Below are 41,820 nucleotides of genomic sequence, written 5' to 3' on the forward strand. Positions count from 1 at the left end.
GGAGTCATCATCATCTTCATTGATTAGATACGAGGTGGTTATTTTTACGATGTTGTTTCCTCCAAAAGTCTTCACTTCCACAGAACCATCAAATTCACCATCAAGCCCAACCTTCAAATCGGACTCTACCACAGGTTGGGAGAATTCTACGATGTAGGAACGTCCGCCTGTAAAATCCACACCAAATTTCAATCCGTTGATGGCGGCAATAGCCAAACCGATTATAATTATGGATGATGAAATGATATAGGCGATTTTTCTTTTGCTCAGGAAGTCTATATTCAGATTGCCCAATAGATTTCTTGCCCAAGGCGTAGAGAACGAAATATTGCTCTTGTCACCTTTTTTTGTTGACCAATGTACAATCACCCTGGTAATAAATACGGAGGAGAAGAATGAAGAGGCAATACCGATCATCAATACTATTGCAAATCCTTTTACAGGACCTTGGCCTAAGGCATATAATATAGCACCGGTAAGGAATGTTGTGACGTTGGAGTCAAGGATAGCTGAGAATGCTTTCTTGTAACCTTCATTGATGGCAGCAATCAATCCTGCACCGTTTCGGATTTCTTCTTTGATCCTTTCAAATATCAAGACGTTGGCATCGATCGACATACCAATGGTCAATACAATACCTGCAATACCGGGTAAAGTCAACGCTGCACCCAATTGGGCCAAAATCCCCAAGATAAAGAAGATGTTGAAGACCAAAGCAGCAATGGCTACAAATCCACCTTTAGCATAATAAGCTACCATAAACAAGACCACCAAAACCAAACCGGCCACCATTGAAATGATACCTTGGTTTTGTGCTTCTTTACCCAATGTTGGGCCGATGATGGCTTCTTCTACGATTTTGGTAGGGGCAGGCAATGAACCTGATTTCAGGATATTGGCCAAATCTTTGGCTTCTTCCATACTAAAGTTACCGGTGATCTCTGATTGGCCTGACGGAATTTCTCCCTGTACCATTGGAGCGGTATAAACAAAATCATCAAGAACAACCGCAATCCTTCTTCCAATGTTTTCGGAAGTCAGTTTTCGCCATTTTCTGGCACCGTCTGCGTTCATCTGCATGCTGACAGCAGGTCTAGAAGTCTGATCCAAAGTCTGACGTGCATCTGTCACCACATCCCCTTCCAAAGGTGCCTGATCACTTGTTCGGCTGATTTTGATGGCATGAAGCTCCAATAATTCCAGGTCATCTGATTTCTGAGGCTTCACAGACCATAAAAATTTAATGTTTCTTGGAAGTAAAGATTTTACATCTTCACGTGCAAAAATCCTGTTGATTGCAACCGTATCTCTAATTTCATAAACCAATCCCGCATTGGACTTGGTCAGCGAGAAAATTGGTGAAACCTGAGATGAAAAATCATCCGGATCTGTGGTTTCCGCTAACTGTCTTTCAAGTTCACTTGCCAAATCCTCTCCTTCCAGTTCCGTTGCTACCGAATCAGGAGTAGTTTCAGTTTTCGTAGCTTGGGATTCTGCTACCAATAGACTGTTTACAGATTCCAATTCTGCAAGGTACTCGTTTACCTCAGCTACTTCCCAAAACTGCAACTTTGCAACTCCTTGTAGCAGGTTTCTTACCCTTTCCGGATTATCCACTCCTGGCAATTCGATCTGAATTCTACCGGATCCTTGGATTCTTTGGATATTTGGCTGAGATGTTCCGAATCTATCCACCCTTGTTCTTAGGATATTGAAAGATCTTTCAATGGCATTTTCTACTTCCGTATCAATGATTTTGAGAATGTCAGTGTCTGAAGTCTCAAGGGAAATTCTGCCTCGGTTGGCGGCGGTAGCAAATACACCGCTCAATTTTTGACCAGCAGCTTTATCTTGCCACGAATTGTAAAAGAGGTCAACAAATTTCTCATTGGTGGTTTTGGAAGCTTCTGTTGCCTCTTCAAGGGCAGCATTGAAGGCTACATCTTTACTGTTACCGGAAAGTCCTTTGACGATTTCCACAGGAGAAACCTCCAAAGTAACATGCATACCACCTTGCAAATCAAGACCTAGTCCCAATTCTGTTTCTTTGATTTCCTTATAGGTGAATTTGGCACCTAGGAAATTGTAAACCGGCTCTCTGTAAATGGAATCCAGGTAAGCCTGTTTTTTGGCAAACTCAACGTTGCCAGTCTCATCTGTGGCAAATTCCACAGCTTTTTGGTTAATATTATTGGATACAAATGTGAATGACAGGTAATACAGACACAATGCTGTGACCACCACTGTCAGAAACACGATAACACCTTGGTTACGCATATGATTAATTGTTTTGTTTGATTACGATTGATTATTGAAAGCTCTTTGGGGCTTTGGGAAATGAGGGATTAAAAAAAATCAGGGTGCGTTGGGCGATATGATCCTTTCCAACAGAATTTCCCAATAGGGAAGATTGACCGGAAAGGCTACTCCTAGCTCAGATACAGTTGGTTTTTCAAAAACAAGGTTTTCATAGATCAAATAGAATACCTGTTGGGAAAGTACAGTTACAAAAGGAACTACCGCATCTATCGCAATATTCAAAAAAGTCTGATTGTCGGGAGATTGGTCAGCTTTGTTGGACTGTTCCTTACTTACAGGAGATTTTTCCTGTTCGTGATGCGGCAGATATTCAGTTCCTGCTACAATCATGCAAAACAACATCGTCAACATCAAGGTGACGCGTTGTTTCCAGAGGTTCATATCTTTCGCTTTTTTTCTCACGGGCAGCAAATATAGAAATAATTGGAAAGACAAACATATTTTGTTCGAATAAAAACCGAATTCGGTGTTTTTATTTGATAATCAGGTTTATACAGATTGTGTTTTTGAGAAATTTAAAATAGGATGGGTCTATTTTTAACCTTTTGATGTAAATTTTAATATAAAATTCACGTGAAAATTTCCTTTCATCCAAAAAAATCCAAAAATAATTTTTGCATTTTTTTTAAATAAATGTAGTTGATTATAAACAAAATGTAATTCGAGTCATTATATTAGAAGATATTATTTTGTTAACCACTAAAATAAATTATTATGAAAAAACACATTTACCCGATTGCAATCATACTGTCATTGGGATTCTTCTCCTGTCAAAATGAAGATATTCAAAATGGTTTGGAAATCGAAGAATTCTTGGACGGCCACCCTGTAGTATATTCTGAGCAGAGATTTGATCCAGTTCCTGTTCAGCCTGTGAATGAATCAGCAAGATTGAATTCTGACAATCTCCATGACATGGTATTAGTGAGTGCTACATATATCACTGCCGAAGAAAGCAACGAGGTGGGAAGAACTCTGATATTTTCAGATCGTGGAAATAAACAACTGATTTTTGATTGGGCACCCAATTTAAGAATATCCGGGGAAACAGATATTTCATACTATATTGACAGATTTAGACCAGCTGCACCTTCCGGATTAACTGTGGATGATACTGAACCTGTAATTGAAAGTGCGATATCAACTTGGGAAAATGCAAGATGTTCTACCATTGGACTAAATAGAATTGGAAATATCCCAGTTGCTGTGGGTGTTGTAGCAGCACAATTTGGATTTGGAGGGGCAGCAGGATATATCGCTGATATCAACCATGCAGGTTGGATGCCAGCTGGATTTTTTGATCAGATAGTACCTAATGGATCGAATTTTATCTTGGGTGTAACATTCACTTTTGCATTTAGAGATGCAGATGGGAATCTTGTGGACACCAACAATGATGGCAAATTTGATGTAGCATTAAGAGAAATTTATTACAACAATAGATTTCTTTGGACTACTACGGGTGCACCGGGAACGGCAGATGTCGAAACAATAGTACTTCATGAGATGGGACACGGATTAAGTCAGGAACATTTTGGAGCGGCATTTTTAGCAAGAAATGGTCGACTTAGGTTCAGTCCTAGGGCGGTTATGAATGCTTCTTATTCTGGACCACAAAGACAATTAGCAGGCACCGACAATGCCGGTCACTGTTCCATATGGGGCAATTGGCCCAATAATTGATAAAATTCTCTTTCAAAAAAGCTGTCCCGGATTGGTGACAGCTTTTTTTTTATCCAAAGCTTAGATTTTAAAAAAAACAGATAGTATCCTCTTTAGATTTTTTTATTTGATTTTCGATCTCAAATAATTTCTAATCAAATCCAAAGCCCTGTCAAAATTACTGTTGTTCGGTACAATGATGTCCGCATCGTGTTTGAAAGGCTCAATGTATTTTTCATAAGTTGGCATCACGTGCATTTCATATCGGTAAAGCACATCATCCAAATCATAGCCTCTTTCTACTTTATCACGTACTATTCTTCGCTTTAATTTGATGTATTCTTTGGCATCTATAAAAACCTTCAAGTCCAGCAAGTCCGCCAGTTCGGGATAATACAACACAAAAATCCCCTCTACCACCACTACCGGGGAAGGAGCAAACTCCAGTGTTTTGGGTTTTTTATTGGGATTGTTGAAAGTATACTCTTGGCGATAGACGGTTTCTCCGCTTTGGATTTTTTTGATGTCTTCAGCATACTGAGAAAAGTCAATGGAATTTGGGGTGTCAAAATTGTGGACACCCTTTTCGTCCATAGGCTGCTGGTGTCGGGGTCTATAGTAATTGTCCTGAGAAATCAAACAAACCTGCCCAGGTTCAAAAGAATGTAATAATTTGTCCAAAAAAAGTGTCTTCCCGGAGGCGCTACCTCCTGTAATTCCTACAATAAATGGTTTGCTCATGGAGGCTAAAATTAATAAATTATTTGAGAAAGTCTGCCAAAGCCTTCACAGCTTTGCCTCTATGACTGATCTCATTTTTTTCCTCCATGCTCAGTTGGGCAAAAGTCTTGTCATAATCATCGGGCCTAAAAATCGGGTCATATCCGAAACCTCCCGATCCTATTAGTTCATGGATGATCTCACCCTCAGCAATTCCCTCAAAAGCATATTCTTTCCCTTCTAAAACCAACGCAATGACTGTTTTGAACTTGGCTTTTCTATTGGATTGACCCTTCATATTTTCCAATAACAATTCAATATTGCTGGAATCACTCCTCGGTTCACCGGCATATCTTCCGGAATACACTCCCGGTTCGCCATCCAAGGCCTCTACTTCCAATCCGGTATCATCTGCAAAGCAATCAACTCCATAATGTTCGCGAACATACCGGGCTTTTTGAAAAGCATTGTGATGGAGGGTATCCCCAGTCTCGGGCAGTTCTTCATGACACCCTATTTCTTCCAGAGAAACAATAGTAAAATCAGGTCCAAGAGCAGATTTTACTTCTTCAATTTTCTTTTTATTGTTTGTAGCAAAGCAGATTTTCATATTCCCAAAAATAGAATTTTAAAATTATATATACATTGTAGAATTGACGGTAATGATGTAAGTGATCTGGTTTCCTTTGCTTATTGTGGCTGAAGTTGAAAGTCCGAAGTAGGAGGTTGACGCGTCATTGCGAGCCTGCCTGCCGATTTTGGTAGGAAGCACTTGGGAAACTTTGATATTTTGAACAGTCCTTACTGCGACGTGGCAATCTCATTGGATGAAGGGGTGAAACAAATTAAAAATAATAAAAAAAGTGTCAAGTAATTACAGGACATGACATAGCCCGAAATGACAGTTTAACCATCTATTGATTTAATTTACACCTATACTTATACTGATAAGAAATTGGCTTCTAAAAATACATTGCGGTTAAATTCTTTTCGGATTATCCAGCTTCTTATACCCAATTCAAGAATTGATTATATAATTTTCCCAACTTCGGACTTCGGACTTCCATGCATTTCATAAAAAAAGTGTATTATTAAAAATAAAGCGCTGAATCAATTTAAACTTCTTCAAAAAACCCCAAATATGAAAAAAATCACTGTTTACTGCGGATCCAATAAAGGTAAAAATCCGGCCTATGAACAAGGTGTTCTGGCATTGGCCAAGGAAATGATCAAAAGAGATTTGGCTTTGGTCTATGGGGCAGGGAATGTGGGTTTGATGGGGGTAATCGCTGATGCTATGCTGGTTGCCGGGAAAAAGGTTTACGGGATTATTCCCCAAAAATTGGTTGACATTGAGGTGGCACATAATGGATGTACCGAACTTACCGTAGTAGAAACCATGCGTGATAGAAAATGGCTGATGGCCGAGCGGGGTGATGGTTTTATTGCCATGCCGGGAGGTATTGGCACCTTTGAGGAGCTATTTGAAATCATGACACTCAACCAATTGGCCTACATCCAAAAACCTCTAGCCCTGTACAATGTCAATGGGTATTATGATGGATTGATTGCATTTTTGAGCCATGCTGTACAAGAGGGATTTTTACACAAAGCGCAATTGGATCTGTTGATTGTGAGCAGCAACCCTGTTGAGTTATTGGATAAAATGGCAGGATTTGAGCCAAAGTCCATTGAGAAGTGGGAGGTGAAGTAGTCTCAGTAGGCAGTTTTCGGTAGGCAGTTCAGGGTACGACAACCTTTGAGGTCTTTTTTTAGACCTTGAAGGTTTTTTTGATAGTAAAGGTATAAACAATGAAAGTCCTGTATACTGGAAAGACCTTCGAGGTTTTGGAAACCTCAAAGGTTTTTTTGATAGTAAAGGTATAAACAATGAAAGTCCTGTATACTGGAAAGACCTTCGAGGTTTTGGAAACCTCAAAGGTCAGGTGCCGCTAACCTTTGAGGTCTTTTTTTAGACCTCGAAGGTTTTTCACCTTGAGCAACTTAGGAGGTTTGTTTATTATTAGTAAGTTTTCAGTGGGCAGTTACATCAGGTTACTCGTCATCCCGAGTCTTTAACATTTTTAAAATGTTCAGAAAGGGAATGACATCGAAGCTGGCAGCAGACCTCTCCTGACGTCGAGGTGACAAGGCAAAGTTCTGTAATAGATTTGAATGCTATTTGTAGTTCTGTACCATCAATTTTCAAATCTGTCATTGGTAGTAATGAAAATTGACATTTACAGAAAAGAAAACGGCATTCAGTAATTAAACACTTTCATCTAAAAGCTGCATCAACTTTTCCAAATAGGTGACATCATCCTGATCAAAATCATCAAGCTTGTCACTGTCCACATCAAGGACTATCCAAACCTTGTCTTCTTTGAATCCCGGAACGACAATTTCTGATTTTGAAGCCGAACTGCAGGCAATGTGGCCGGGAAATGCATCCACATCCGGGACCAATTGTGTTTTGCCATCTTTCCATGCGGTACCGCATACCCCTTTGCCAAAAGCAATACGGGCACAGGCCACAGGCCCCTGAAAAGGGCCAAGTACCAATTGTTCACCTTTGACCAGGTAAAACCCTACCCAAAAAAACCCAAAAGCTTCTTTCAAAACTGCGGCCACATTGGCCAAGTTGGCATATAAATCTGTCTCAGAAGAAATCAAGGCTTCAATTTGAGGAAGGATTGCTTGGTATTTTTCTGCTTTGGTCGCAGTGGTAGGTATGTATATAGTTTCAGACATTCTACTTAGTATCAATTAAATTAAAAAATCTTTCTTTTGCTTCGATAAGCGTGATGGTCTTTCCATCCAAAGAATCTTTCATTCCAATTTCAACTTTTTGGATGAAAAGCAGTCTTTCCACCAAATCCTCAATATCAAACTCATTTGGCATCTTTTCCAAGATTTCCTTAACCTGTTCTTTTTTCATTATCTCAGAATTATATATCCAAATTTAAACTATTTCTTGAAATTATTAGCTTGTCTTTCATAATGTCAAGATCTTCAATTTGAATTCTATTTAGTTGGGGTGCCGGAATACCACTTCCAAATTGAACCTGTCCGGTAAAAACCCTAGCCTCATCCCAAAGGTTCTCCTGAATAAATTTATTCAGCAATTGGGCGCCACCTTCCACAATCAGACTTTGGATTTTTCTTTCATACAGATCTTCCAGGATTTCACCAATATTGAATCCTTCAGGAAGTTTGACATGTTCCAGATTATCTGCCTTTTGTGTCTTAACCTGATTGTAACATAAAGTTGATTGGCTTTGGTCGAAGAGATGTAGACCGGGATCAAGGGTCAGTTTTCGGTCAACTACTATCCTGATGGGATTTTTCGCTACCCACTCACGTACATTCAATTGAGGGTTGTCATATTTGGCAGTCAAAGTACCTACCATAATGGCATCTTCTTCTGATCTCCATCGATGGACCAATTGACGACTATAGGGATTGCTGATCCATTTGGAATCATAATTTTCTCTGGCAATAAAGCCATCTTTGGTCTGAGCCCATTTCAGGATAACATAAGGACGCTTCTTCTCCATAAAAGTAAAAAACCTCTTATTCTGCTCCCTTACCTTTTTATCCAATACACCTGTAACTACCTCTATTCCCGCATCTTTTAAAATCTGAATGCCTTTGCCCCCTACAAGTGGGTTGGTGTCTACTGTTCCTATGACTACCTTTCTTACCTTTTTCTCCACCAAAAGATTGGCGCAGGGGGCTGTTTTTCCCCAATGGGCACAAGGTTCCAATGTGACATATACCGTGGAAAAAGGAAGCAATTCAGGATTTTTGAGGGATGATATGGCATTAGGTTCTGCGTGGGCTTGGCCATATTCTTCATGATAGCCCTCACCTATGATTTCATCCTTATGGACAATCACACAACCAACCATTGGATTAGGGCTGACAGAACCTAAACCCAATAAAGCGAGTTCCAATGCCCGAAGCATATATTTTTCGTCCTGACTCATGTTATGGAATTGGCCGGAGATTTATTTCTCCCAGTTGGGTTCTCTGACGAGGTTCAACAAGGACATTGTTTACTGTATCGGGTAAAAAGCTATCGCTAAAGGGATAGATAAAAACCGTTACCTCACCATTTAATCCCCTGATCAGAAAATTCCCTTGAGGGTTTTGGGTAGTACTGGCGAGGGTATCAAGACCCTGAATGGCAAGTATCAACGATTTTTGGGTCTGAGGACGAATGATGCCTGCAATGTCCCCCGTGTTGATGCTGGAGAATGCCCTGAAATCAGGGGCCAATAAAAACTCACCTTGAGTTCCTCCTGTGAACAATATAGATTCCAAAGTATTGAAATCAATAAAAATATCATGGGAAATACCGCCATCTAAAGGAATACTAACAGGCATAACAGGGTTTTCAGCAGCGTTATCTACAAACCTTGGCACAAACCTATCACCTCCAAGGATGACGTAGTTATCATCACCCAAGCTGAGTTTGAGCTCAGTAATGGCACCCACCAAAAATTCCCCTCTACCAATCAGATATTGTCCGGTATTGACCAAAGTGGATAAGTTGGCCTGTTGATTGGCCTGAAGGTTCGATAAAAAAACCGCCTCAGCATTATCCTGCCCCCTTGTTCCGGTTACTTGTACCTCCACTCCCAATATTTCGATTCCCACTTCCTCAAAAAAACCAGGAGTACCTACCAAGAAAACATTGACAAGGGCAGTGGACCTTTCTTCGGTACCTGAACAGCCAAAATTTAGGTACAGGAGCAATAAAATAAGCAGTTGTTTGATTTTCACATTTCAAAAATAGAAAAGATAGAGGAAAGATAAGTTAATATATCGCTTGAATAAAAAAAAAGCCCAGGAAGCCATGTCCTGAGCATATACGGGGAACTAAAGTGTCACCATTTGTCACCCAAAAAATATTAATCTTCAGATATAGTTGGTTCAATTTTCATTCAATAATTAATCAATCATTGTGCCAATTCGGCTTCTCTATATTTTTTTCACCCAAGATTAGCCTGTAAACAATTAGCTTTAGTAATTTTGGCCATGATGCAATGGGAAAAATTATTGGCCTCGGGAAGATTTGATCCGACCAAAAAGAAAAGTACGGTACATGATTCTTTTAGAAGTGAATTTGAAATTGACTACGATAGAATCATCTTTTCTGCACCTTTTCGAAATCTCCAGGACAAAACACAGGTATTCCCTTTACCTGAACATGATTTTGTCCATACCAGACTGACTCATAGCCTCGAAGTCTCCAGTGTTGGCCGGTCTTTAGGCAAATCAGTCGGTGAATACTTGGTGGATAAATATCCCGACCTATTTGAAATTGGTATCCATTCCTCAGACATAGGGGCAATTGTAGCTGCCGCAGCGCTGACCCATGATATTGGCAATCCGCCTTTCGGTCATGCGGGAGAGGAAGCCATCTCCGATTTTTTTAAACACCATCCCTATGGAATAGTCTGGCAGGGACAGGTCAAACCTGTAGAATGGACTGATTTATGCAATTTCGAAGGTAATGCACAAGGATTTCGCATGTTGGTGGCACATAATAATGGATTGAAGCTTTCCTATGCCACGTTGGCTTCCTTTACCAAATACCCCAGACCCGCACAGGTATTTGAAAGGGATAAGAAAAGGCGAAGCCAAAAGAAATTTGGGTTTTTTGCTGATCAGATACAAGACTACGCCCACCTGTCGAAGGTTTTGGGATTGGGTAAATCCAGTCCGGAATGTTGGTCGAGACATCCTTTGGCGTTTTTGGTGGAGGCTGCAGATGATATTTGTTACAGTATTATTGATTTGGAAGATGGCTGCACCTTGGGTTTGGTTTCTTTTGAGCAGAGCAGAGACCTGATGGTTGAGATCCTCAGAGAAAGATTCAAGCCTGAAAAGCTAGAAAAATATACTACCCAAACACAGAAACTTGCCATCCTGAGGGCAATGACCATCGGGAAGTTAGTGGAGGAATGCGTCATTGCATTTTGTCAAAAAGAGGAGGAGATGCTGACAGGAGATTTTGATCAAGCACTTACGGAAATTATTCCTTCTGCCGCAGCGCTGTCCAAAATATCTGATCTTTCTGTTCAAAAAATCTATCGCTCAAAACCCGTTCTGGAAAAAGAAGCAGCAGGATTTCAGGTTTTGGAGGGTTTACTTGAGGTTTTTTCTATGGCACTGAATCATAAGTTTTATCAAACAGAACTTTATTCAGGAAGAGACAAAAGTATCCTGAGATTATTGCCCGAGGATTTTCCTTTGGAAGGGTGGGGAGAACACGTCAACCCATATCCCATGCTGCGGGCTTTGATTGATTTTATTTCAGGAATGACAGATAAATATGCTTTGGCACTTTATAGAAAAGTAAAAGGAATTAGCTTGCCTGGGGCTTAAACTCAAAATTGGATTCTTTCCCCATCCTTAAGTCCTCGGTAAAGCGTTCCGTTTTCTACAATCAGCACCTCACCATCCACACCGTTTTTGACACTGGAATCCACTCCGATAACTTTACCTCCAAAATGGCTGCTGACAGTCTCAAAGGAGGTATGCCCAACTATGATATGTTTTGATTTGAAATAGGCTAAAATTTCATCTACAGCTGGATCGCTGATTTCTCCCTGATTGAAATAGCCACGATACCATACGGGGCCATTGGATTCCATCAAAAACCAAAAATCATCTTCTTTTTTCTCTTTAGGAGGATAAGGTCCCAAGATATTTTCAAAAAACATTTTATTGACACTTTTTGCGGTCATCTTTCTTTGTATTAGTTCGGGTGATATTCCGGCATGAACAAATAATAAATCATTGATGGTAGTGATGGCGGGTCTTTGACGAATCCAATGGCCCAATACGGAATTGAAGCCATAGAGCTCTCCTACAGTAATCCCCATGATTTCAGCCGCTTTTACATACTTTTCATGTAGATACCTCAGGTCATCCCGGGTAACCATCAGTTCATGGTTACCGACCAAAAAATGAAGCTTTCCGCCGGCTTTCAGGGCTTGATTTTCAAGCTTGTAGGCAAGCCACAATATTTCGGTTACTTTATCCCCCCGGTCCATAATGTCCCCATTGATGACAAGATGGCCTTTGCCAAAATTCCAGTTCAGTTTTTCGTTGATTACTCCATGGTTTTTCAATAATTCGACCATGAGGTCATATTGGCCATGGATATCGGAAATCACAACAATATTTGAAACGCCCTTATATTTTTGAGCGGTGCGTGGTCTGCTGATCAAGTTGCTTCTGAACAGGTCTGTATCCACGCCCAATCCCAATTCTTTATCAGGAAAATCCACATTGATGTCTTCTTCCGTTTTCAATTGTCCATTTTCTACCCATTTGGCATTGAAGGCACCGTCTTGCCAAAAAATATAAGGTCCTTCGGAAACCGGACCTTTGATTTCCTGAGCTATTACGCTGGGTAAATATGCCAACGATAAAAAGAGTAAAAGAAAAATTTTGAAGTATTTCTGCATAGGACTTGATTAAAGATAGGAAGATTTTATAATTATCTCCAAAGAAACCACTGAGTTAATTGCATCAGGGAAATTTAAATCTTATTCCATTGATTGAACCACGAAAGAGTTCACCGTTTTCAATGATCAATATCTCCCCACCCCTGCCGTTTTTGATGCTGGAATCCACAGCCAATACCCTACCACCAAAAAGAGGAGTGATCATGTCTACCGAAGTATGGCCTACAATTATTCTTTGGGAACCAAAATAATCCAAGATATAGTCTAAATCAGTCAGATTGATGTTATTTTCATCAAAGTAACCCCTGTACCAAATCGGTCCTTTGGGACTGGTCAGGAATGAAATGTCCTTGCTTCTATCGCTGCGGTTTTTGGAGGGATTCAGAATATTTTCATAAAACAGCTGATTCACGTCATGGGCAGTTAATTCCCGGTCTACAAACTCCAGAGAGATGCCTGCATGTGTTATCAGAAGGCTGTCAATGCTTATGATGACAGGTCTTTTCCGTAGCCAGTTGCCCAATACAGATTCATTGTCGTGCATTTTTTTTACTGACATTTTCATCATCCTTGAGGTTCGGACATATTTTTGATTCAGGTACCGTAAATCATTTTCCAGCAACATCAGTTCATGATTGCCCAATAGGAAATGGAGTCTACCCCCTGCCGCTATGGCCTGATCTTCAAGAATATAGGCTAGCCACAAGGCTTCTGTAACTTTATCTCCTCTTCCCAAAATATCACCATTGATGACCAAATGTCCTTTTCCAAAACTCCAGTTCAGTTTATCATCAATAACACCATGGCTTCTCAGCAGTTCGACCATGAGGTCAAATTGACCATGAATATCTGAGATAACAACCAATTCTGTGACCCCTTTGTAATTTTGATAAAAATCAGGAGTCTGCTGCATTTTCTTTTTTACTAATACCGGATCCAAGTGAAGACCAAATTCACTTTCTATAAATTCAGGGCTTAAAGACTTATCGCTTTTGGAAGTCCCGTTGTCAATCCAATTTACCTGTAATCGGTCCTCCTTTAGAAATATATATGGACCAGTGGAGAAACTTGGTTTCTGCGCAAAATTGTTTTTTGGTAAAAAGACAAATAATAGGATTGCTATTAAATTATTAAAAATGAAGGATTTGGTCATCTTGTGAAGATAGATTCTTTTCAGATAAATTTCAAAACAAAAAATCATACGTATTAAGCTTGGCTTACGCTCACCATTATTTTTTTTGAAACTTCAATGTTGCAGATGTAAATCAAGTAGGGTTTTTTTACATTTACGTCCTATGAAGAAAAAAATAGCTATTGTTACCGGAGGCTATACCGGAGAGTCGGTGGTTTCGCTCAAAAGTGCTGCTGTAGTCGAAAAAACCATCGATACGGATAGGTATGATGTTTTTAAGATTTTGATATATCCGCACAATTGGTATTATGAAACAGCAGCAGGAGAAAAAATTCTCATAGATCTGAATGACTTTTCTATTTTATTAAATGGTCAGAAAATCACATTTGATGGAGTTTTTAATATTCTGCATGGATCGCCGGGAGAAGATGGGAAATTGGCCGGATATTTTGATCTCTTGGGAATACCCTACACCACCTGCGATGCACTGACTTCTTCGATTACCATGAACAAGGGTTATACCAAGGCAATTGTTCAGAATATTCCCGAACTGTTTGTGGCAAGGTCTGTTCAGCTATTCAAAAACTCTGAAGCAAATACAGCTAAGATCTTAAAAGAGCTTCGCCTACCTTTGTTTATCAAACCTAATAATGGTGGTAGTAGCATTGGTATGAGCAAGGTAAAAGTCCCTAAAGAATTACAGGAAGCATTAGACAAGGCATTTGCGGAAGACAGTCAGGTTTTGGTAGAAGAATTTGTAAGTGGTAGGGAATTTTCCATAGGAGTGTATCACGCCAAAGGTAAAACGACCGTCTTGCCCGCAACCGAAATTGTCAGCAGCAAAGAATTTTTTGATTTTGAGGCTAAATATTCTCCCGGGGTGACTGAAGAAATTACACCAGGAAGGATGAGTGAAGAGGAAGTAAATAGAGTTAACCGGATCATTGAAAAAGTTTACACCAAACTTAATTGCAAAGGAGCTGTTCGGATTGATTATTTTCTGGAACACGAAACAGATAAATTTTATTTCATTGAAATCAATACCGTTCCCGGCCAAACCGAAACCAGCCTGATTTCCCAACAGGTCAGGGCCATTGGCATGGAAGTCAGGGATTTTTATAATGAACTGATTGAGGAGATGTTTGTGGAGGAGACTTGAGCCGTGAGATGTTAGATATTAGAAACAAAGGCTGCCCCGAGTATTGGGGAATCAAGACGGGAGAAACGAGACCTTTCTGCCGACAGGTAGGAATTAGAGACGAGAGTTTAGAGACAAGAATAACTGCCTGCCCCAGATTGGGGTGCAAGTGAGAGTTAAGAATCAAAAAATAAGGCCTATAGACTTACGAAAGCTCATTTACATGAAGGCACCCTACTTCTAACTCATGTACTTAACCTTCACCCACAAAGCCAATTCTAAAACCTACCTTCCGATAGGCAGGTCTAAAATCTAAAATCTACCCTTCATCCTTCTTCCATTATCCTTCCCTTCACCCCCCTCACCATTTCTTTTTTCCCGGGAGGGCCGGGGAGGGTTTCGACTTCCAGGCCGAGGTCTTGTAAATCCCGTTTCAATTGCCCTTTGGCACAGTAAGTTGTAAAAACCGCACCAGGGTTCATGGTGTCAGTAACTTTGGCCAGTATTTCTTTGGTCCATAGTTCGGGTTGCTTATTGGGCGCAAAGGCATCAAAAAAGACCACATCAGTAGGGTAGAGGACGGCTTCTTCCAAAGTCACAAGGTCTTTTTTCATATTAAAATACTCTGAAATTATAGTCCCTTCATTCCAAGGTGCGGTATGCAACCTATTGAAATAAGAAGCATAATGGTATATACTCGTATCTACTTCTGTATAGTTGAGCTTGGAATAAATCTCTTTTTCCAAAGGAAATGGTTCAATGGTATGGTACAGAACCGGAACCTTATACTGTTCGGCCCAAACCAAAGTTAACCAAGCATTAAGCCCTGTTCCAAATCCTACCTCAAATATCCGGATAGGGTACCTTTCAGGATTACGCATGTGCCAAGTCTCCAGACCATACAGCATAAATACATGGATGGATTCCCGGTAAGCCCCATGAAAAGAATGATAGCTTTCATTCAATTCGGGCAGGAACAAGGAATGTGAACCGTCTTCAGTGGTGATGATCTTTACTTCCCGGGACATCTTATATGGTATAAATTAATGCCACACAATAAGCAGAGACTCCCTCTTCCCTGCCCACAAAACCCAAGTTTTCTGTAGTAGTAGCCTTAATGGAAATATTTCTTTCCTCAACCTCCATGACCTCGGAAAGGCATTTTTTCATGGCCACGATATGCGGATTGACTTTAGGTATTTGGAGACAGACTGTGGTGTCAATATTGCCAACTTCATAGCCCTCATTCCTGAGTAGAAGCATTACCTCTTTCAAAAGTATTTTACTATCAATCCCTTTATACTTCGGGTCTTTATCCGAAAAATGGTAACCGATATCCCGGAGATTGGCTGCACCCAACAAGGCGTCACAGATCACATGGATCAGTACATCTGCATCTGAATGGCCTACAGCCCCTTTTTCATGTTCAAGTTTAATGCCCCCAAGCCAAAAATCATATCCTAGCTGTAGCTGATGAACATCGTAACCGAAACCTATTCTGAAGTTTGACATTTTGAATTTAGATTTTAGTCGTGAGACATGAGACGTGAGACTTGAAAACCTTTGGGGTTTTTAAAACCCCGAAGGTTTCGCTTAAGGAGGATCAAAACCTGCCCTGAGTCAAAGGGAGTTCACAAACAAGAACCAAAGCCTGTCCCGATGAAAATCGGGGAATCAAGGGCAAGGAAATAAGAGCCACAGCTTAGCCCAATGCATATCGGGAAAACAAGAAACTACACTTTATTACCAATTCTCCAATTTTTCTAATAACCCATACTTGGTTCATTGTACTTGGTACCTTGTACAATTATCCTTAAGTCCCCTTATAATACAAAACCGACGAATTCTCTTCCCTCAAGATATTTCTGGCCCAATCCAGTATTTGATCTGCCGGGATTTGGGTTTTCTTTTCGTATTCAGTTTGGTACAAATCCGCATCGCCCAAATGGGCATAATAGGCCAAACTCATTGCCCTGTTTAGAATCTGTACCGACTCATAGGTTTTCATGGCTTCTGCCTGATTTTTGACCTTGGTCAGGGTTTCATTGGAAATGCTGGACTCCAAAAAAGCCTGAACCACTTCATCCAATGCCTTCTCAGCATTTTCAGCAGTCTGACCTTTTTCCATTTTTCCTGAAAACACCATCAGTCCCGGATCAACAGTCCCATAAATATAGGCTCCTATAGAGGCAAAGATATTACCGTTTTTTACCAATTGCTGTTCCAGAATGGAAGAGCGGCCGAAGCCAATGATATCCGTGATCAGATCAGATTCCAAGTAACCATCCTGCATTTTGGCAGGCATATGATATACCTTGTATAGCGCATCCGTAGGGACATCCGCCTGTACTGTAGCTGTTTTTTTGCTTGCTTGCGGCAATTCCTGATTGATGGTTTTCTTGGGAATTTGCCCGGATGGAATGTCTCCAAACCATTTTTCGGCCAAGTGCTTGACCTGTTCCAAAGTGACATCCCCTGCTACCACCATGACGGCATTGTCAGGACGGTAATGGGTGAAATAGAATTCCTCCACATCTTCACGCTTGTAGTTGATGATGTCTTCAAGGTTAGCACCTATGGTCGGCCATTGATAGGGATGCGTGTCATAGGCAAGCTTCCGGATATGGTGATGAACATCGCCATAAGGTTGGTTGAGGTACCGTTGTTTGAATTCCTCAATGACCACTTTCCTTTGGGTCTCAATGGTTTTTTCACTGAGATTGAGTTGGAGCATCCTGTCGGATTCCAGCCAAAAAGCCGTTTCAATATTGGCAGCGGGAAGGGTAATGTAGAAGTTGGTAATGTCTGTATTGGTGAATGCATTGCAGGATCCACCGACTTTTTCCAATGCCGTGTCAAAAACAGGAACATTTTTGGAACTGCCGAACATCAGGTGTTCAAAGTAATGGGCCAAACCGGTTTTGCCTTTGATCTCGTTTCGGGAACCTACTTTATACAGGATATTCAATACGGCTATCTTGGTGCCGTGGTCCTCATGGACCAGTACCTGCAGGCCATTATCCAGTACAAATTTTTGGTAGTTGATCATCGAAAATTTTGGGCAAAGCTAATAAATTAAAGCAAATTTGGCTTGAATTGTTTCAGGAAATGATTTCTCCCTTATAGCCTGATTTTTCCAGGGCTTCAACTACTTTACTTTGATTCATTTCACCAGTCACGGTCAGAATCCTTTCAGGATGGGTAAGATCCACTGTCCAGGATTCAGCAGATAATTTTTCCATTTCAGGAGTGATGGCTGCTACACATGCGCCACATTTTACGTTTGTTTTGAATTTTAAGGATTTCATTTTCTTTGAATTTAGACGTTAGATTTGAGACATAAGACGTGAGACAAGAGCCGAGAACCTAGAGACGAGAAGTGAGACAATTGATTAAAGATAAGGTTGGTGCAATTTTTAATGATGCTAACTGAAGTAGTAGCGATGTCTAGGCAAATTGGCTTTTCCTTGTCACCTCGACGTAGGAGAGGTCTATTTGCCAAAGTTAGGGAAATAGATTTCTCTCCCTTACTTTTTCGGGATACCAAAGACAGATTTGGAAATTCCCTCTCGGCAACCCCATTCCTACCTACCCCCTCCTCAACCTCAGACTATTCCCCACCACAGACACGGAACTAAGCGCCATGGCGGCACCTGCGAGCATGGGATTGAGCAGGAAGCCGAAGGCGGGATATAAGACGCCCGCGGCAATCGGAATGCCAATGACATTATATATAAATGCCCAAAACAGATTTTGTTTGATAATACTGACTGTTTTTCGGGTCAATTGTATGGTTTTGGGGATTTGGTTCAGATCGGAATTGACCAAGGTCACCTCTGCTACCTCCATGGCAATATCCGTCCCATGGCCCATAGCTATACTCAGGTCTGCAAGACTCAAGGCTTCGCTGTCATTGATACCATCTCCGGCCATGGCGACTTTTTTGCCTTTGGCCTGTAGGTCTTTGATATAACTGGCCTTGTCCTGGGGAAGCATTCCCGAACCGAACTCCTCAATTCCAACCTCTTTTGCAATCCAAGCAGCTGTCATTTGCTGATCTCCCGTCAACATGTGAACATCGATTCCCATGCTCTTTATTTTCCGGATGGCTTCTTTTGAACCTGATTTGATAGGATCAGCTATTTTAAAGACTCCTAAAAGCGCTGTATCCTTTGCCGCTAAAACCACCACAGCACCTTGTTGAAGATATTCTTTAGATCTCTCTATGATTTCAGCATTGATTTCTACGCCTTCTTCTTCCAGCCATTTCTGATTGCCTATCCTGTATGCACTTTCTTCAGATTTTCCCCAAACGCCTTTGCCTGTGGTACTTTTAAATTCGAGTAGGTTTCCCGGTCTGTGCTTCTCTGAGAGAAACTGACTGATGGCTTTGGCCAAAGGATGTTCGCTTTTGGATTCAAGGGCTAATAAATATCCCAAATCAGCAGGCTGAATGTTGTCTGAAAAGTAAGATTCAGTGACTTTGGGATTACCTTCAGTGATGGTGCCTGTTTTGTCAAGAATCAGGGTATCAATTTTTTTTCCTTTTTCCAGGCTTTCAGCATTCTTGATCAGTATACCCATTTCGGCACCCTTGCCCATGGCGGTCATGATTGCAGTTGGTGTGGCCAATCCCAATGCACAGGGACAGGCGATGACCCAAACGGTCACCAAAGCCAACATACCCCTAAGCCAGGAATCTTCTACGCCACTAAAGCCCCAAATAAAGAATGTCAGCAAGCCGATCAAAAGGACTATCGGTACAAATATCCCTGCTACCTGATCCACTAATTTTTGCACGGGGGCTTTGGAACCCTGTGCCGCTTTTACCCGAAGGATAATTTGTGACAATAAGGTATCGTTGCCCACCTGCAATGCAGTAAACTCGAAACTTCCTTCCTGATTGACAGTGCCGGCAAAAACCTTTGTCCCCTTTTCTTTCAAAACAGGTAATGGTTCTCCGGTCAACATGCTTTCGTTGACATAAGAAGAACCTTGCAGTACTTTGCCGTCTAAAGGGATCTTCTGTCCCGGTTTGATCAGGATCGTTTCACCGGCTTTTACTTCTGAGGTTTTTTTTATGATTTCAGAGCCGTTTTCCAAGACCACCAATTCCTGGGGCTGTAATCCCATCAACTTTTTCAGTGCAGCACCTGTCCCGGCTTTGGCACCTGATTCCATGGTTTTGCCTAAAAGAATAAAGAAAAGGATTACCGCAGCAGCCTCAAAATAAACATGGGGTGCTATTCCTCTTTCGAGCAGGAATTCGGGAAAAAAGGTATTAAAGGTGCTGTATAAATATGCAATGCCGGTACTGAGCGCCACCAAGGTATCCATATTGGCCTGTCTGTTTTTGGCCAAAAGCCATGCCTGCTTAAAAAACTGATTCCCAAACACCAGCAAAATTGGGGTCGTCAATGCCCACATGATGTAATTCCCATAGGGCATATGCATCCAAAACATGCCGATCAGGAATACCGGTAAAGCAAGGATTCCCGCCCATAGGGTCTTTCTTTTTAACTTTTGGAAGGCTTCTTTTTGAATATTTTCAAGATCTTCCTCCTGAATGTCCGCTATCAATAGGTCATAGCCGCTTGCTTTGACTTTTTGCTGGAGATCATCCAAAGACACTTCCTGATCATCCCATTCCAACCAAGCAGAATTGTTGGCATAGTTCACAGATGCTTTTTTCACACCCGGGTTGTTGGACAGTGTCTTTTCCACACTGATCGCACAAGCCGCACAACTCATTCCCGTAACAGGTATTTCTTGTTTTTTCATTTTTTAATTTTAGACGTGAGATATGAGACGTGAGATATGAGATATGAGACACAAGAGCCAAGAGCCAAGAACCAAGAGCCAAGAACCAAGAACCAAGAGCCAAGAACCGAGATTCGAGAGCCAAGAGCCAAGAGCCAAGAAGCGAGATACGAGAACCGATTCCGAATTCTTCGCCAATGTGAATGTCTCCACTCACATCATGAGGTTTCGTCATTCTCATAAGTTCTCGGGCTATCTAGGCCAGATTAATTAAACCCTATCAGGGTTTTTGGAAACGCTCATTCTTAATTTTACTTCCTCCGGGTTTTACCCGGGGCAAATACCCTTCGGGATTGAATCCCTATCGGGATTTCCATCAAAGCTCTTCGTCAATGTGAGTGTCTCACCCTTATTCCAACACTGACTCCGTACTTGGTACTTCTTACCTTGTACAATCCTAGCGTTACAAACGCCCAACTCAGCGTCAGGAAGCCAGAGTCTTCGGACAACGAACCCTTATCCCAACACTGACCCCGTACTTTGTACTTGGTACTTTTTACCTTGTACAATCCTAGCGTTACAAACGCCCGACTCAGCGTCACGAAGCCAAAGTCTTCGGACAACGAACCCTTATCCCAACACTGACTCCGTACTTGGTACTTGGTACTTTTTACCTTGTACAATCCTTGCGTTACAAACGCCCAACTCAGCGTCACGAAGCCAGAGTCTTCAGACAACGAACCCTTATTCCAACACTAACCCCATACTTGGTTCTTGGTACTTAGTACCTTCTACACTCCCACCTTCCTCCCTAAAGAGATTGCCACGTCGCACGAAGGGCTGTTCAAAATATCAAAGTATTCCAAGTGCTCCTCGCAATGACGCATCTCCTTCATCCCTCATCCTTTCTACATCCCTTCAATCCACTCGGTCTCAATTCTTAAATCTTAAATCTAAAATCTAAAATTTATCCTTCACCCCTCAAACCTACAACCCTCCTCCCCAAATCTCTTATATAATTTTTGAAAAAAATAAACGGGAAACTTACCATTCTTGTAATTAGAAAAAATATGCGAACTTTATCATTTGTTGGAAAGTTTACTTCATTTATACCCTTACAAAGAACGTTGAACCCTCAATTCCATGATCAAAGCCACCGTTGACCCTGAGTGTACCGGACAGTTTTCACCTTTATTTTTAGATTATATCCGCCAAAAACCCCAGATAGTATCTTTCTACAATCAATATCCTTCAGCAGTCAATTTCAAAAAGCTTTTGGAGGGCAAAGATTTTGATGCAGACAGAAGAAATATTTTGGTCAGTGAATTGGAAAAACAGTATGCAGGAATTGAGACTTCCGAAAAAACCAAGTCGCAAATTCGGTCTTTGGCTGAAGAGAAAACCTTTACGGTGACCACAGGACACCAACTGAATTTATTTACAGGGCCATTATATTTTATTTATAAGATTGTATCCACCATCAATCTGGCCAACAAGCTGAAAGAATCCTATCCTGAATATCATTTTGTGCCAATCTATTGGATGGCCACGGAGGACCATGATTTTGAAGAAATCAATTACTTCAAACTCAACGGCAAAAAGTACCAATGGCAATCTCAGCAAACAGGTGCAGTTGGGGATTTTAAATTGGATCAATCTTTCAGGGAGTTTTTCAAAGAGGTATCCTCATTTGTTCCCGAACTATTCAAAGAGGCTTACCTAGGCTCAAAAACATTGTCTGAAGCAGGAAGGAAATATGTGCATCAGCTATTTGGTGAAAAGGGGCTTTTGGTGGTAGACGGAAATTCTGCTGCGTTCAAAAAGATATTTATTCCCGTGATCAAGGAAGACTTATTGGTTCATTCGCCCAATCAATTGGCGGAGCAGCAAACTAAAAAACTGGAAGATTTGGGGTACAAGAGTCAAATATTCCCCAGAGAGATCAACTTTTTTTACATGATCGCAGGAGTCAGGGAAAGGGTTGAAAAAATCGACAGTATATATAAGGTGTTGAATACGGATATTTCTTTTACTGAATCAGAGATATTGGAAGAGTTAAATCAACACCCTGAAAGGTTCAGTCCTAATGTGGTGCTGAGGCCTTTGTATCAGGAAATGATATTGCCCAACTTGGCTTATTTGGGCGGTCCTGCTGAGGTGGCTTATTGGTTTCAGTTGAAAACTGTATTTGATCATTTTGGAGTGCAGTTTCCCGCAGTGATGCCCAGGAACTTTGCAGTGGTCTTGGATAAATTGGCCATACGCAAGATCAGTCAGTTGGAATTGGAGGATGCAGCATTATTTCAGTCAGTGTTGGATTGGAAGCGGGAGTTTGTAGATAGCCATGCTTTGATGGAAGTGAGACTTGAAAATGAGAAAGCCGCGATGGCAGGAATTTTTGAATCTACCGGGGAAAAGGCATCAGAACTCGAAAAAAGTTTGGGCAGTGCCTTTGAGGCTGCCAAAGTCAGGTCCTTGAAAATATTGGATCAACTGTCAAAGAAAATCCGAAAGGCAGAGGAAAAGCGTCTCAATGTGCAGATAAAAAGGAGAGAAGACCTTCAGGGTCATCTGTTTCCGGGAGGAATTCCTCAGGAAAGGGTTGAGAACTTTATGAGGTTTTATCTGGAGAATGAATCGTTTGTATCAGAACTCTATGAACTTTTTGATCCTTTTGATTTTGATTACATGATAATTAGGCCTGAAAATGGATAAAGAGGAATTGAGAATTACTTATAAGTCCCTGAGGAAAAAGTTGTCTCAGGAGGAGGTGACAATTCTTTCAGAAAAAATAACCACTTCTTTTCTCGAATTTTTAATTCAACAACCCAAGGTCAGGCATATCCATATTTTTTTTTCAATCAAGCGTTTCAATGAAATTGATACTTTCCCGCTTTTTTACGAGCTCAAGAAATTAGGCTACAGTTTATATACCTCTGAGGTCAATGGGCATAAAGATGCATTGGACACCTTACATTTAGGGGATACAACTGGATTTGAGGTCAGTTCTTGGGGTATCCCCAAGCCCGTAGGCGCTAAGCACACAGAGCCTAAGCCTATCCAATTGGTATTAATCCCATTGTTGGCCTATGATGAAAAAGGCAACAGGTTGGGTTATGGTAAGGGGTATTATGATAAATTTTTGGCGACCTTGGAAAGTAGTGTAATAAAGGTAGGTTTGAGCTTTTTTCCTCCTGAAAGCCAAATTCCGGCGGATTTGCATGATATTGGGCTTGATATTTGCGTTACACCTGATCAAATACACCATTTCGTTTGAATTTTGTGAAATAATCGGTGAATTGATTTTCTTTGTTCCATAATTTGAAAAGTTTTAATCCATTTAGAGAAAGCATGATGAAAAAAGTTGTCGTATTATTCGTTTTCGTGATTTCAATGGCTTTTGCCAATGAAACCATGGCCCAATACAATACCGCCATTGGTTTGAGGGCTGGTTCGGGCAATGGGCTTACTGTGAAACATTTTATCCAGGAAAATGCCGCTATCGAAGGTCTCCTTTACACGAGGTGGAAAGGTTTTCTGGTTACCGCGCTTTATGAAGTCCATAATGACATTTCAGAAGTCAAAGGACTTCAGTGGTTTTATGGGGGTGGTGCACATATTGGTTCATGGAATGCCGGAAATCACAATACACCATGGGGCGACAGGAACACAAGTTATACCATCATCGGTCTTGATGGTATTATAGGCTTGGATTACAAGTTTACGGATGCTCCTATCAATTTGTCCCTAGATTGGAAGCCTGCCATCAATTTTGGAGAAAGAGGAGGTTTTTGGGGCGATGAAGTAGCCCTGTCCATTAGATTTGCATTCTAACTTAAAAAGTCAGAATAGTTTACCTGCCGGGATTTTTTCACTTGCGTGATGAGTCCCGGTTTTTTGTATACATGCGACTAAGGGTTCTTTCCAACATGGAATAGGCAACAAGGACTTGTTGAGAGAATGGTTTTTTTCATGACCGGACCGTATTTATACGTTTTTTGGTAAAATATAGATTTTGAAGGCTCGGAGAAAGTACGATAGGTGATGCCAATCCTAAAGATCACAGAGAAAGGTTAAATCTTTGACAAAATCCATATTCAGAATATAATTTTGTTGCAAAATATATATTGAGTCAATCGATTTTTTAAATCAAATGGAATTCAAGAACCATTTTTTAGAACCAAAGAAAATTTCTTGACCAATTGTGCGAAAAAAGAAACCCTAAAAAGGAGGTTACTCAAAAAAAAATACAAAAATGGATATTTTACATACTCAAAACTGATTTTATGAAAAATTTTACCATTATCAACGAAGTTGAAATACATCTTTTTAAGTACTTCTTAGATTTATTATGAAAAACATAATAATTCAATCAGAATAATTCTGAAATCGTAAAAAAAAATCAAATAAATGTGAAATAGGTAAAAAAGTATTTGATCTACTGAAAAATGGACATTTTTTTATTTTTATTCAAAACAGAATAAAATTTTACGCTAAGAGCTGATATGGCCTTTTTCGAAAACCGAAAATGACTATTGGGATTTATTTCCAAATAATCACTTCCATTTGCCTTTCATTGCCTTATAAACCTATTTTTCTCTAAATTTCTGCATAAATTGTATAAAAACAATATTAAAAATAAATATAATAGTTTTTACATTCATTAAATTATATTTTATACATGTTAAATTTTGTTAAATATATAGAATTTTGATTGAATACTTAATTTTGAAATGTGGGATAATTAATTTTTCTTTACGCATCAACTAAACTAAAATACCTTATGAGAAAAGCTTTACTCTTTGTTATTGCGCTTTTCACCATGACACTCAGTTATGAAGTGTCGGCGCAACAACGGGTAATTACCGGAAAGGTAATTTCCGAAGAAGACAGTCAGGGCCTACCGGGCGCAACTGTCCTCGTGAAGGGTACAACTGTAGGTACTACCACCGATTTGGATGGTAATTATTCTATCAGCGTACCGGCAGGTTCTAATGTCCTCATCTATTCTTTCGTTGGTTTGAAAACCATGGAAGAATCTATAGGCAATAGATCTGTAATCAATGTGACTCTTACTATTGATGCTTCCCAACTATCAGAAGTTGTGGTAACATCTCTTGGTATAGAGAGAGAAAAGAAGGCCTTGGGCTACGCAGTTTCCACTGTTGGAGAAGAATTGATCCAAAACAGACCTGAAGCTGACGTATCAAGGGTACTTCAGGGAAAAGTAGCCGGTGTAAACATCACTGCTACTAACGGTTTATCCGGTTCAGGTACCAACATCATTATTAGAGGTTATTCCTCAGCGACAGGTTCCAATCAGCCGCTTTTCGTAGTGGATGGTGTTCCTTTCAGTTCAGGAACTAACGCTACCAATGGATTTACCACAGGTGGTGCAGCTACTTCCAGTCGTTTCTTGGATATTGACCCTAACAACATCGAAAACGTTTCTGTGTTGAAAGGTCTTTCTGCTACCGTATTATATGGTGACCAAGGTAGAAACGGTGTGATTTTGATCACTACCAAGTCAGGTGCAAACAAGAGAAAATCGGCTGAAGTTACTGTCAACCAATCACTATTCTCTAACTCTGCGGCCTCGCTTCCTACATTTTCGCAGCTTTATGGAAATGGTTTCCAGCAGCAGCCGGGTTTGTTCTTCTCTAACTTCGGTCCGAGATTGGACATTGGATTGCAAACAGCCCACCCGATTGCCTCTTCTAACTTAGCGAGTATCAGAAATGCATTCCCTGAGTTCTTTGTACAGAATCCGGATGGAACGCCTTCTAGTACACCCATCAGGTATGACTATAAGGCCTATGAGGATGTTTCCTCATTTTTCTTCAAAACGGGTTTGGTTTCCAATACATCAGTTCAGGTTGCAGGTTCTTCTGACAGAACAGGTTATTCTGCATCCTTCGGTTACACAGATGATGAAGGTTTTATTCCGGGTAACAACCTGAAAAAATACAACTTCGGTTTGGGTATCAATACTGCTGTAACGGATAAGTTTTCAGTGAATTCTTCCTTTACTTTTGCAATTACTGATTTGGTTTCTCCGCCGATAAATGCTGCTTTCGGTTCAGGACCATCAGGTGGGATTCCATCAGCATTTGCCAACACCTTATACTTACCAAGATCTATTGATTCAGCAAATTTTCCTTTCGAGAATCCAGTTGATGGATCCAATGTAGCGCATAGAACTGGTAACGACCAGGTAAATCCGAGATGGTTGACAAAGAATTATATCAACTCTTCCAAAGTTAGCCGTTTCTTTAATTCGACTTCATTGAACTATGATTTCAATGACAATTTCTCTGTGACCTACAGACTAGGTTTAGATACTTATACTGAAACCAGAGAGAGTAAATATAATAAAGGTGGTGGCGGAGGTGTAAGTACCTTGATCAATACAGGGTATTACAAAAGCCAATCAATCACCAATACCATTTGGAATCAGGACTTGATTGTTAATTTCAACAAGACACTTTCTGAAAAATTGGGCTTCTCGGCCCTATTGGGTGGTAACTCCCGATATGATGCTTATACGCAAGACGGTTTGGTTTCTACCGGACAGTTGGCTTTTGATCTTTTCAGACATTCCAACTTCCTGCAGGCATCCTCACGAGATCCTTTGAATGGTGCTAACATGCAATATCAGCAATTTGAAAGAAGGATGGGTATCTATGCCAACGTTACGTTGGACTACGACAACTATTTATTCTTGAATATTTCTGCAAGAAATGATTGGACCTCTACAGTAGAACCGGAAAACAGAAGAATCCTTTATCCAGGAGCTTCCGTATCCTTCTTGCCATCTGAGGCTTTCAATTGGAACTCATCCACTGTCAATGACTTGAAATTGAGATTAGGTTATGGTACTTCGGCAGGTTTCCCTAGTCCTTACAGTACCAGAAACATATTGAATCAAAATGCAAGGGGATTTCAGAGCTTAGATGGAACGTTGTTCCAGACTCAGTCTTTGAGCACCAGTTTGGGTAATCCAAACTTGAAGCCGGAACTTCACGAAGAAGTGGAGTTTGGTGTGGAAGCGACCATGTTCAATAACAAATTGAGGTTTGATCTCTCTCTTTACCAGAAGAATACAAATGATTTGATCACAAGATCTCCGCTTGACCCGGCAACAGGTTTTACCTCGTCGTTGATCAATATTGGTAAAATCAGAAACAGAGGTATTGAATTTCAGGCTACTGCGACTCCGGTCAGCACTGCTTCCGGATTTACTTGGGAATCTATCGTAAACTTTACGCTTTACAGATCTGTGACCATGGAATTGGGTGAAGGTTTGGAAGAGATTGTTGTAGCAGGTTTTACCAATTTGGGTAATTTCGCTATTCCAGGCAAGCCATTCAACCTTATTAAAGGGCAGGGTTTTGCAAGAGATGAACAGACAGGTCAGCCAATTGTATTACCAAACGGTGATTACCAGACTGCTTCAGAATTGGTTGAATTGGGTGATCCCAATCCGGCTTGGACAGGTTCTTGGATCAATACATTCAGATATAAAGGTTTGTTCTTGAATGTCATGATGGAATACAGACATAGAGGAGTGATCTTCTCCAATACTGTAACTGCAACATTGGCAAGAGGTGTGACCAAAGATCCGGTGGTAGACAGAGAGCTTACTTTCATCCTTCCGGGAGTGAAGCAGGATGGTACGCCTAATGACATTCAGGTAACGGCTGCTAACTACTTCTTCAACCAATATCATACAGGTGCAGATGAGTCCAACGTATTTGATGGTTCGGCAGTAAGGTTGAGAGAGCTTTCTTTAGGTTATGACATACCTGCTTCAATCATTTCTAAGACTCCTTTCAAAAGGGCTTCAGTAGCATTGAGTGGTACCAACCTTTGGTTTAGAGCATTGAACTTCCCTCCTAACATGAACTTTGATCCAGATGTATTGGGTACAGGTGTAGGTAACGGATTGGGATTTGACTTCGTGACCGGTCCAAGTTCAAGAAGATTGGGTGGAACTGTAACACTTACTTTCTAATCCCCAAAAAGAAAATACAATGAAAAGAAGAATATATAGTTTATTTATCGCCCTTAGTTTATTGGTGGTAAGTGCATGCGACCTGGATTTGCAAAATGATCCAAACGCTGTAACAGCAGATACTGCAAGTTTGAACTTGGTATTGAATAGAATTCAGCTTGATTTTACAGGATTCTATAATGGCACCCAAGACAGGGGTATGCGTTTGACAAGAATGTTGAATCAAGGTTCTAACCTTTATGAGCAGGCTTATGTCCCTGTTAACTTCAACGGAACCTGGACTACAGCTTATGCCAATATCTTGAATGATATTAAGTTTCTGGAGCCTTTGGCTGAAGAGGCTGATTTCAAAAGGCATTTAGGTATAGCCAGAGTAATCAAGGCTTATGTCTTGATGACCATGGTGGATTATTTCAATGATGTTCCTTGGTCTGAGGCTTTGGATCCAAATAATTTCAATCCAAATTATGACCAAGCTTCTGCAGTCTATGCGGCCGCTTTGGAGGCATTGACACTAGCAAAAGAAAACTTTGCTGCCCCAACCTCAGCAGGTGCTGCCCAAGATCTGTTTTATGGTGGTACTTGGGCCAATTGGGTGAAATTGACCAATTCCATGATTCTGAAGTTGCAATTGAACAGAAAGTTAGTTGATGCTGCTGGTGCAACTTCTGCTATCAACGCCTTGATTGCTGAGAATAATTTTATTCAGCCGGGACAGGAATTTGTGTTCAAATACGGTACTAACCTGACTGACCCTGATTCCCGTCATCCAAGATTTGCAGGTCAATATACCCCAGGTGGTGGTGGTGATTACCAGTCTACTTGGTATATGTGGCACATGACAGAAGAAAAAGTAGAAGGAGGAGCTGCATTGGTAGATCCAAGAGCTAGGTTCTATTTCTACAGACAGCAAATTGTGAACCCTACAGATCCTGATAAGTTGAGATGCTTGGGTGAAATTGCTCCGGGACATTACTTGGCAGGGGGTTTTCCATTTTGCTTACCGGGTACGAGAGGCTATTGGGGAAGAGATCACTTGAATGCTGAAGGTATTCCGCCGGATAACTTAGAAAGAACTGCGTGGGGAGTTTATCCTGCAGGTGGTAGATTTGATAATAATGCAGCTGCAGCCGTCAATCCTAATGCAGGTGCGGGTGGTGCTGGAATTCACCCGATCATGTTGCCTTCTTATGTTGACTTTATGTTGGCTGAAGCAGCGCAGACACTTCCCGGTGTCAGTGGAGATCCTGCCGCGCTGTTGAGGAGCGGTATTCAAAAATCCATCAATTATGTAAGGGCATTTTCAGTATCCACTTCAGAAGAATCCGCGATCAAAGATTTCCAAGCTGATGCTGATTTCAATGCTGATAGAGATGCTTACTTGGATTACGTTGCAGATGAATTTGAAGCAGCTTCTGAAGCTAGGAAAATGTATTTCATAGGTAGAGAGTATTGGTTGGCTTTGTTCGGAAACGGAAACGAGTCGTATAACCTTTACAGAAGGACGGGTCAGCCTGATGGCATGCAGCCTGGTTTGTTGGCTAATTTTGGTGATTTCCCTAGGTCTTTGTTCTATCCGAACAATCACTTGGTGACCAATACCAATGCAGTTCAGAAAGCATCTCAAAGATTGCGTGTATTCTGGGATACCAATCCTGAAGGTAACGATTGGGTATATTAATCTCTAAATCACAAAAAATATGAAAATGATAAAATATAGTTTTGGAGTATTATTGGCCTTTATGATGTTTGCCACCTCTTGTGTGGATTTCATCGAGCCAAATGTACCCTATGCAACGTTTAATACAGGGGCCTATTTGAGAACAATCAGGTCTGCCCCGAATACGAGCACCAATTTCAACTTCTTCGAATTGGCGAATTCTAAATTCGCCCTTACCTTAGAAGCGGTGGATGCAGAAGGTGGAACCACTGTAGATAATGTTCAAATTAGAGTTAGACACAGAAGATTAATTCCTGGTGTCGGACTGGAATATGTGCCTGCAGGTACAGGTTCTCAAGTGAATGATGTATTGATCAGGACCTTGAATGGTTCTGAATTTCAGAAAGCAACTGAAAATCCAAACCATCCAAGCACACTTTATACAAGAGCGTCCTTTGAGATCAATGCTTTGGATGCAATTGAGGCAGTTGGATTGACACCTGCACAGATTGAAGGCGGAGATACTTTTGAATTCAGATTAATCCTTACAGATATCAATGGAAGGGTTTTCGATTCCAATAATAGAAGTGCCGATGTTTCCGGCGGAATTTTCTATGATTCACCTTTCCTATACAATGTGAATGTAGTTTGTCCTTCTAATATTTCTACTGCCACTGATTTGTGGGATGCAACTAGTACCTCAAGATTTGGTGTTAGAACTGCTGAAGTTAGAGTGACACCTGTATCAGGTCAGGCTACTCAGTGGGAAGTTTCTGATGTGTCAGCAGGTTTGTATGCAGGTTTTGGATTCAACGCTACTCAATCAGGTATTTACAATGATGCTTGTAATGTGATATCTTGGCTAAGAGCTGGAACTACTCAGTTTGGTCTGGTTGACCCTAATGGTCAAACCGGAACCTGGGATCCAACTACTGGTACACTTGTCATCTATTGGAGAGACAATGGAAATAATATTGACGGAGAGACCGTTTTGGTTAAAAAATAATCTCCTTGTAGAATATTAATTGGAAAGCAGTGTCCTTTAGGGCACTGCTTTTTTTTGCTCTTTTCTTACCATCTCACTTCATAATCCATTCCTGCTTTAGAGACATTTCTCAATGTTAGAATCATCTTCCCTCTCCTATCATAAAAAATAAGTTCTCCCTTTCCAAATTCTTAAATCTAAGGTAGCTATCGGGACTAAGAATTAAAATCTCAGCCTCACCGAAAGTCCCAATATTCATTTTTTCTTTATCCAGAATCTAAAAACCCGTATAAACGGGTATACAGTTTTTATATCAACTCTGAATAAGATATATTTGTAGGAGTTAGCAAAAACTCAACAATGGATAAATTTTCCTATATCTCCAATGCCCATGTAGCTTATATCGACGAGCTATATGATGACTACAAAAACGACCCTGAAAGCATAGATCCCAGTTGGAAAACTTTTTTTGATGGCTTTGATTTTGCCATCACCAAATTTGGGGATGTCGATGAATCGTCGCCGTCAAAGCCCTCCAATGGAAACAGTTCTCCACAATCAGAACCTGCGAACGGTGCCTTGGCAACGCGCGGTACTATCATGGATATGGAGCAATTGCCCAAAGAAATCAAAGTCAGGGCACTGATCCATGCCTACAGGTCAAGGGCACACTTGAGATCAAAAACAAATCCCGTAAGGGAAAGAAGGGATAGAAAAGCCCTGATAGACCTCGAGGATTTTGGTTTGGATCAAAATGACCTGAACACAGAATTTCAGGCAGGTAAAGAAATAGGCATAGGTACAGCCAAATTATCCAAAATTGTAGAATCCCTCAAAATAATCTATGAAGGTTCAATAGGATTTGAATACCTCTACATCAGGGAACCTGAAATGTTGGATTGGCTAAAAACCAAAATTGAAAAGGAGGCTTTGGCGTTCAACCCTGCTGTGGAAGAAAAGAAAAGGATTCTGTCGAAGCTGAATCAGGCAGTGGTTTTTGAAAACTTTTTACATACCAAATATATTGGACAAAAAAGGTTTTCTTTGGAAGGGGGAGAAAGTACTATCCCGTTTTTGGATGCTGTTATCAATACTTCCGTTTCCCTTGGGGTAGAGGAAGTCATGATCGGAATGGCGCACAGGGGTAGGTTAAATGTCCTCGCCAACGTCATGGGAAAAACCTATGAGCAGATTTTTTCTGAGTTTGAAGGTACAGCCAAGCCTGACCTGACCATGGGTGATGGAGACGTCAAGTACCACATGGGGTATTCCAGTGATATCATCACTCCTGAAGGCAAAAAGGTAAATATGAAATTGGCTCCAAATCCATCCCATTTGGAAGCGGTCAATCCTGTGGTGGAAGGGTTTATCCGAGCTAAAATTGATTCACAACATAAAGGGGATTCCAAAAAAGCCCTGCCGATATTAATCCACGGTGACGCCGCAGTCGCAGGTCAGGGGATTGTCTATGAAGTGACCCAAATGGCCGGTTTGAAAGGATACAATACAGGGGGAACCATTCATTTTGTCATCAATAATCAAGTAGGTTTCACCACTGACTTTGATGATGCAAGGTCATCCATTTATTGTACTGACGTAGCCAAAATGATAGATGCACCTGTCATCCATGTCAATGGAGATAATGCAGAATCGGTTGTTTTTGCTGCAAGACTAGCCGCGGAATTCCGTCAGAAATTTGACAAGGATATTTTTGTGGACATGGTCTGCTACAGGAGACATGGCCATAACGAATCTGATGAACCTAAATTTACCCAGCCCGAGCTTTATAACATCATTTCAAAACACCCCAATCCCAGAGAAATCTATGTCAAAAAATTGACCGAGAGGGGGGATATAGATGCTGAAATTGCGCAGCAGATGGACAAGGAGTTTCGTCAGCTTTTGCAGGATAGATTGAATATGGTCAAAGAAAAACCCCTGCCGTATCAGTTTACCAAATTTGAACAAGCCTGGCTTGAGATGAGAAGGTCCAATCCGGAGGATTTTGATCAATCTCCTGAAACTGGAGTATCAGAGGAAATGATCAATAAAGTTGCTGAGGCATTGACTTCAGTACCCAAAGGATTCAAGCCAATCAAGCAGATTGAGGTTCAGTTGAAACAAAGAAAGGACATGTATTTCAATTCAAGGTCGCTCAATTGGGCGGCTGCCGAATTATTGGCATACGGGACCTTATTATTGGAAGGCAAAACGGTCAGACTTACCGGTCAGGATTGTCAACGCGGGACATTTTCCCATAGACACGCCGTGGTCCATGATGCCAACAGCAACAAGCCTTATAATTTCCTGAAAGAATTAAAAGAAAGCAAAGGACAGTTCCATATTTACAATTCCCTGTTGTCAGAATATGCGGTATTGGGTTTTGAATATGGTTATAACATGGCCAACCCACATTCTTTGGTGATTTGGGAAGCACAGTTTGGTGATTTTGCCAATGGTGCCCAAACCATGATCGATCAGTTTATTTCCTCGGGGGAATCCAAATGGGGCAAAATGAATGGATTGGTGATGTTGCTGCCGCATGGATATGAAGGACAAGGTCCTGAACATTCCAATGCAAGGCCGGAAAGATTTTTACAGCTTTCTGCTGAATACAACATGGTTGTTGCCAATATCACAGAGCCTTCGAATTTCTTCCACATGATGAGAAGACAGTTGGCATGGGAATTTAGGAAACCTTGTATCGTGATGTCCCCCAAATCACTGTTGAGACATCCAAAAGTAGTTTCTCCTGTAGAGGAATTTACAAATGGCCGATTTAGAGAAATCATCGGGGACACCAATGTCAAAGCCAAAGACGTCAAAAGGGTAGTCCTTTGTTCAGGTAAAATCTATTACGACCTAGAAGAGGCGAGAGAGAAAGAAAAGGTAACTGATGTAGCCATTATCAGAATTGAACAATTGCATCCACTTCCAAAAAAACAAATTTTGGAGGAACTGAAAGCCTACAAAAATGCCGAAATTGTTTGGGTTCAGGAAGAGCCTGAAAACATGGGCTATTGGAACTTTATCCTGAGATTGTTGTACAAAGATCTTCCAATGGAATTGATAGCGAGGAAAACATCTGCCTCACCAGCCACAGGATATCATAAAGTACACGTGCAGGAACAAGCCGCTATTATCGAAAAAGCATTAAAAATTTCAAAATAACCCCTATTCCGTATTGGATTGATTAATCATTCAGACCAATGCGGAATCAGGTTTAATTTCAATCTATTCAGAAAAATTAACCTTGGATTCGAAGCATCGGGTTTGGGGGTAAAAAAGAAAAAACAATGAGCCTAGAAATTAAAGTCCCAACAGTGGGGGAATCCATATCGGAAGTGACGATAGGACAATGGTTTAAAAAAGACGGTGACTACGTGGAAATGGATGAAGTCATCTGCGAGTTGGAATCTGACAAAGCCACTTTTGAACTTGCTGCCGAAGCTGCCGGTGTGTTAAGAATCAAAGCCGAAGAAGGTGATACCTTGGAGATAGGTGCTGTGATCTGTCAAATTGAAACGGACGCCAAAGCATCAGTCGCAAAAGAAGAAAAAGTAGCTTCTAAAGAAGCCTCTAAGTCCTCAGGCAAAACCGGAGAAGTTAAGGAAATGATTGTGCCCACAGTTGGAGAATCTATCACAGAAGTTACCTTGGCCAATTGGCTGAAAGCTGATGGGGATTACGTTGAATTGGATGAAATCATCGCAGAAGTGGATTCTGATAAAGCAACTTTTGAATTGCCTGCTGAAGCGACCGGTATTTTGAAACATGTGGCGCAAGAAGGAGATACCTTGGAAATCGGTGGCCTGATCTGTAAAATCGAAGTAACTGAAGGAGGAACTCACGAAACCGCTGAGAAAAAGCAGGATACAGGTTCAGCCCCTTCCCAAATGGATGCTCAAAAAGAAAGCTACGCAACAGGCCATGCTTCCCCTGCGGCTGCAAAAATATTAGCTGAAAAAGCAATTGATCCGAAGGATATCAAGGGAACAGGAAAAGATGGGCGGATCACAAAAGAAGATGCCGAGAATGCCAAAAAAGTAGCAAAAGAAGCTCCCAAAACCCCAAAAGCGGAAGCGCCAAAAGCAACAGCAGAAGCGGCTGCGCCAAAAGTAGCCGGTTCCCGTGATAGCAAAAGGGAAAAGATGTCTTCATTGAGGAGAACCGTTTCCAGAAGACTGGTAGCCGTAAAGAATGAAACGGCCATGTTAACCACCTTCAATGAGGTCAATATGGGTCCCATCATGGAAATGCGAAAGAAATTCAAAGAACAGTTCAAAGAGAAGCATGGTGTCAATCTTGGCTTTATGTCTTTCTTTACCAAAGCAGTATGCGTAGCCTTGCAAGAATGGCCCTCAGTCAATGCACAGATCGATGGCAATGAAATGATCTTCAATGACTTCTGCGACATTTCCATTGCCGTATCTGCTCCAAAAGGTTTGGTGGTACCGGTGATCAGAAATGCCGAGTCCATGAGTTTTGAGCAGATCGAAAAAGAAGTGGTCAGGTTGGCTACCAAAGCCAGGGACAATAAGTTGTCTATTGAAGAAATGACAGGAGGAACCTTCACCCTCACCAATGGAGGAATATTCGGTTCCATGATGTCCACCCCGATCATCAACGCCCCACAATCAGCCATCTTGGGTATGCACAACATCGTAGAAAGACCCATGGCCGTAAATGGTGAGGTAAAGATACTCCCCATGATGTACCTGGCCCTATCCTACGATCACAGGATCATTGACGGCAGAGAGTCGGTCAGTTTCCTTGTCAGGGTGAAGCAGCTTCTTGAGGAACCGACGAGGTTGTTGTTTGGGGTTTGATCTGTTGTACAAAGTACGATCCGCCACGGCGGACAAGTTGTACCATGTACCAAGTATAGGGTTTATTTGAGGGGTAGTTGAAAATAATCGGATAAGTTGGGGGTGGGTTAAGAGATAGTATGAGTAAGTGTTAAATTGAAGTTTTCCATTTATTCACTTAAACTATTACGACCATGCATTGATACAAAGAATTAAAGGTTTGGCAGAAGGCCATTGACTTAGCTGTTGAAGTTTACAGAATCACTGAAAAGCTACCGAAAGATGAAAGGTTTGGTCTGATCGGCCAAATGAACAGATCGGCTGTTTCAATTCCCTCAAACATTGCAGAAGGTGCGGGAAGAAATACCGACAAAGATTTCAATAATTTTCTTGGTGTTGCTTTAGGTTCTTCATTTGAGCTGGATACCCAATTAGTGATTTCCAATAAGCTTGAATATGTAAATGATCAGGATTTTCAAAAAACAGAAAAAGAGCTTGAACATCTTCAGAACATGATTGTCAAACTCAAATTAAGTTTAAATTCTAAATAAGCATTTATTTTCTTGGTACTTAGTACATTGTACTTGGTACCAAGAAATTAGTATCAAGACAAAAATATGTACGACCTAATAGTAATCGGCTCCGGACCAGGAGGATATGTTGCAGCCATCAGAGCGGCCCAATTGGGTATGAAAACTGCCATCATTGAGAAATACGCCACCCTTGGTGGGACATGTCTCAATGTGGGTTGTATTCCTTCCAAGGCATTGTTGGACTCCTCGGAGCATTACCACAATGCAGCCCATACTTTTAAAACACATGGAATTGACCTGAGCAATCTGAAAGTCAATCTGAAACAAATGATCTCCAGAAAAGACGATGTGGTGAAGCAGAATGTGGATGGGATTCAGTTTTTAATGAAAAAAAACAAAATTGAGGTTCACCATGGTCTTGGTTCCTTTGTAGATAAAAATACCGTAAAGGTCACCAAGGATGATGGCTCTTCTGAAGATATCAAAGGCAAAAATATCATCATCGCCACCGGTTCTAAGCCTTCTTCACTCCCATTTATCCAGCTCGATAAGAAGAGGATCATCACCTCAACGGAAGCCTTGAATCTTAAGGAAATTCCCAAACACATGATCGTGATAGGTGGTGGTGTGATCGGAATGGAATTGGGATCTGTTTATGGCCGAATGGGTGCTAAGGTATCCGTCGTGGAGTACATGGATTCCCTAATTCCATCTATGGACAAAACCATGGGTAAGGAATTACAGAAATCATTGAAAAAACTTGGCTTTGAGTTTTATTTGAAACACAAAGTGGTTGGGGTAGAAAATAAAGGTAAAGAAGTTATCGTAAAGGCGGAAAATTCCAAAGGTGAAACCGTAGAACTGAAAGGTGATTATGTGTTGGTTTCCATCGGAAGAAGACCATATACAGATGGATTGAATGCCGAAGCGGCGGGAGTGAAAATCACTGATAGAGGCCAAGTAGAGGTGGATGATCACCTCAGGACCAACGTACCGAATATCTATGCCATCGGTGATGTGGTCAAAGGCGCCATGTTAGCCCACAAAGCTGAGGAAGAAGGCACTTTTGTAGCGGAAGTGATCTCCGGTCAAAAACCACATATCAATTACCTTTTAATCCCGGGAGTGGTTTACACTTGGCCTGAGGTGGCAGCAGTAGGTTATACTGAGGAGCAATTGAAGGATAAAGGCATTAAATACAAAACAGGCAAATTCCCCTTTATGGCTTCAGGCAGGGCAAGGGCATCCATGGATACCGATGGTTTGGTCAAAGTATTGGCAGATGCCGAAACAGACGAAATCCTAGGCGTACACATGATCGGTCCCAGAACAGCCGATATGATCGCCGAAGCCGTAGTAGCCATGGAATTCAGAGCCTCAGCAGAAGACATTGCCCGAATGTCCCACGCCCATCCTACTTACACCGAAGCTTTCAAAGAAGCCTGTTTGGCAGCGACAGATAATAGGGCTTTGCATATTTAGAGGGAGGAAGGAAGTACAAAGAACAATGTACCAAGTACTAAGACCGAGGTTAGTAGTAGAAAAAGGCTTCTCGTTGTCTCGTTGTCCGAAGCTTGTAGCTTCGTGAGGCTGAGTGAGGCGTTTGTAACGCCCTTTTTCCCTAAAAGCACCGATGTCATTTAATCAACCATGAAAACAACCGATGATATTCTCAAATTGGGTGATCCCAGACTCTATGAAATCTGCGAACCTGTCCAAAAGGAAGAACTTCCCCTCGTAAAAACTTGGGTCAAGGACCTGCATGAAGCCATGGAGGATATCCGTGCCCAATATGGTTTCGGCAGGGGCATCGCAGCACCCCAATTGGGAATCATGAAAAGGCTTTTTTATCTAAACCTAGACAAACCCTACATCATCATCAACCCAAAAATCAAAAGTCCAAGCCAAGAACTCTTTGAGCTTTGGGATGATTGCATGAGCTTTCCCAACTTACTGGTCAAGGTGAAAAGGCATCAATCTTTGACCTTGGACTATTTGGATGAAAATTGGGAAAAACAATCTTGGACAGTTGAAGGATCAGTTTCAGAATTGATACAGCATGAATTTGACCACTTGGATGGTGTCTTGTGTACGATGCGGGCAGTAGATGATAAGGCGTTTAGGTGGAAGGGGTGAGTTCTCTTGAAAATAAGTCCCTAAATTAATCGATTTTTAAACCAAAAAACCATCACAATCATTAATTTGGAATTCAACCGTCCCTTTTTCACAGCTTATCGGGGCTACTTAAATTTATTTCCCTATTTTTGCACCAATTTAGCCATCAGTAATTAAATCTTTTAACCCTCATTTAGAATGCCCAAGGATAGTAGTATCAAACACGTTCTCATCATCGGTTCAGGTCCCATCGTCATCGGTCAAGCTTGCGAATTTGATTATGCAGGTTCCCAAGCCTCCCGTTCCCTCAGGGAAGAAGGCATCAAGGTAACCTTGATCAATTCTAATCCGGCCACCATCATGACGGACCCAGTGACAGCTGACAATGTGTATTTGCTTCCATTGGAGAAAAAATCCATCATCAAGATCCTTCAGGAACATCCGGATATTGATTGTGTACTCCCGACCATGGGTGGGCAAACAGCCTTAAACCTCGCTTTGGATTGTGATAAAGCAGGCATCTGGAAGAAATTCGGCGTCAGGATGATCGGTGTGGATATAGATGCGATTGATACAGCTGAGAATAGGGAAAAATTCAAAGCTTTGATGGAGAAAATCGGTGTTGGGGTATGTTTGGGGAGTACTGCTACTTCCTTTCTTCAAGGAAATGAAATTGCACAAGAGATTGGCTTTCCATTGATCATCAGAGCTTCTTACACTTTAGGTGGTGCAGGTGGTGGTTTTGTCGAAAAAGCAGAGGATTTTGAAAAGGCACTTGTGGCCGGGTTGCAGGCTTCTCCGGTACATGAAGTCTTGATCGAGCAGAGTATCATGGGTTGGAAGGAATACGAACTGGAAGTGATGCGGGACAATATCGGTAACATGATTGTCATCTGTTCCATCGAAAATTTTGACCCCATGGGTGTACATACTGGAGATTCAATCACTGTAGCGCCTGCAATGACTTTACCTGATACCGTTTATCAGCGCATGAGAAATTATGCAATCACCATGATGAACAGCATAGGGACCTTTGCCGGCGGTTGCAATGTACAGTTTGCAGTTAGCCCTGATAATAAAGACATCATTGGCGTAGAAATTAATCCCAGGGTTTCCCGTTCATCCGCTTTGGCTTCTAAAGCGACCGGGTATCCGATTGCCAAAGTCGCTGCCAAACTTGCTGTTGGTTATAACTTGGATGAATTGAGTAATTCCATAACAGGAACCACTTCTGCATTTTTTGAGCCGGCCCTTGATTATGTGATTGTAAAAATTCCAAGGTGGAACTTTGATAAGTTTAAAGGTTCTGACCGTAAATTGGGATTGTCCATGAAATCCGTTGGAGAAGTCATGGGCATTGGAAGGAATTTTCAGGAAGCACTTCAAAAAGCCTGTCAATCTCTTGAAATCAAAAGAAATGGATTGGGTGCTGATGGAAAAGAATTGAGAAATCAGGAAGAAATTCTGTATAGCTTGGCCAATCCTAGCTGGAACAGGCTGTTTCATATTTATGATGCCTTCAAGCTTGGGATTTCATTTAGGACAATCCAAGACTTGACCAAAATTGACAAATGGTTCCTGAAGCAGATTGAGGAATTGATCCATATTGAGAAAGAGATCGAGAAATTTGAATTGGATACCATTCCAAGGGATTTGATGGATATGGCCAAAAAGAAAGGCTATGCAGATAGACAGATTGCCCATTTGTTAGATTGCCTTGAAAGTGAGGTCTTTGACAAGAGATACAAAGAAATGGGTATCAAACGGGTATATAAACTTGTGGATACCTGTGCAGCGGAATTTGAAGCCAAAACGCCATATTATTATTCGACCTTTGGAGAGGAGAATGAATCCACACCTTCCAACAAAAAGAAAGTAGTGGTCTTGGGTTCAGGGCCCAATAGGGTTGGACAGGGGATTGAGTTTGATTATTCCTGTGTGCATGGAGTATTGGCCGCGAAGGAATGTGGCTATGAAACCATCATGATCAATTGCAATCCTGAAACGGTTTCTACTGATTTTGATATCTCAGACAAACTATATTTCGAACCTGTATTTTGGGAACATATTTATGAAATTATCCTTCAGGAAGACCCAATCGGCGTAATTGTCCAATTGGGAGGTCAGACTGCCTTGAAGCTGGCTGAGAAATTGGACAAATTTGGAATCAAAATCGTAGGGACTAGTTTTGAGGCTTTGGATCTGGCTGAGGATAGAGGCCGTTTTTCTACCCTATTGAAAGAAAATGAGGTTCCATACCCAGAATTTGGAACCATACACAATACCGATGAAGCCTTGGAGCTTTGTAAAACACTGGGTTTTCCACTACTCGTCAGACCATCGTATGTATTGGGAGGTCAAAGTATGAAAATTGTCATCAATGAAAAAGAACTGGAAGAGCATGTGGTCAATGTCCTCAGGGATATTCCCAATAATGAAATTCTTCTAGATCACTTTCTTGAAGGTGCCATTGAGGCAGAAGCAGATGCCATTTGCGATGGTGAAAATGTCTACATTATCGGAATCATGCAACATATAGAGCCTGCCGGAATTCATTCAGGTGATTCATATGCCGTATTACCTCCCTACAATTTGGGAGATTATGTCATGAGGCAGATTGAAACCTATACCAAAAAAATCGCACTCGCGTTGAGGACCGTAGGTTTGATCAATATTCAATTTGCCATTAAAAATGACAAGGTTTATGTCATTGAGGCGAACCCAAGAGCCTCGCGGACCGTTCCTTTTATCTGTAAAGCCTATCAAGAGCCGTATGTGAATTACGCAACGAAGGTTATGCTAGGGGAGAAAAAAGTAACTGACTTTGAATTCAATCCGGTGAAGGTGGGTTATGCCATCAAAGAGCCGGTCTTCTCTTTCCATAAATTCCCCAATGTCAACAAAGAATTGGGTCCGGAAATGAAATCAACAGGTGAGGCTATCTATTTTTTTGAAGATTTGATGGATGATTACTTCTTGAAGATTTATTCCGAAAGAAACTTATATTTAAGTAGATAAATTATTTTAGACTTGAGATAGGAGACATGAGACGTCCATAGGACAGTCTCATATCTCATGTCTCACATCTCACATTCTAAACATGGGATTCATATTTAAATTTCTTTTGATTGCAATTGCCATATCTTGGATTTTTTCCAAGCTGTTACAATTCTTTTTGAAGAGCAAGTTAAAGCAGTTTGTAGATCACGCTAATGACCTCAAGCGCGAGGATGATCAACGGAGAAAGCCAAAGAATGGTAATATCAATGTTGACCATATTCCTCAAGAGTACCAGGAAAAAAGGTCAAAGGAAATAAGAGGAGGGGATTATATAGATTATGAAGATGTCAAAGATTGATTCATTCCGTGAATAGACACTGTTTTGATTGCAGAGACAATTGAATAGACATTTCTGATTGTATTATTATCCTATTCTCCTGTTTTGTGCGGATGTGTTTTAGGTGAAAATTAAGTAGCTGAAATATAGGTA

At 41.1% G+C, this 41,820-nt stretch carries 32 protein-coding genes (1 of these 32 running past the window's edge); 17 read left to right on the plus strand and 15 right to left on the minus strand.

All coding sequences use genetic code 11. The annotated features are described in order from the left end of the window. Both secDF and HMJ38_RS17560 read right to left on the minus strand, forming a co-directional pair. Window positions 1–2,277: the 5' portion of a protein translocase subunit SecDF gene (gene secDF / locus HMJ38_RS17555; protein WP_194975730.1), read on the minus strand. The gene continues 687 nt to the left of window position 1, outside the view; only the first 2,277 of its 2,964 coding nucleotides appear in the window; the start codon lies at window positions 2,275–2,277; its stop codon lies off the left edge, out of view. A 78-nt stretch (window positions 2,278–2,355) separates the two neighbouring features. Next, complete coding sequence (locus tag HMJ38_RS17560) at window positions 2,356–2,700, minus strand: hypothetical protein (RefSeq protein WP_228780119.1); 345 nt, start codon at window positions 2,698–2,700, stop codon at window positions 2,356–2,358. Between the two features lie 333 nt (window positions 2,701–3,033). Between HMJ38_RS17560 and HMJ38_RS17565 the strand changes: the two genes are divergently transcribed. After that, complete coding sequence (locus HMJ38_RS17565) at window positions 3,034–4,002, plus strand: hypothetical protein (RefSeq protein ID WP_194975731.1); 969 nt, start codon at window positions 3,034–3,036, stop codon at window positions 4,000–4,002. A gap of 102 nt (window positions 4,003–4,104) precedes the next feature. On the opposite strand, the gene udk is transcribed toward HMJ38_RS17565, so the two are convergent. Continuing rightward, on the minus strand, window positions 4,105–4,722 hold the full coding sequence (udk, locus tag HMJ38_RS17570) for a uridine kinase (protein ID WP_194975732.1): 618 nt from the start codon (window positions 4,720–4,722) through the stop codon (window positions 4,105–4,107). Window positions 4,723–4,741: 19 nt separating this feature from the next. After that, on the minus strand, window positions 4,742–5,311 hold the full coding sequence (locus tag HMJ38_RS17575) for a non-canonical purine NTP diphosphatase (RefSeq protein ID WP_194975733.1): 570 nt from the start codon (window positions 5,309–5,311) through the stop codon (window positions 4,742–4,744). Between the two features lie 531 nt (window positions 5,312–5,842). Between HMJ38_RS17575 and HMJ38_RS17580 the strand changes: the two genes are divergently transcribed. Then, complete coding sequence (locus tag HMJ38_RS17580) at window positions 5,843–6,415, plus strand: LOG family protein (RefSeq protein WP_194975734.1); 573 nt, start codon at window positions 5,843–5,845, stop codon at window positions 6,413–6,415. Between the two features lie 554 nt (window positions 6,416–6,969). On the opposite strand, the gene HMJ38_RS17585 is transcribed toward HMJ38_RS17580, so the two are convergent. Genes HMJ38_RS17585 through HMJ38_RS17600 form a run of 4 tightly spaced genes read right to left on the minus strand, consistent with a single transcriptional unit; the run spans window position 6,970 to window position 9,489 of the window. Continuing rightward, window positions 6,970–7,452 carry a GAF domain-containing protein gene (locus HMJ38_RS17585; protein WP_194975735.1) on the minus strand — a complete coding sequence of 161 codons (483 nt, stop codon included), beginning with the start codon at window positions 7,450–7,452 and terminating at the stop codon, window positions 6,970–6,972. A 1-nt stretch (window position 7,453) separates the two neighbouring features. Further along, on the minus strand, window positions 7,454–7,639 hold the full coding sequence (locus HMJ38_RS17590; protein WP_194975736.1) for a hypothetical protein: 186 nt from the start codon (window positions 7,637–7,639) through the stop codon (window positions 7,454–7,456). A gap of 10 nt (window positions 7,640–7,649) precedes the next feature. Continuing rightward, window positions 7,650–8,690, minus strand: a complete 1,041-nt coding sequence (gene ribD, locus HMJ38_RS17595) for a bifunctional diaminohydroxyphosphoribosylaminopyrimidine deaminase/5-amino-6-(5-phosphoribosylamino)uracil reductase RibD (RefSeq protein ID WP_194975737.1) — start codon at window positions 8,688–8,690, stop codon at window positions 7,650–7,652. Between the two features lies 1 nt (window position 8,691). Beyond that, a complete protein-coding gene (locus HMJ38_RS17600; protein ID WP_194975738.1) occupies window positions 8,692–9,489 on the minus strand; it encodes a DUF4382 domain-containing protein in 798 nt (265 codons plus the stop codon). 255 nt (window positions 9,490–9,744) lie between these two features. Between HMJ38_RS17600 and dgt the strand changes: the two genes are divergently transcribed. Further along, window positions 9,745–11,097: a dGTP triphosphohydrolase gene (gene dgt / locus HMJ38_RS17605; protein WP_194975739.1), complete on the plus strand. Its 1,353-nt coding sequence runs from the start codon at window positions 9,745–9,747 to the stop codon at window positions 11,095–11,097. Between the two features lie 2 nt (window positions 11,098–11,099). Here dgt and HMJ38_RS17610 read toward each other — a convergent pair whose 3' ends face one another. Beyond that, complete coding sequence (locus HMJ38_RS17610; RefSeq protein WP_194975740.1) at window positions 11,100–12,185, minus strand: metallophosphoesterase; 1,086 nt, start codon at window positions 12,183–12,185, stop codon at window positions 11,100–11,102. 64 nt (window positions 12,186–12,249) lie between these two features. Further along, a complete protein-coding gene (locus HMJ38_RS17615) occupies window positions 12,250–13,338 on the minus strand; it encodes a metallophosphoesterase (RefSeq protein ID WP_194975741.1) in 1,089 nt (362 codons plus the stop codon). A gap of 142 nt (window positions 13,339–13,480) precedes the next feature. Between HMJ38_RS17615 and HMJ38_RS17620 the strand changes: the two genes are divergently transcribed. Continuing rightward, window positions 13,481–14,476 carry a D-alanine--D-alanine ligase gene (locus HMJ38_RS17620; RefSeq protein ID WP_194975742.1) on the plus strand — a complete coding sequence of 332 codons (996 nt, stop codon included), beginning with the start codon at window positions 13,481–13,483 and terminating at the stop codon, window positions 14,474–14,476. Between the two features lie 305 nt (window positions 14,477–14,781). Here HMJ38_RS17620 and mnmD read toward each other — a convergent pair whose 3' ends face one another. The 5 genes from mnmD to HMJ38_RS17645 form a co-directional block, all read right to left on the minus strand. Further along, window positions 14,782–15,483 (minus strand): tRNA (5-methylaminomethyl-2-thiouridine)(34)-methyltransferase MnmD, encoded by a 702-nt coding sequence (gene mnmD / locus HMJ38_RS17625; RefSeq protein WP_194975743.1) that lies wholly within the window; start codon window positions 15,481–15,483, stop codon window positions 14,782–14,784. A gap of 1 nt (window position 15,484) precedes the next feature. Continuing rightward, window positions 15,485–15,967 carry a 2-C-methyl-D-erythritol 2,4-cyclodiphosphate synthase gene (gene ispF / locus HMJ38_RS17630; protein WP_194975744.1) on the minus strand — a complete coding sequence of 161 codons (483 nt, stop codon included), beginning with the start codon at window positions 15,965–15,967 and terminating at the stop codon, window positions 15,485–15,487. A 301-nt stretch (window positions 15,968–16,268) separates the two neighbouring features. Continuing rightward, the gene (locus tag HMJ38_RS17635) at window positions 16,269–17,504 is read right to left on the minus strand and encodes a M16 family metallopeptidase (protein ID WP_194975745.1); all 1,236 of its coding nucleotides are present in this window, start codon (window positions 17,502–17,504) and stop codon (window positions 16,269–16,271) included. Window positions 17,505–17,556: 52 nt separating this feature from the next. Then, a complete protein-coding gene (locus HMJ38_RS17640; RefSeq protein WP_194975746.1) occupies window positions 17,557–17,763 on the minus strand; it encodes a cation transporter in 207 nt (68 codons plus the stop codon). 280 nt (window positions 17,764–18,043) lie between these two features. Further along, entirely contained in the window at window positions 18,044–20,236 is a 2,193-nt protein-coding gene (locus HMJ38_RS17645) for a heavy metal translocating P-type ATPase (RefSeq protein ID WP_194975747.1), read from the minus strand. A gap of 1,122 nt (window positions 20,237–21,358) precedes the next feature. Between HMJ38_RS17645 and bshC the strand changes: the two genes are divergently transcribed. The 13 genes from bshC to HMJ38_RS17710 all read left to right on the plus strand — a co-directional run bounded on the left by bshC (window position 21,359) and on the right by HMJ38_RS17710 (window position 41,688). After that, window positions 21,359–22,930 (plus strand): bacillithiol biosynthesis cysteine-adding enzyme BshC, encoded by a 1,572-nt coding sequence (gene bshC, locus HMJ38_RS17650; protein ID WP_194975748.1) that lies wholly within the window; start codon window positions 21,359–21,361, stop codon window positions 22,928–22,930. Beyond that, on the plus strand, window positions 22,923–23,492 hold the full coding sequence (locus HMJ38_RS17655; protein ID WP_194975749.1) for a 5-formyltetrahydrofolate cyclo-ligase: 570 nt from the start codon (window positions 22,923–22,925) through the stop codon (window positions 23,490–23,492). The genes bshC and HMJ38_RS17655 overlap by 8 nt, the downstream gene beginning before the upstream one ends. A gap of 77 nt (window positions 23,493–23,569) precedes the next feature. Continuing rightward, the gene (locus HMJ38_RS17660; RefSeq protein ID WP_194975765.1) at window positions 23,570–24,049 is read left to right on the plus strand and encodes a hypothetical protein; all 480 of its coding nucleotides are present in this window, start codon (window positions 23,570–23,572) and stop codon (window positions 24,047–24,049) included. 949 nt (window positions 24,050–24,998) lie between these two features. Continuing rightward, window positions 24,999–28,229: a SusC/RagA family TonB-linked outer membrane protein gene (locus HMJ38_RS17665; RefSeq protein ID WP_194975750.1), complete on the plus strand. Its 3,231-nt coding sequence runs from the start codon at window positions 24,999–25,001 to the stop codon at window positions 28,227–28,229. 19 nt (window positions 28,230–28,248) lie between these two features. Next, window positions 28,249–29,910, plus strand: a complete 1,662-nt coding sequence (locus HMJ38_RS17670; RefSeq protein ID WP_194975751.1) for a SusD/RagB family nutrient-binding outer membrane lipoprotein — start codon at window positions 28,249–28,251, stop codon at window positions 29,908–29,910. Between the two features lie 19 nt (window positions 29,911–29,929). Beyond that, window positions 29,930–30,895 carry a hypothetical protein gene (locus HMJ38_RS17675; RefSeq protein WP_194975752.1) on the plus strand — a complete coding sequence of 322 codons (966 nt, stop codon included), beginning with the start codon at window positions 29,930–29,932 and terminating at the stop codon, window positions 30,893–30,895. A gap of 339 nt (window positions 30,896–31,234) precedes the next feature. Then, on the plus strand, window positions 31,235–34,045 hold the full coding sequence (locus tag HMJ38_RS17680; RefSeq protein ID WP_194975753.1) for a 2-oxoglutarate dehydrogenase E1 component: 2,811 nt from the start codon (window positions 31,235–31,237) through the stop codon (window positions 34,043–34,045). Window positions 34,046–34,170: 125 nt separating this feature from the next. After that, window positions 34,171–35,703 (plus strand): 2-oxoglutarate dehydrogenase complex dihydrolipoyllysine-residue succinyltransferase, encoded by a 1,533-nt coding sequence (gene odhB, locus HMJ38_RS17685; protein ID WP_194975754.1) that lies wholly within the window; start codon window positions 34,171–34,173, stop codon window positions 35,701–35,703. Window positions 35,704–35,942: 239 nt separating this feature from the next. Next, the gene (locus HMJ38_RS17690) at window positions 35,943–36,233 is read left to right on the plus strand and encodes a four helix bundle protein (protein ID WP_394355073.1); all 291 of its coding nucleotides are present in this window, start codon (window positions 35,943–35,945) and stop codon (window positions 36,231–36,233) included. Between the two features lie 66 nt (window positions 36,234–36,299). Further along, window positions 36,300–37,697 (plus strand): dihydrolipoyl dehydrogenase, encoded by a 1,398-nt coding sequence (lpdA, locus tag HMJ38_RS17695; protein WP_194975755.1) that lies wholly within the window; start codon window positions 36,300–36,302, stop codon window positions 37,695–37,697. A 168-nt stretch (window positions 37,698–37,865) separates the two neighbouring features. Beyond that, entirely contained in the window at window positions 37,866–38,351 is a 486-nt protein-coding gene (locus HMJ38_RS17700) for a peptide deformylase (RefSeq protein ID WP_194975756.1), read from the plus strand. A 177-nt stretch (window positions 38,352–38,528) separates the two neighbouring features. Next, window positions 38,529–41,348, plus strand: coding sequence for a carbamoyl-phosphate synthase large subunit (gene carB, locus HMJ38_RS17705; RefSeq protein ID WP_194975757.1), 2,820 nt, complete (start codon window positions 38,529–38,531; stop codon window positions 41,346–41,348). 82 nt (window positions 41,349–41,430) lie between these two features. After that, on the plus strand, window positions 41,431–41,688 hold the full coding sequence (locus HMJ38_RS17710) for a DUF4834 domain-containing protein (RefSeq protein WP_194975758.1): 258 nt from the start codon (window positions 41,431–41,433) through the stop codon (window positions 41,686–41,688). Window positions 41,689–41,820: the final 132 nt, after the last annotated feature.

Origin of the sequence: Aquiflexum lacus (genome assembly GCF_015476655.1) — a bacterium.
GTDB lineage: Bacteria > Bacteroidota > Bacteroidia > Cytophagales > Cyclobacteriaceae > Aquiflexum > Aquiflexum lacus.

Excerpts from the sequence above, each read along its gene's own strand:
- HMJ38_RS17635 (WP_194975745.1), bottom strand. The coding sequence starts at position 17,504 with ATGATCAACTACCAAAAATTTGTACTGGATAATGGCCTGCAGGTACTG.
- HMJ38_RS17565 (WP_194975731.1), top strand. The coding sequence starts at position 3,034 with ATGAAAAAACACATTTACCCGATTGCAATCATACTGTCATTGGGATTC.
- HMJ38_RS17610 (WP_194975740.1), bottom strand. The coding sequence starts at position 12,185 with ATGCAGAAATACTTCAAAATTTTTCTTTTACTCTTTTTATCGTTGGCA.
- HMJ38_RS17640 (WP_194975746.1), bottom strand. The coding sequence starts at position 17,763 with ATGAAATCCTTAAAATTCAAAACAAACGTAAAATGTGGCGCATGTGTA.
- HMJ38_RS17670 (WP_194975751.1), top strand. The coding sequence starts at position 28,249 with ATGAAAAGAAGAATATATAGTTTATTTATCGCCCTTAGTTTATTGGTG.
- HMJ38_RS17655 (WP_194975749.1), top strand. The coding sequence starts at position 22,923 with ATGGATAAAGAGGAATTGAGAATTACTTATAAGTCCCTGAGGAAAAAG.
- carB (WP_194975757.1), top strand. The coding sequence starts at position 38,529 with ATGCCCAAGGATAGTAGTATCAAACACGTTCTCATCATCGGTTCAGGT.
- HMJ38_RS17590 (WP_194975736.1), bottom strand. The coding sequence starts at position 7,639 with ATGAAAAAAGAACAGGTTAAGGAAATCTTGGAAAAGATGCCAAATGAG.
- HMJ38_RS17665 (WP_194975750.1), top strand. The coding sequence starts at position 24,999 with ATGAGAAAAGCTTTACTCTTTGTTATTGCGCTTTTCACCATGACACTC.
- mnmD (WP_194975743.1), bottom strand. The coding sequence starts at position 15,483 with ATGTCCCGGGAAGTAAAGATCATCACCACTGAAGACGGTTCACATTCC.
- HMJ38_RS17680 (WP_194975753.1), top strand. The coding sequence starts at position 31,235 with ATGGATAAATTTTCCTATATCTCCAATGCCCATGTAGCTTATATCGAC.
- odhB (WP_194975754.1), top strand. The coding sequence starts at position 34,171 with ATGAGCCTAGAAATTAAAGTCCCAACAGTGGGGGAATCCATATCGGAA.
- HMJ38_RS17660 (WP_194975765.1), top strand. The coding sequence starts at position 23,570 with ATGAAAAAAGTTGTCGTATTATTCGTTTTCGTGATTTCAATGGCTTTT.
- HMJ38_RS17620 (WP_194975742.1), top strand. The coding sequence starts at position 13,481 with ATGAAGAAAAAAATAGCTATTGTTACCGGAGGCTATACCGGAGAGTCG.
- HMJ38_RS17585 (WP_194975735.1), bottom strand. The coding sequence starts at position 7,452 with ATGTCTGAAACTATATACATACCTACCACTGCGACCAAAGCAGAAAAA.
- HMJ38_RS17560 (WP_228780119.1), bottom strand. The coding sequence starts at position 2,700 with ATGAACCTCTGGAAACAACGCGTCACCTTGATGTTGACGATGTTGTTT.
- HMJ38_RS17575 (WP_194975733.1), bottom strand. The coding sequence starts at position 5,311 with ATGAAAATCTGCTTTGCTACAAACAATAAAAAGAAAATTGAAGAAGTA.
- ispF (WP_194975744.1), bottom strand. The coding sequence starts at position 15,967 with ATGTCAAACTTCAGAATAGGTTTCGGTTACGATGTTCATCAGCTACAG.
- HMJ38_RS17700 (WP_194975756.1), top strand. The coding sequence starts at position 37,866 with ATGAAAACAACCGATGATATTCTCAAATTGGGTGATCCCAGACTCTAT.
- lpdA (WP_194975755.1), top strand. The coding sequence starts at position 36,300 with ATGTACGACCTAATAGTAATCGGCTCCGGACCAGGAGGATATGTTGCA.
- HMJ38_RS17645 (WP_194975747.1), bottom strand. The coding sequence starts at position 20,236 with ATGAAAAAACAAGAAATACCTGTTACGGGAATGAGTTGTGCGGCTTGT.
- ribD (WP_194975737.1), bottom strand. The coding sequence starts at position 8,690 with ATGAGTCAGGACGAAAAATATATGCTTCGGGCATTGGAACTCGCTTTA.
- udk (WP_194975732.1), bottom strand. The coding sequence starts at position 4,722 with ATGAGCAAACCATTTATTGTAGGAATTACAGGAGGTAGCGCCTCCGGG.
- HMJ38_RS17675 (WP_194975752.1), top strand. The coding sequence starts at position 29,930 with ATGAAAATGATAAAATATAGTTTTGGAGTATTATTGGCCTTTATGATG.
- HMJ38_RS17710 (WP_194975758.1), top strand. The coding sequence starts at position 41,431 with ATGGGATTCATATTTAAATTTCTTTTGATTGCAATTGCCATATCTTGG.
- bshC (WP_194975748.1), top strand. The coding sequence starts at position 21,359 with ATGATCAAAGCCACCGTTGACCCTGAGTGTACCGGACAGTTTTCACCT.
- HMJ38_RS17580 (WP_194975734.1), top strand. The coding sequence starts at position 5,843 with ATGAAAAAAATCACTGTTTACTGCGGATCCAATAAAGGTAAAAATCCG.
- HMJ38_RS17615 (WP_194975741.1), bottom strand. The coding sequence starts at position 13,338 with ATGACCAAATCCTTCATTTTTAATAATTTAATAGCAATCCTATTATTT.
- dgt (WP_194975739.1), top strand. The coding sequence starts at position 9,745 with ATGATGCAATGGGAAAAATTATTGGCCTCGGGAAGATTTGATCCGACC.